General features: G+C 40.0%; 56 protein-coding genes and 1 other RNA gene (1 of these 57 only partly in view). 30 read left to right on the top strand and 27 right to left on the bottom strand.

Annotation, left to right across the window (positions count from 1 at the left end; all coding sequences use genetic code 11):
* Window positions 1–46 precede the first annotated feature (46 nt).
* A complete protein-coding gene (locus PP181_RS09685; protein WP_272636927.1) occupies window positions 47–1,219 on the top strand; it encodes a 2-isopropylmalate synthase in 1,173 nt (390 codons plus the stop codon).
* Between the two features lie 2 nt (window positions 1,220–1,221).
* Window positions 1,222–2,340 carry a 3-isopropylmalate dehydrogenase gene (leuB, locus tag PP181_RS09680; protein ID WP_272636926.1) on the top strand — a complete coding sequence of 373 codons (1,119 nt, stop codon included), beginning with the start codon at window positions 1,222–1,224 and terminating at the stop codon, window positions 2,338–2,340.
* Between the two features lie 13 nt (window positions 2,341–2,353).
* Here leuB and PP181_RS09675 read toward each other — a convergent pair whose 3' ends face one another.
* Window positions 2,354–3,577, bottom strand: coding sequence for a TlpA disulfide reductase family protein (locus PP181_RS09675; RefSeq protein WP_272636925.1), 1,224 nt, complete (start codon window positions 3,575–3,577; stop codon window positions 2,354–2,356).
* Window positions 3,578–3,703: 126 nt separating this feature from the next.
* Here PP181_RS09675 and pheT point away from each other — a divergent pair, with 126 nt between their 5' ends.
* Window positions 3,704–6,136 carry a phenylalanine--tRNA ligase subunit beta gene (gene pheT, locus PP181_RS09670; protein WP_272636924.1) on the top strand — a complete coding sequence of 811 codons (2,433 nt, stop codon included), beginning with the start codon at window positions 3,704–3,706 and terminating at the stop codon, window positions 6,134–6,136.
* Between the two features lie 3 nt (window positions 6,137–6,139).
* Here pheT and PP181_RS09665 read toward each other — a convergent pair whose 3' ends face one another.
* The gene (locus tag PP181_RS09665) at window positions 6,140–6,712 is read right to left on the bottom strand and encodes a fasciclin domain-containing protein (protein ID WP_272636923.1); all 573 of its coding nucleotides are present in this window, start codon (window positions 6,710–6,712) and stop codon (window positions 6,140–6,142) included.
* 210 nt (window positions 6,713–6,922) lie between these two features.
* On the opposite strand from PP181_RS09665, the gene PP181_RS09660 reads away from it, so the two are divergent.
* Window positions 6,923–7,648, top strand: a complete 726-nt coding sequence (locus PP181_RS09660; protein ID WP_272636922.1) for a hypothetical protein — start codon at window positions 6,923–6,925, stop codon at window positions 7,646–7,648.
* A 100-nt stretch (window positions 7,649–7,748) separates the two neighbouring features.
* On the opposite strand, the gene PP181_RS09655 is transcribed toward PP181_RS09660, so the two are convergent.
* Both PP181_RS09655 and PP181_RS09650 read right to left on the bottom strand, forming a co-directional pair.
* Window positions 7,749–8,867 carry a hypothetical protein gene (locus tag PP181_RS09655; RefSeq protein WP_272636921.1) on the bottom strand — a complete coding sequence of 373 codons (1,119 nt, stop codon included), beginning with the start codon at window positions 8,865–8,867 and terminating at the stop codon, window positions 7,749–7,751.
* Window positions 8,868–8,893: 26 nt separating this feature from the next.
* Window positions 8,894–10,522 carry an ABC-F family ATP-binding cassette domain-containing protein gene (locus tag PP181_RS09650; protein ID WP_272636920.1) on the bottom strand — a complete coding sequence of 543 codons (1,629 nt, stop codon included), beginning with the start codon at window positions 10,520–10,522 and terminating at the stop codon, window positions 8,894–8,896.
* 180 nt (window positions 10,523–10,702) lie between these two features.
* Between PP181_RS09650 and PP181_RS09645 the strand changes: the two genes are divergently transcribed.
* Window positions 10,703–12,088, top strand: coding sequence for a transaldolase (locus PP181_RS09645; protein WP_154919360.1), 1,386 nt, complete (start codon window positions 10,703–10,705; stop codon window positions 12,086–12,088).
* Window positions 12,089–12,107: 19 nt separating this feature from the next.
* On the opposite strand, the gene PP181_RS09640 is transcribed toward PP181_RS09645, so the two are convergent.
* Both PP181_RS09640 and ffs read right to left on the bottom strand, forming a co-directional pair.
* A complete protein-coding gene (locus PP181_RS09640; protein WP_272636919.1) occupies window positions 12,108–12,917 on the bottom strand; it encodes an SDR family oxidoreductase in 810 nt (269 codons plus the stop codon).
* Between the two features lie 187 nt (window positions 12,918–13,104).
* Window positions 13,105–13,203, bottom strand: an RNA gene (gene ffs / locus PP181_RS09635) — signal recognition particle sRNA small type.
* Window positions 13,204–13,304: 101 nt separating this feature from the next.
* Between ffs and PP181_RS09630 the strand changes: the two genes are divergently transcribed.
* From PP181_RS09630 to PP181_RS09595, 8 genes are all read left to right on the top strand, one after another.
* Window positions 13,305–14,411 carry a glutaminyl-peptide cyclotransferase gene (locus PP181_RS09630; protein WP_246160893.1) on the top strand — a complete coding sequence of 369 codons (1,107 nt, stop codon included), beginning with the start codon at window positions 13,305–13,307 and terminating at the stop codon, window positions 14,409–14,411.
* 1 nt (window position 14,412) lies between these two features.
* A complete protein-coding gene (locus PP181_RS09625; protein ID WP_154919364.1) occupies window positions 14,413–14,799 on the top strand; it encodes an acyl-CoA thioesterase in 387 nt (128 codons plus the stop codon).
* Window positions 14,800–14,912: 113 nt separating this feature from the next.
* Entirely contained in the window at window positions 14,913–16,439 is a 1,527-nt protein-coding gene (locus PP181_RS09620; RefSeq protein WP_272636918.1) for a hypothetical protein, read from the top strand.
* Window positions 16,440–16,582: 143 nt separating this feature from the next.
* Window positions 16,583–17,314, top strand: a complete 732-nt coding sequence (locus PP181_RS09615) for a LytR/AlgR family response regulator transcription factor (RefSeq protein ID WP_154919369.1) — start codon at window positions 16,583–16,585, stop codon at window positions 17,312–17,314.
* Window positions 17,315–17,458: 144 nt separating this feature from the next.
* A complete protein-coding gene (locus PP181_RS09610) occupies window positions 17,459–17,635 on the top strand; it encodes a hypothetical protein (RefSeq protein ID WP_161598240.1) in 177 nt (58 codons plus the stop codon).
* Window positions 17,636–17,730: 95 nt separating this feature from the next.
* Window positions 17,731–19,803 carry a tetratricopeptide repeat-containing sensor histidine kinase gene (locus PP181_RS09605; protein WP_272636917.1) on the top strand — a complete coding sequence of 691 codons (2,073 nt, stop codon included), beginning with the start codon at window positions 17,731–17,733 and terminating at the stop codon, window positions 19,801–19,803.
* A 100-nt stretch (window positions 19,804–19,903) separates the two neighbouring features.
* A complete protein-coding gene (locus PP181_RS09600; protein ID WP_272636916.1) occupies window positions 19,904–20,572 on the top strand; it encodes a histidine kinase in 669 nt (222 codons plus the stop codon).
* A 149-nt stretch (window positions 20,573–20,721) separates the two neighbouring features.
* Complete coding sequence (locus PP181_RS09595) at window positions 20,722–21,375, top strand: hypothetical protein (RefSeq protein ID WP_272636915.1); 654 nt, start codon at window positions 20,722–20,724, stop codon at window positions 21,373–21,375.
* A gap of 195 nt (window positions 21,376–21,570) precedes the next feature.
* On the opposite strand, the gene glyA is transcribed toward PP181_RS09595, so the two are convergent.
* Window positions 21,571–22,860, bottom strand: coding sequence for a serine hydroxymethyltransferase (gene glyA / locus PP181_RS09590; RefSeq protein ID WP_272636914.1), 1,290 nt, complete (start codon window positions 22,858–22,860; stop codon window positions 21,571–21,573).
* Between the two features lie 257 nt (window positions 22,861–23,117).
* On the opposite strand from glyA, the gene PP181_RS09585 reads away from it, so the two are divergent.
* Window positions 23,118–24,305, top strand: coding sequence for a hypothetical protein (locus tag PP181_RS09585; RefSeq protein WP_272636913.1), 1,188 nt, complete (start codon window positions 23,118–23,120; stop codon window positions 24,303–24,305).
* 28 nt (window positions 24,306–24,333) lie between these two features.
* Here PP181_RS09585 and ytxJ read toward each other — a convergent pair whose 3' ends face one another.
* Window positions 24,334–24,729, bottom strand: a complete 396-nt coding sequence (ytxJ, locus tag PP181_RS09580; protein WP_154919381.1) for a bacillithiol system redox-active protein YtxJ — start codon at window positions 24,727–24,729, stop codon at window positions 24,334–24,336.
* 159 nt (window positions 24,730–24,888) lie between these two features.
* Between ytxJ and clpB the strand changes: the two genes are divergently transcribed.
* The gene (clpB, locus tag PP181_RS09575) at window positions 24,889–27,489 is read left to right on the top strand and encodes an ATP-dependent chaperone ClpB (protein WP_272636912.1); all 2,601 of its coding nucleotides are present in this window, start codon (window positions 24,889–24,891) and stop codon (window positions 27,487–27,489) included.
* 109 nt (window positions 27,490–27,598) lie between these two features.
* Window positions 27,599–28,189 carry a TetR/AcrR family transcriptional regulator gene (locus PP181_RS09570; RefSeq protein ID WP_138258172.1) on the top strand — a complete coding sequence of 197 codons (591 nt, stop codon included), beginning with the start codon at window positions 27,599–27,601 and terminating at the stop codon, window positions 28,187–28,189.
* Window positions 28,190–28,228: 39 nt separating this feature from the next.
* Here PP181_RS09570 and PP181_RS09565 read toward each other — a convergent pair whose 3' ends face one another.
* Window positions 28,229–29,830, bottom strand: coding sequence for a PorP/SprF family type IX secretion system membrane protein (locus PP181_RS09565; protein WP_272636911.1), 1,602 nt, complete (start codon window positions 29,828–29,830; stop codon window positions 28,229–28,231).
* A gap of 85 nt (window positions 29,831–29,915) precedes the next feature.
* Here PP181_RS09565 and PP181_RS09560 point away from each other — a divergent pair, with 85 nt between their 5' ends.
* Complete coding sequence (locus tag PP181_RS09560) at window positions 29,916–30,458, top strand: SixA phosphatase family protein (RefSeq protein WP_272636910.1); 543 nt, start codon at window positions 29,916–29,918, stop codon at window positions 30,456–30,458.
* Here the strand turns inward: PP181_RS09560 and PP181_RS09555 are convergent.
* Complete coding sequence (locus PP181_RS09555; protein WP_272636909.1) at window positions 30,436–31,188, bottom strand: DUF6503 family protein; 753 nt, start codon at window positions 31,186–31,188, stop codon at window positions 30,436–30,438. The genes PP181_RS09560 and PP181_RS09555 overlap by 23 nt on opposite strands.
* 96 nt (window positions 31,189–31,284) lie before the next feature.
* On the opposite strand from PP181_RS09555, the gene smpB reads away from it, so the two are divergent.
* A complete protein-coding gene (smpB, locus tag PP181_RS09550) occupies window positions 31,285–31,746 on the top strand; it encodes an SsrA-binding protein SmpB (protein ID WP_272637011.1) in 462 nt (153 codons plus the stop codon).
* 4 nt (window positions 31,747–31,750) lie between these two features.
* Here smpB and PP181_RS09545 read toward each other — a convergent pair whose 3' ends face one another.
* The gene (locus PP181_RS09545) at window positions 31,751–32,392 is read right to left on the bottom strand and encodes a protein-L-isoaspartate(D-aspartate) O-methyltransferase (protein ID WP_154919392.1); all 642 of its coding nucleotides are present in this window, start codon (window positions 32,390–32,392) and stop codon (window positions 31,751–31,753) included.
* 139 nt (window positions 32,393–32,531) lie between these two features.
* On the opposite strand from PP181_RS09545, the gene PP181_RS09540 reads away from it, so the two are divergent.
* The 7 genes from PP181_RS09540 to PP181_RS09510 are packed head-to-tail and all read left to right on the top strand — an operon-like array spanning window position 32,532 to window position 38,773.
* Window positions 32,532–33,512: a Gfo/Idh/MocA family protein gene (locus PP181_RS09540; RefSeq protein WP_272636908.1), complete on the top strand. Its 981-nt coding sequence runs from the start codon at window positions 32,532–32,534 to the stop codon at window positions 33,510–33,512.
* A 38-nt stretch (window positions 33,513–33,550) separates the two neighbouring features.
* Window positions 33,551–34,438 carry a 3-hydroxyacyl-CoA dehydrogenase family protein gene (locus PP181_RS09535; RefSeq protein ID WP_272636907.1) on the top strand — a complete coding sequence of 296 codons (888 nt, stop codon included), beginning with the start codon at window positions 33,551–33,553 and terminating at the stop codon, window positions 34,436–34,438.
* 5 nt (window positions 34,439–34,443) lie between these two features.
* Window positions 34,444–35,103: a YggS family pyridoxal phosphate-dependent enzyme gene (locus PP181_RS09530; protein ID WP_272636906.1), complete on the top strand. Its 660-nt coding sequence runs from the start codon at window positions 34,444–34,446 to the stop codon at window positions 35,101–35,103.
* Window positions 35,104–35,144: 41 nt separating this feature from the next.
* Window positions 35,145–36,506, top strand: coding sequence for an exonuclease domain-containing protein (locus PP181_RS09525; protein ID WP_272636905.1), 1,362 nt, complete (start codon window positions 35,145–35,147; stop codon window positions 36,504–36,506).
* Between the two features lie 6 nt (window positions 36,507–36,512).
* Window positions 36,513–37,373 (top strand): ion transporter, encoded by an 861-nt coding sequence (locus PP181_RS09520; RefSeq protein WP_240042712.1) that lies wholly within the window; start codon window positions 36,513–36,515, stop codon window positions 37,371–37,373.
* Window positions 37,366–38,286 (top strand): tRNA (adenosine(37)-N6)-dimethylallyltransferase MiaA, encoded by a 921-nt coding sequence (gene miaA, locus PP181_RS09515; protein ID WP_272636904.1) that lies wholly within the window; start codon window positions 37,366–37,368, stop codon window positions 38,284–38,286. Before PP181_RS09520 ends, miaA begins: the two co-directional genes overlap by 8 nt.
* On the top strand, window positions 38,279–38,773 hold the full coding sequence (locus PP181_RS09510; RefSeq protein ID WP_272636903.1) for a gluconokinase: 495 nt from the start codon (window positions 38,279–38,281) through the stop codon (window positions 38,771–38,773). Before miaA ends, PP181_RS09510 begins: the two co-directional genes overlap by 8 nt.
* Window positions 38,774–39,009: 236 nt before the next feature.
* On the opposite strand, the gene PP181_RS09505 is transcribed toward PP181_RS09510, so the two are convergent.
* From PP181_RS09505 to PP181_RS09435, 15 genes are all read right to left on the bottom strand, one after another.
* On the bottom strand, window positions 39,010–39,747 hold the full coding sequence (locus tag PP181_RS09505; protein WP_272636902.1) for a prohibitin family protein: 738 nt from the start codon (window positions 39,745–39,747) through the stop codon (window positions 39,010–39,012).
* 166 nt (window positions 39,748–39,913) lie between these two features.
* Window positions 39,914–40,135 carry a hypothetical protein gene (locus PP181_RS09500; protein ID WP_272636901.1) on the bottom strand — a complete coding sequence of 74 codons (222 nt, stop codon included), beginning with the start codon at window positions 40,133–40,135 and terminating at the stop codon, window positions 39,914–39,916.
* Window positions 40,136–40,619: 484 nt separating this feature from the next.
* Window positions 40,620–41,327, bottom strand: a complete 708-nt coding sequence (locus tag PP181_RS09495) for a response regulator transcription factor (protein ID WP_272636900.1) — start codon at window positions 41,325–41,327, stop codon at window positions 40,620–40,622.
* A 5-nt stretch (window positions 41,328–41,332) separates the two neighbouring features.
* Window positions 41,333–42,913, bottom strand: a complete 1,581-nt coding sequence (locus tag PP181_RS09490) for a sensor histidine kinase (protein ID WP_272636899.1) — start codon at window positions 42,911–42,913, stop codon at window positions 41,333–41,335.
* Window positions 42,914–42,996: 83 nt separating this feature from the next.
* The gene (gene coaE / locus PP181_RS09485) at window positions 42,997–43,581 is read right to left on the bottom strand and encodes a dephospho-CoA kinase (protein ID WP_272636898.1); all 585 of its coding nucleotides are present in this window, start codon (window positions 43,579–43,581) and stop codon (window positions 42,997–42,999) included.
* Between the two features lie 80 nt (window positions 43,582–43,661).
* Window positions 43,662–44,621, bottom strand: a complete 960-nt coding sequence (locus PP181_RS09480; protein ID WP_272636897.1) for a CdaR family protein — start codon at window positions 44,619–44,621, stop codon at window positions 43,662–43,664.
* A gap of 8 nt (window positions 44,622–44,629) precedes the next feature.
* Window positions 44,630–45,634, bottom strand: a complete 1,005-nt coding sequence (locus PP181_RS09475; protein WP_272636896.1) for a glycosyltransferase — start codon at window positions 45,632–45,634, stop codon at window positions 44,630–44,632.
* A 48-nt stretch (window positions 45,635–45,682) separates the two neighbouring features.
* The gene (locus tag PP181_RS09470) at window positions 45,683–46,489 is read right to left on the bottom strand and encodes an enoyl-ACP reductase FabI (RefSeq protein ID WP_138258155.1); all 807 of its coding nucleotides are present in this window, start codon (window positions 46,487–46,489) and stop codon (window positions 45,683–45,685) included.
* A gap of 74 nt (window positions 46,490–46,563) precedes the next feature.
* Complete coding sequence (gene recN, locus PP181_RS09465) at window positions 46,564–48,216, bottom strand: DNA repair protein RecN (RefSeq protein WP_272636895.1); 1,653 nt, start codon at window positions 48,214–48,216, stop codon at window positions 46,564–46,566.
* Window positions 48,217–48,505: 289 nt separating this feature from the next.
* A complete protein-coding gene (porD, locus tag PP181_RS09460) occupies window positions 48,506–49,393 on the bottom strand; it encodes a type IX secretion system protein PorD (protein WP_272636894.1) in 888 nt (295 codons plus the stop codon).
* Entirely contained in the window at window positions 49,386–50,591 is a 1,206-nt protein-coding gene (gene coaBC / locus PP181_RS09455; protein WP_272636893.1) for a bifunctional phosphopantothenoylcysteine decarboxylase/phosphopantothenate--cysteine ligase CoaBC, read from the bottom strand. The genes porD and coaBC overlap by 8 nt, the downstream gene beginning before the upstream one ends.
* 5 nt (window positions 50,592–50,596) lie before the next feature.
* Window positions 50,597–50,929 (bottom strand): DNA-directed RNA polymerase subunit omega, encoded by a 333-nt coding sequence (locus PP181_RS09450; protein ID WP_211361175.1) that lies wholly within the window; start codon window positions 50,927–50,929, stop codon window positions 50,597–50,599.
* A gap of 12 nt (window positions 50,930–50,941) precedes the next feature.
* Window positions 50,942–51,766, bottom strand: a complete 825-nt coding sequence (locus PP181_RS09445; RefSeq protein WP_246160895.1) for an outer membrane protein assembly factor BamD — start codon at window positions 51,764–51,766, stop codon at window positions 50,942–50,944.
* Window positions 51,767–51,890: 124 nt separating this feature from the next.
* Window positions 51,891–52,781, bottom strand: coding sequence for a 4-hydroxy-tetrahydrodipicolinate synthase (dapA, locus tag PP181_RS09440; RefSeq protein ID WP_272636892.1), 891 nt, complete (start codon window positions 52,779–52,781; stop codon window positions 51,891–51,893).
* Between the two features lie 3 nt (window positions 52,782–52,784).
* Complete coding sequence (locus PP181_RS09435; protein WP_272636891.1) at window positions 52,785–53,318, bottom strand: DUF6913 domain-containing protein; 534 nt, start codon at window positions 53,316–53,318, stop codon at window positions 52,785–52,787.
* 114 nt (window positions 53,319–53,432) lie between these two features.
* Here PP181_RS09435 and PP181_RS09430 point away from each other — a divergent pair, with 114 nt between their 5' ends.
* From PP181_RS09430 to PP181_RS09420, 3 genes are all read left to right on the top strand, one after another.
* The gene (locus tag PP181_RS09430) at window positions 53,433–54,149 is read left to right on the top strand and encodes a 5'-nucleotidase C-terminal domain-containing protein (RefSeq protein ID WP_272636890.1); all 717 of its coding nucleotides are present in this window, start codon (window positions 53,433–53,435) and stop codon (window positions 54,147–54,149) included.
* A 151-nt stretch (window positions 54,150–54,300) separates the two neighbouring features.
* Window positions 54,301–55,206, top strand: a complete 906-nt coding sequence (locus PP181_RS09425) for a bifunctional metallophosphatase/5'-nucleotidase (RefSeq protein ID WP_272636889.1) — start codon at window positions 54,301–54,303, stop codon at window positions 55,204–55,206.
* A 6-nt stretch (window positions 55,207–55,212) separates the two neighbouring features.
* Window positions 55,213–55,671 carry a GNAT family N-acetyltransferase gene (locus tag PP181_RS09420; RefSeq protein WP_272636888.1) on the top strand — a complete coding sequence of 153 codons (459 nt, stop codon included), beginning with the start codon at window positions 55,213–55,215 and terminating at the stop codon, window positions 55,669–55,671.
* 142 nt (window positions 55,672–55,813) lie between these two features.
* Here the strand turns inward: PP181_RS09420 and PP181_RS09415 are convergent, their stop codons facing one another.
* Window positions 55,814–56,419, bottom strand: coding sequence for an MCP four helix bundle domain-containing protein (locus PP181_RS09415; protein ID WP_272636887.1), 606 nt, complete (start codon window positions 56,417–56,419; stop codon window positions 55,814–55,816).
* A 495-nt stretch (window positions 56,420–56,914) separates the two neighbouring features.
* On the opposite strand from PP181_RS09415, the gene PP181_RS09410 reads away from it, so the two are divergent.
* Both PP181_RS09410 and PP181_RS09405 read left to right on the top strand, forming a co-directional pair.
* Entirely contained in the window at window positions 56,915–57,457 is a 543-nt protein-coding gene (locus PP181_RS09410; RefSeq protein ID WP_272636886.1) for a pyridoxamine 5'-phosphate oxidase family protein, read from the top strand.
* Between the two features lie 23 nt (window positions 57,458–57,480).
* Window positions 57,481–57,671, top strand: the start of a protein-coding gene (locus PP181_RS09405; RefSeq protein ID WP_154919439.1) for a 3-keto-disaccharide hydrolase. The gene runs 529 nt beyond the window's last position; only the first 191 of its 720 coding nucleotides appear in the window; it begins with the start codon at window positions 57,481–57,483; the stop codon falls past the right edge of the window.

Genomic DNA, 57,671 nt, shown 5'->3' with positions numbered 1-57,671 from the left:
GGCAGCGTTATATATTCGTTTAACTTGCTAAAACTACATAAATATAATGAGCAAAGATATAGTACAAATTTTTGATACTACACTGAGGGATGGAGAGCAGGTTCCAGGTTGTAAATTGGACAGGGAACAAAAGTTAGTTATAGCTGAGCGGTTGGACGAACTTGGTGTAAACATCATTGAGGCGGGATTTCCCATCTCCAGTCCGGGCGATTTCAAATCCGTTGAAAGTATAGCAAAACTGGTAAAAAATGCCACAGTTTGTGGTCTTACCAGGGCTGTAAAAAAAGATATCGAGGTAGCGGCGGAAGCCTTAAAATATGCAAAAAGACCGCGAATCCATACGGGAATAGGAACTTCGGATTCACATATAAAGCATAAATTCAATTCCAACAGGGATGCGATTATTGAACGTGCAGTTGAGGCAGTGAGTTATGCCAAGAAGTTTGTGGAGGATGTTGAATTTTATGCCGAGGATGCCGGTAGAACGGACAACGAATTTTTGGCCAGGGTGTGTGAGGCCGTAGTCAAGGCCGGAGCTACCGTTCTGAACATTCCCGATACCACCGGGTACTGCCTTCCCGAGGAATACGGTGCCAAAATGAAGTATTTGAAGGAAAACGTGAAGGGTATAGATAAAGCTATTCTTTCCTGCCATTGCCATAACGACCTTGGTTTGGCCACCGCCAATTCCATTGCCGGGGTAATCAATGGCGCCCGTCAGATCGAATGTACCATAAACGGAATTGGGGAGCGCGCCGGAAATACTTCGTTGGAGGAAGTGGTCATGATCATGAGACAGCACCCAAGTCTGAATTTGGATACTACCATTAACAGCCAATTGCTCTTTGATACCAGTAAAATGGTATCGAACAAAATGGGTATGGTCGTCCAACCCAATAAGGCCATCGTTGGTGCGAACGCTTTTGCCCATAGTTCTGGAATACATCAGGATGGCGTTATAAAGAACAGGGGAACCTATGAAATTATCGATCCCGCGGATGTTGGTGTTACCGAATCCTCCATTGTGTTGACGGCCCGAAGCGGAAGGGCCGCATTGGCCTACCGTGCAAAGTTGGTGGGCTATGAGCTTACCAAGACCCAACTGGACAAAGTTTATGAGGAGTTTTTGAATTTTGCGGATAGAAAAAAGGAGATTCTTGACGATGACATCCATGAAATCATTGAGTCCAGCAAGGTGAATTTACAAAGTATAGGATAAATATGCGCTTGGATATCGCTGTACTTGGAGGGGATGGCATTGGCCCGGAAGTTGTTGCCCAATCCTTAAAATGCCTACGCTCCGTAGAAGAGACCTTTGGACATACCTTTAGATTCAAGAAGGCCTTGATCGGTGCAGAGGCCATTGATAAAAAAGGGACTCCCCTACCGGACGAAACATTGAAGATTTGTAAAAATTCCGATGCTATTTTGTTCGGGGCAATTGGTATGCCCAAGTTTGATGGTAATCCAAACGCAAAGGTATGGCCGGAGCAAGGACTTTTGAAATTACGGAAGGAACTGGATCTTTTTGCGAATATCCGACCTGTCAAAGTATTTCCCGCCCTTATAAAACAATCCCCGCTCAATAAAAAGTTGATCAAGGATACCGATTTGGTGATTTATCGGGAACTATCCGGGGGTATTTACTACGGAAACAAATCCATAGATTCCGGTACCAATGTCGCCACGGACACGTGTTCCTATTCCGAAGAGGAAATCAGCAGAATAACACATTTGGCCTTTAAAGCGGCAAAGAACAGAAGAAAAAAAGTGACCTTGGTCGATAAGGCCAATGTTCTGGAAACCTCCCGTTTATGGCGGAGGGTCTTAAATTCGATAGCTCAAAGCTATCCCGAAATTGAGCTGGAAACGCTTTTTATTGACAATGCCGCGGTACAGATGATACTCAACCCATCCCAGTTTGATGTAATCCTGACGGACAATATGTTTGGGGATATTCTGTCAGACCAAGGAAGTGTCCTGGCAGGGTCTATAGGTTTACTGCCGTCAGCATCGGTGGGTACGGAACATGCCATGTTCGAGCCTATTCACGGCTCGTACCCTGATGCAAAGGATAAAAATATTGCCAATCCTGTAGCCGCTATTTTAAGTGCCGGCATGCTTTTGCAGCATTTTAAGCTCAACGAAGAGGCCGATGCCCTTGTTGCGGCCGTTTTAAAATCCTTCTCGAAAAAAATCGTTACCCCAGATATTATGGGAAGCAGTAAGTATGGCACCAATTACGTGGGCGATTTTATTGCGGACAATATCATGGAACTGGATGATCATTTTAACATGAACGATGAGAACATAGATTTGGGCAAGTCTACAATAATTTAGTTCAAAACCCCACTTATTCCGATAATAGCTCCTTTATAAAACTATCGAATTCCACCTTGAATTCTTCGTATTTATCCCCTGTTGCGGGACCATTGAATCCGGTGTGTATTTTTCGAACGTCCCCCTTTTTATCCACAAAAATGGTCGTTGGATAGGAAAGTACATGATTCAACATAGGCAGTTTCTGCTGCGCCTTTTCTTTGTCGTAACTGCCATATTGTGCCAATAGAATTGGGTAGAAGATGCCTATCCTATCCTTGAGCCGCTGTATACTTTTTAAAGCGCGTTCCTTTGTTTTTGCCTGTTCAAAGGCAAGTGCTAATACCGCCAAATCCCCAGTTGTATGATTTTCTAAATATTCGACAAGGAATTTGGATTCGTCCAAACAGTTTGGGCACCAAGAACCCATAAGTTGAACAATGACTACCTTATTTTCGTAGGAAGGATTGGATAGGGATACCATCTCCCCCTTTAAGTTTGGAAAGGAGAAGTCGAACTTATCATAGCCTTCTTTTATAAACGTAAGGGAATCCGGACTAGGGAGTTCATAATTTTTGTTTCTCACGGCCATGAAAGGTTCTTTAAAGTGATTGCCCGAATAGAAAATCCCGTTCATGGTACTATCCGTTACTTTTGCTTGAAACAAAAAGGCATGTGCCCCGTCAAATGCCGAAACCTTTAATGAATCCTTGTCCATGACACCTTCTAGAAATCGGTAGTCACCGGTTGTTGTTCTAAAGGTTCCTGAAACAATTCCATTTTTTTGGCTAAAAATACCTTTGCCCATATAGCTGTCATCAGTTCCCGGGCTGAACTCTGTTTCCCATATTCCGGTTGCATCGGTAGTGTTTGAATTTACATTTGAAAATCGTTCTTCAATCCCAAATTCGGCTTCAAATGGAACTACCCTATCCAAACTTTCAATGACAAATAACCCATCCATGGATTCACTATCGATCTTCGCGGAAATATAACCTTCAAAAACAGGTGCTTTTATCAGAATAGAATCCCCTTCCACCAAAATTTCATCAACCAATATGGTCTCATCCCCATTTAATATTTTCATTTGAATTGTTCCCCCTTCATTAGCGGTCAATTCAAAATTAAAGGGAAGTATCTGTTTGTCCTTCACTTCCAGTCTGGCCTGCCAAATACCTTCTTTTGGCCTACTCTTTTTTTCACTGTTTGAACAACCGCTAAGAAGCATTAATAAAATGGGAATAAAGGCTTTTCTCATAACTTTTGGATTCTATTGCGAATTAACGACTTAAAAACCTCATTTTAAAATTCGGGATAAAACAATCCGCCGTCTGTTGAATCTGTTATACCATTGTTTTATCTTTACGCGCTCTAAAATGGACCGATGAAAATATCTTACAACTGGCTTAAGCAGTTTATCAATATAGATTGGAACTCCCAAAAAACAGGAGAACTTCTAACGGATTTAGGACTGGAAGTTGAAGGAATAACTCCTTTCGAATCCGTTAAAGGAGGTTTGGATGGCATTGTTGTAGGACATGTGCTTAGCTGTGAACAACATCCAAACGCCGACAGGCTGAAGGTGACCAAGGTCGATATAGGTAACGGAGCGCCCGTACAAATTGTCTGTGGCGCACCCAATGTTGCAAAAGGTCAAAAAGTGCCCGTGGCCACTATTGGCACTACCCTATATACCAAGGAAGGAGAGGCATGGAAGATAAAAAAAGGTAAAATACGCGGCGAGGAAAGCCATGGAATGATTTGTGCCGAAGATGAACTGGGACTTGGGGAGAGCCATGACGGTATTATGATCCTGGATGACGGTTTGAAACCGGGGACTTTGGCCTCTGAAGTTTTCAAGGTTGAGAAGGATGAAGTTTTTGAAATTGGCCTTACACCTAACCGTGCGGATGCCATGAGTCATTTTGGTGTTGCCAGGGACCTTAAGGCGGGCTTGAAACAAAAGGAAATCAATAAGGAATTGATTACCCCGCCAGTGAGCCATTTTAATGTTGCCAACAGATCGCTGAGAATCGATGTTGACGTCAAAAACAATAGCCTTGCCCCAAGATATTGCGGCGTAACAATTAGCAATATTCTGGTACAACCGTCCCCGGATTGGCTCAAAAAACGTTTAAAGGCCATTGGTCTTACGCCCAAGAACAACGTGGTGGATGCCACCAATTATGTTCTGCACGAATTGGGCCAACCGCTGCATGCATTCGATGCCAATAAAATAAAAGGGGGTAAAATAGAGGTGAAGACCTTACCAAAAGGAACAAAATTCGTTACCCTGGATGGGGTGGAAAGGGAACTTCACGAGGACGACTTAATGATATGCGATGCCGAAAAGCCCATGTGCATTGCGGGGGTTTTTGGAGGTATCCATTCCGGAGTTACGGAACACACTACGGCCATATTTTTGGAAAGTGCTTATTTCAATCCGGTGTCCATCCGAAAAACGGCAAAAAGGCACGGACTCAATACCGATGCTTCCTTTCGGTTTGAGCGGGGAATCGATATTGAAAATGTAGAGTATAGCCTAAAGCGGGCCGCTCTGCTGATCAAGGAAATAGCGGGTGGGGACATTACTTCGGATATTGTTGATCTATACCCAAAAAAACACAAGGATTTTGAGGTGTTTTTGGCCTTTGAAAAAATCAATAAACTAATTGGACAGAATATTCCCCAAGATACCATCAAATCCATTTTGGCTTCGTTGGATATCAAAGTACGGAACGTTACGGAAGCCGGAATGGGGCTAACCGTACCATCCTATCGTGTGGATGTACAGCGCCAGGTAGACGTTATCGAGGAGATTCTAAGGGTATATGGTTATAACAATATTGCCTTTAGCGAAAAATTGAATGCATCCGTTGCTTCCTCAAGTCCGTACGAAGATTACAAAATTCAACAGATAATTGGGGATTTATTGGCTTCCAGAGGCTATTTTGAAACGCTGACCAATAGTTTGACTTCCCCCGATTACGAAAATCTTTTGGAGGGGGATTTAAAGGAACGAAAACATGTGACCATTTTGAATCCTTTGAGTGGCGAATTATCGGTACTAAGGAAGTCCTCCTTGTTCACAGCTTTGGAATCGGCCAGTTTCAATATCAACAGAAAGCGACAGAATTTAAAGCTATTTGAGTTCGGTAAGACCTACTACCATGAGGATACGGACCGCAAAGAGGACAAATATCTTGGTATCCTTTTAAGTGGTGATACTAATGCAAACAGTTGGACGGATCCTTCCAAAAAATCGGATTTCTTTCTTCTCAAGTCCATTGTGGATACTGTTTTGGAACGTTTGGGGATTCAGGATTTAAAGGTGGAACCGGACACTTCCAAATTATTTTCGGAAGGTGTCTCCTACAAAAATCATGAAGGCACGGCCCTCGTTTCCTTCGGACTCGTTAAAAAAGGGATTTTAAAACACTTCGATATTAAGCAGCAAATTTTTTATGCCGATTTTCAGTGGGACGAAGTTTTAAATAGTCTTAAAAGGACCAGTATAACCTTCAAGGAAATTTCAAAATACCCAGAGGTAAAAAGGGATTTCGCCCTACTACTTGATGATGCAGTAACCTTCAAGGATGTTTATGATCTTGGGTTTAGGACGGAGCGTAAACTGTTGACGCAAATAAATTTGTTTGATGTTTATCAAGGAAGCAATTTGCCGGAGGGCAAAAAGTCGTATGCCGTAAGCTTTACGTTAAAGGATACCAATGGCACCTTGACAGATGCACAAATAGATAAGATAATGGACAAGCTGCAAAGCAACTACGAGAAGGAACTTAAAGCTGAACTACGATAGGAATTAAAAAAGGTTTACAGGAAAAAATACACTGTCTATTTCGTGTATTACCCCGTTGCGTTGTTCGGAATCAGCTGTGACTATTTTTGCCTGATTTCCTTTCGGATCCGTCAACACGATATCAATGCCCTTCATGGTAGCCGTAATTTTCTCTCCCAATATGGTTGTGAAAGAGGCCTCGCCATTTCCCCTGCACATTGCCCTTAAGATAGTGGAGGCCGATATTTTTCCCGCAATGATGTGATAGGACATAATGGCTTTTAGCTTCTCCTTGTTATCGGGATTTAGAAGTAATTTCTTGGTAACGTCCGATAGTTTATTGAAGGCGGCATTTGAAGGTGCAAAAACGGTGAATTGCGCATCGTACGCCAGCAGGCAATCCAACTCCGAAGCCCTTAAGGCTGCCAAAAGCAAACTGTGCGTTTCCGTTTTTTCGGTGATAGACAATAATGAGTTTCCTATGGGAAGGAAATTTGCGGAATTAGTTTCAAATGCTTCCGTTTTAGGTTCTTGGGCAGTGCAGAACGCTGTAAAAAGGATACATAAAAAAGACACAGGGGATGTCCAGTTTTTCATTTCAAATGGGTTCTCGGTTTGGGGCAATGGTGTTTGTTCGATGAATGGTCGTTGAACATGGACAATATACATTCTTAAGACGTATGTGCCTTCTATCAAAACATGATAATTATCAATTTTAACATTATTTTAACAATTATGTGATTTTCTTGGCTTTACTATAAATTCATTTATTGTCTAACTTTGAAAGAGTTGCTAAAAAAAAGAAATATGCTATTCCAAAGAACGAATCTACTTGAGAAGTTACGCTTAGAAAAAGAGAAGCTTAGAAAATCAGAGGAACTCATTTTGGACGATGTAAGGGCCATCCTATCCAAAGTGGACGATGACAATTCCCGCATTGCCAAAAACCTTGTCAATTCCCAGTCAGGTTCCCAGGTGAATTCCTTTACTTTCGATTTATTGGATTCCGATAAAATTTTCCATATCGATCAAATAAAAAATCTTTGTATCGATTACCGTCTCCGGTTTTTGGACACAAAATATTTTAAAGGGGAAATTCCTGCTGAAGCCTATTCAAAGATACGATCACTTGAAAAGGAGCACAATACGGAACTAAAGGATTTCAAGATTATTGCACCTTCCAAGCTCTTTAAACTTGAGGATAAGGATGACCCACTTTTATTTGCCCCAATGGGCAACGGATATTATTACCTCATCCATAAATGGGGGAATGATCTAAATCCGTTTAGAAAATTAATGATGTGGCCATTTAAGAATGTGGGCAACCTTATTTTCGTAATAGTGCTTATCAGCTATTTGACGACCCTGTTAATTCCCAATGGCCTGTTTTCAAAATCAAATTCCGTAGCGGAATTCGGGATTCTGTTTTTCTTTATGTTCAAGAGCATCGTGGCAATAGCCATATTCTATGGATTTGCGATGGGCAAAAACTTCAGTCCGGCTATCTGGAACAGTAAGTATTATAACGCCTAGTTTTATTGGCACCGCCAAAGTGGTTGAATACACCGATGCTCGGTTCAAAATGATGGGTTCGTTTTTAGAAAAAGGTCTCTTGGGCTTGCCCGGAGGTAGTTCACTGCATAATTATCGCTCGTGGAAGCCCTTCTAGGTCGATAGCATCGATATACCTAAAATCCGGTGTTGGTGTAATACGCAGTATTCCTCCTTCCGTCCCATCAGTCTTGGCATAGCCTATCACTATATAATCATGTTCCAAATCATAGGCAATGGCCGTTGCCGACTTTATATTTAACAGTGTTATTTGTTCATTGGAGAGGAAGTTTTCAAAAAAGTATAAAGTCGCCTTGTTGGCTTGAAAATCATATACCGCCGGATTTTTGTCGCCACCCATGTCCATATTCATCGTGTAATAAAGCTTGCCAAAGGTGTCAAATGTTGCATATACGGATTGATATAGGTTCGGACGGATATTTTCTCCGTATTGGGTATAGGCCTCTTCAAAAGTATTGCGATTTACTGTGGTATGTAGTTCAGGATAACTGATTACGATATCACCATCAGGGTCTTTAAAGATTTTTTTTGCATTGAAGCCTACCAGTTTTTCGTAAACAACGGATTGTTGTCCGATTTCGATGACACTAATGCCATTTTCATCCGTGATTGTTGTATCAAGGGTCAGCACAAACAATTTACCTTGGGAGGGAATTGATTGAATCGGCTTTAAATCTAACGGTATGTCTACCTGATTATCGGTATCGTTTTGATCTATTATTCGAACAAAATGGGAATCTTCCTTATCAATTTCGCTCTTCGTAAAAGTGAGGAAGACATTCGCACTATCATGTGAAACAGAAGTAACCTCTAAGTTACAGGCATCCAGGTTTAAAAAGGTATCTATCAGCTTGTAATTTCCTGTGTTAAAATCAAATAATAGGACCTTTCCATTACATGTTTCGGTAACTTCATAGAAGCTAAATGAGTTATTAGAGGCAAAGGTAATTTCCGAATCGGAAAAAAGGGGAAATTCCAATTCACTGGCTTTCAAGGTTAGGTCATCTGCAGTTGCCTGAAGCCTTGCCGTTGTCAAGCTACCGGATGTCTCCAATAAAATGGTGTAATCTCCTTTTGTGCTGGCAGGGGTTTCTGTTTCCAAGGGTTCTGTGGCCGACTTACTACATGCAGCCAAAAAAACCGTCAGCATAACGCGGACCGTGTAGGTGTAGGTCTTCATGAGGTTAAGATTTGGGTTGTATTTCCTTATGCCGGAACAGCATACATCTTGCCCCTCTGTTCCTTCAATGCCTTATCGGACATATATTCATCAAACGTAGAATATCGGTCAATGTTGCCTTTTGGTGTCAATTCTATTATCCTATTGGCCACGGTCTGTGCAAACTCGTGGTCGTGGGTAGTAAATAGCACCGTTCCCTTAAAATTTTTCAAGGAATTGTTGAATGCCGTAATACTCTCCAAATCCAAATGATTGGTAGGTTCATCCAACATAAGTACGTTGGCCCTGAGCATCATCATTCGGCTTAGCATACATCGCACCTTTTCACCCCCAGAAAGTACCGTACATTTTTTTAGGGCCTCTTCCCCACTGAACAACATTTTACCCAAAAAACCTCGAATATAGACTTCCTCACGTTCCTCTTCTGTCTTTGCCCACTGTCTTAACCAATCTACCAGGTTGATGTCTTGGGTAAAAAAATGCGAGTTGTCTGCCGGCAGGTACGATTGTGTGGTGGTTACGCCCCAACTGAACTTTCCGCCATCGGCTTTTTTATTACCATTGATTATTTCATAGAAGGCGGTGTTTGCCCTGGAATCCCTTGAAATAACCGCTATTTTATCACCTTTTGCCAGATTGATATTCACATTATCAAAAAGAAGTTCACCTTCCTCGGTCGTAGCTTTTAGTCCTTCAATGTTCAAAATCTGATCACCGGCTTCCCGTTCCCTTTCAAAAATAATGGCAGGGTATCTTCTACTGGATGGTTTAATATCATCCACCTTAAGCTTGGAGAGCATCTTCTTTCTTGACGTTGCCTGTTTACTCTTTGCGACGTTGGCACTAAAACGCATAATGAATTCCTGAAGTTCCTTGGCTTTTTCTTCAGCCTTTTTATTTTGTTGCGCCCTTTGTCTGGCCGCTAACTGACTACTTTCGTACCAGAATGTGTAGTTGCCGGAATAAAGGTTCAATTTGCCAAAATCGATATCGCCAATATGGGTACACACCGTATCAAGAAAGTGACGGTCATGGGAAACCACAATTACTGTATTCTGGTAATCGGCCAAAAAGTTTTCCAACCAATTGATGGTTTCATAATCCAGGTCGTTCGTGGGCTCGTCCATTATGAGCACGTCCGGGGAACCAAAAAGAGCTTGGGCCAATAACACCCTTACTTTTAATTTGGAATCCATGTCAGACATCAATGTATAATGCAATTCTTCGCCAATCCCCAAATTTGAGAGCAAAGCGGCCGCATCACTATCCGCGTTCCAGCCGTTCATTTCTTCGAACTGTACCTGCAACTCCCCTATTCTATCGGCATTGGCATCATTATAATCGGCATATAGGTCATCGATTTCCTTTTTTATTTCATACAAAGGCTTGTTTCCTTTGACTACAGTTTCCAGAACTGTAAACGCATCCGATGCATTGTGGTCCTGTTCCAAAATGGACATTCTTTTCCCTGGTTCCAGATGAACATGGCCTGAAGTTGGATCTATTTGACCAGAAAGTACCTTTAAGAACGTTGACTTTCCGGCCCCATTGGCACCAATAATACCATAACAGTTGCCTTCCGTAAAGGACACGTTTACTTCATCGAACAACACTCTTTTTCCAAACTGAACGGATAAATTGGATACGGATAACATATAACACGTTTTAAAAATCCGTGCAAAAATACTGAATTTTAAAGGCGAAAACCAACTATCGTTGCACATCATCCTATAGAACCTTCCTTACAACCTAATCCATTAATTTTTAACTAGGTATTAACAGACACAGAGAATACGTATCCTTATTTTTGACCATAAATGTTGCCCGTTTTGTGTATGGATAAAGTTTTACCTATTGCACTTGTTCTAGGTTTGATTGGTTGTAATTCCCCCGTTTCCGATAGCAAAGGTGTCTTTTTTGCAGGGGAAATTGTGAATCCCACCAGCGAATATGTAGTCCTTTATAAAGGCAGTGAAGCAGTGGATTCCGCAAAATTGGACGATACCAACCGGTTCTCTTTTCAACTGGATGCTGTGGATGATGGGCTCTACCATTTTAACCATAGTCCAGAGCAACAATATGTATATTTAGAAAAAGGTGATAGCGTGTGGATACGCTTAAATACTTTGTATTTTGACGAGTCCCTTGTATTTTCTGGTACTAACGAGGAATTGAACAACTTTTTGTTGGAAATCTTTCTAGAAGATGAAGAGGTAGAACAACTGATGTATTCCGATTTGTTCGAATTGGAGATAGATGAATTTTCAGAGAAGGTGGAAAGTCTTCGAAAGGAAAAAATTCAGGATCTGGAAGATTTGAATTCCGAAGCGGAATTATCCGATATAGCCTATGAAATCGCCAAGGCCAGTATCAATTATACCTTTTATAGATTCAAGGAGGTCTATCCTTTTAAACACAAAGGAAAACTGAAAGAAGAGCAACTTCATAAGTTGCCACCTACTTTTTATGCGTATCGCTCTGGAATCGATTACAACAATAGAAATTTAATTTACTTACGCCCCTATTATGATTTTATGAAATCCCACTTGGGCAATCTTTCCTATATGACCTGTTCCAAGTCTTGCGGTAAATCCAATGGTACCGCACATAATCAATTACATTTTAATCAGCACAAACTTGCTATGATCGATAGTTTGGTGGGCGAAAAGGAATTAAGGGATAACCTTTTTAGGAATGTGGCCTTTGATTATTTGTTACGAGAGCATGACGCCGACAGTAATAAGATTTTTATAGATGAATTCCAACGTTTTTCCGGGAACAACATGCATATTGAGGAGATACAGCGCTTATATAAGGGTATTAGCAATATACAGCCCAACAGTCCAGTACCTGATATAAAGTTGGTTTCCATACATGACTCTTTGGTTTCGTTGCCTGCACTGAGCAAGAATAAAAAAGTGGTTTTCTACTTTTGGTCAGGGACCAACAAAAATCATTACGAGAACATTTTCAATCGCGTGAACGAACTAAAGCTTGAAAAACCTGAATACGAATATATTGGTATTAGTTTCAGAACCGATGCCAGCAACTGGAAAGCTATTGTCAACAAATTTGAGTTTGATGCCCATAGCCAATTTATGGCGGAAGATTTTCATCAACTTACCGAAAGCCTTATCCTCTACCCCATGAATAAATGTGTCATTACCAATGACGCTTTGATCGTAGATGCTTTCTCCAATATTTATTGGAACAATTTTTAAGGATTACCGTATTTATACCCTACTTTTTACTGTGGTTCATCAATAACGTTTCAAACCATGTGTCTGGCAATACCTTTTTTAGTCGGATTGAAAACTTTTGCATAAATGCCCCCACGGTATAGTGTACCTTTGGATTTTTGGCATTTATGATTTGAAGCACTTTTAGTGCAACTTCCCTAGGGTCACCGCCTTTATCAACATCTTTATCAATGGATTTGAGAATATTTCCATACGATTCCTTATAAGGTGAGTTTTCTTGAATTGGAGCGTGAAAACGACCTGCAGCAATATTGGTGGCGAAATCACCTGGGGCCAAACAGGTGCACTCTACGCCAAACCGTTTGGTTTCCATTCGCAAGCTTTCAGTGATTAATTCCAGCGCTCCTTTCGTTGCCGAGTAAATTCCACGATAAGGTAAGCCCATATATCCGGCTATTGAGGTTATGTTTATGATCAATCCGTTGTTTTGTTGGCGCATTTGCGGCAGAATAGCCTTAATGACGTTTAAAGGTCCTATAAAATTGGTGTCAAACGCATTTAGTATTTCAGCGTTAGGCGTTTCCTCCAAAGGTCCTGTTATGCCCACACCGGCATTATTGATCAAGACATCCACCCTTCCTTCTTTCCGCACCAATAATTCAATGGCCTTGGTGACGGATTCCGGTACCCTAACATCCATCTCCAACAATTCGAAATCTTTGAAACTTGCATATTTTTCCAAGTTTCTTGTAGTTCCGTAAACTACAAAACCCTGTTTATTCAAATAGTTTCCAATGGCCTTGCCAATGCCTGAAGAGCCACCAGTTATAAGTACGATCTTTGAATTCATGTTCCAAAAGTAAGCGATGGGAATCGTATTTTAAAAATCTAAGGTCGTATATATTTGAAGTTGCATTCGAATTCTCCCGATGCGATAAATGGTGTTTGAATTCTTCGAAACTTGGTTTGAAATCAAAACCGACTTCTTTCAAATACATCATGAAAATGGCCATAGTGCGGTAACTATAAGGCACAAAAAAAGGCAAGCTACCTACATCGCACCGCTACGACCGTATACCCTTGCTGCGTTCCCACCCTGGGGGATTCTACAGGAGCTGGTCGTGTAGGACTTGCCGGGTGCAAATATACAACCTTTTAAATCTTTGGCAATCCTTTTTAGATTCTAATTTTAATGGATTAACTTGCTGGCGACTTAGTAGAGCCTTAAATTTTTAGCATGTTATTTATAGAAAATTATTCTCAAATAGTTTATTCCATTAAATTGCCCATGAAGATTATTGGAATCCCATTAACCTTATTGATTGTTCTTTTATTTTTTGCCTGTGGTAGCGGAAATCAAAAGCCTTCTTCCCTGTTTACTATTGAACTGGAGGGCAATGCAAAGGAAGTAAGACAAAACGATGCGCTGGGTGTTTCCCTTAAAAACATCAAAAACAAGGAAATTGAAAGTGTGATTTATAGTATTGATGGTAATGAACTTCCGCTAGTGAACGACCAATTGGAATTTTCCATTCCAAAATTGGGCAATAAAATATTGAAGGCCAGTGTAACTTATGAGGGAAATACCGTAGAGGTAACCAAAAATCTAAAGGTTTTGGCTTCCAAGGCCCCGGACATTTATACGTATACCATTCTGAACGAATTTCCCCATGACCCCAACGCCTATACGCAAGGATTGGAGTTTTATAAGGATACCTTATATGAGGGTACTGGAAAAAATGGTCGCTCTTTTTTGAGAAAGTTCGATTATAAAACGGGAAAGGTGTATCAACAAATCGATTTGGACGAAACCTATTTTGGGGAAGGTATCACAATTTTGGGAAACAAAATTTATCAGCTCACATGGCGCAGTGGAATGGGCTTCATATATGACTTAAAGGATATGAAAAAATTGGACAATTTTCAATATGGGAAAAGTCGGGAAGGATGGGGACTTGCCAATGACGGAGAAAAGCTATATAAGAGCGATGGAACGGATAAAATTTGGATTTTAAACCCTGAAACCCTAGTAGAAGAGGACCATATTGAGATTGCTACGAACAAATCCCTTTTTGCAGACACCAATGAATTGGAATATGTAAACGGCAAAATATATGCGAATGTGTACCAGAAACCGGGTGTCATGATAATCGATGCCAAAAGTGGTGCCATTGAAGGGGTTATAAATTTTGGGGGGCTTAGTGATAAGGTTACCAAAACAGAAAATTGGGTCGATACGGAGAACGTTCTAAATGGTATTGCCTATCATCCCGAAAGAAAGACTTTTTTCGTGACCGGAAAGGACTGGGACAAACTTTTCGAAGTCCAAATACAAAAGAAGTAATATGCCTTTTACAAAACGGCTAAAGGTTTCTGTTGAAGATTTGGACGACCTAAATCACGTAAACAATGTTAGGTACGTTCAATGGATACAGGATATTTCAAAGGAACATTGGAAGGAAAAGGCGCCTGTTCAGATTCAGGACAGCGTAATTTGGGTAGTGCTAAAACACACTATTGAATACAAATCGCCCGCAATTCTCAACGACCCCATATTAATTTCCACTTATATTGAAAAAAGCAAGGGTGCTATTTCCGTACGTATTGTTGAAATGTTCCATGAAATAACAAATACGCTTCTGGTGCGTTCACATACTGAATGGTGTCTATTGAACAAGGACACGAACAAGCCTATGCGAATTTCGGAGGATATCAAAAAAATATTTTCTTAGATCTTATATTATTATAATTAATTGGGCACATGGATGCTTTTCCTGTGTACTTTGGATTGCAGAATTTTTTGACCGTTAATTTTCAATTACTTGAAGTCATAATTTGAATAAAATTGAAATTTCCAATTGTAATCATACTGGTCCTTTTTGTACTCTGGGGCAGCGCTTGCAGAAAGGATTTCGAATACGCGCCAAGTGACGGACATCTTTCCTTTTCCAGGGATACGGTTTATCTGGACACTGTATTCAGCAATATTGGGAGTAGTACTTATACCTTAAAAGTATACAACACCACCAAGGACGATGTGCTCATTCCATACATCGGGTTAAGAAATGGACCCGATAGTTATTATAAACTGAATGTGGACGGCAAAGTTGGGAACAGTTTTACAGATATTCCCCTGTATGCAGAAGACAGCCTCTTTATCTTTATCGAAACCAATGTGACCGCGCTTCCAGATGAAACTCTACAATTATTATATACCGATGCCATTCAATTCGATACCGATATCCATCAACAGGAAGTAACGCTTGTTACCTTGGTCAAGGATGCCATTTTTCTTTATCCAAAGAAGGATACAAATGGCGCAAATGAGACCATTGAATTATATACACAAGAGGATGGCTCAAAGGTTTTTGTGGAAGGATTCGATTTAAAGGACGACCAGTTACATTTTACGAACCAAAAACCGTATGTCATTTATGGATACGCCTCCGTTCCGGAAAACAAAGAGCTGGTTATGGATGCAGGTGCCAGGATCCATTTTCATAGGAATTCTGGAATACTTGTAAAACCAACAGCCTCCTTAAAGGTAAACGGAACGTTTAGTAACGACCGTGATCAAATGGAAGGTGAGGTGATTTTTGAGGGAGATAGATTGGAGCCTTCTTTTTCCAATACTCCGGGTCAGTGGGGAACCATTTTCATTTCCAGTGGAAGTACCCAAAATAGCATTGACCATCTTACCATCAAAAATGCTGAAATTGGAATATACATAGATGGGAATATAGAAAACGATACTATTTCCTTGGAGATTAACAATAGTCAGATCTATAATAGCGCTATTCATAATCTTTGGGCTCGGTCGTCCACAATTACTGCAAAAAATCTTCTTTTGGGTAGTTCGGGTAGTTCATCCTTACATTGTGAATTGGGTGGCAGATACATATTTACACATGCCACCATTGCCAACTACTGGAACGGTTTTAGGACGGGAAGAGCTTTGATCTTAAGTAATTATGGAAGCATGGATACAGCTGCAGGAGCCGATTTGATTCAGGCCGATTTCCGTAATTGCATTATAGACGGTAACTCCATGTCGGAACTCATGCTTGCCTCCAATAAGGAGAACACTTTTAACTACCGATTTCAAAATTGTTTCCTGAAATTCAGGGAAACGGATTCGCAGGACGCCACTTTATACAACTTTGAGGGACCTGCTTTTGAAAATATCATTTTAAACGGAAACCCGGATTATTTCAATCCCAGCGACAATGATTATAGAATCGGTCTTGATTCCGATGTTATAAATAAAGGAAGTATCCCTATTGCCCAGGAAGTACCTTTTGATTTACTGAATAACACAAGAACTTCCGCACCGGATTTGGGTGTTTATCAAGCTATTGCAAAAATTGAGTAGTCTATATCTTATAGTTGTTGAAGAAAATACTTTCATAATCAATTGATTAGGTGAAAATATTACAATATCCTCCATTTTTATAAGGTTTTCCTAGTTCAAAGACTTTTGGTCTATTAGTAAATTGCACCAGAACTCTAGTGGATTTGGAATATTCGTATGTCATAATAGATTCTGATGCCGTCTCCAATTTGCAACTCGGTACATTTTTGGAGGAATATGGCGACTTTGTTTGCTCTGGTATGGCCAAAGGGCCTGATGATGGACTTAACAAAATCTTAAAATTCGCACCGGATTTGGTTTTTATCAACCTCGACCAAAAGGCACCCGCTCTTTTCCAAATGGTGATGGAAATGCATCAATACCTTTTGGAAATACCAATGGTCATAGGAATATCAAAGTCCAAGAAACATGCCTATGAAGCCATTAAAAACGGATTTTTTGATTATTGGTTGGCGCCCTTCAATGAGTTCGATATTAGAAAATCCTTGTTAAAACTGAGGAAAAGAATGCCAAAGACCAAGGAACCTCAGACCATTTGCTTAAAATCCTATAATGATTTCCAATATCTGGACACTAAGGATATACTCTACCTACAGGCCGACAATAATACCACCGAATTTTTTATGAGGGACGGAACGGTTATAAATGCCTTCAAGACCTTAAAAACGTTCGAAAACCAACTGCCTCAAAATTTCATCCGTATCCATCAAAGCTACATCGTAAACACGGACTTTGTGTCAAGAATCAATTTTGGTAAAAATATCTGTGCGCTAAAGGAAGGAGATAAAAACCTGCCATTCTCAAAAACATATAAGGAAAGAATGGATCAACTAAAGATAATCCTCTCAAAGAACAGCGTATCCTCGCTAAATTGAACAAATTCTTTCAAAACCGGTTCAAATACTCATAGAATTAATTACTCTACTAACTACTGCAAAATCAAGGTTTTATTTTCTTGTACACCTATTACTTTGGTAACGTAATAAAAAAAGCAACACTAAAATTTAAAACCTTACAAAATGAAAAAAATAGTTAGTATCGCAGCTGTCGCCTTAATGGCTTTAGGATTGACCACCTATGTAATTGAAAACACCGCAAACGAGTTTGACTTTATGAAAGATTTGAACACCATGTTGGCCTGCGATGGCTGTTCTCAAAATGATGATAGAAGAGACCCTCCTTACGGCAAGGCATAATTATACCCTTATAAATATTTGCAACGCCCGGCAATAAATGTTCGGGCGTTTTGTTATCTTGTAAGTATTCAGTTACAAAGTGAAAATTACAAGATTTGAAAAAATTTCTTTTGTTTATTGCCCTGTACGGTGTTGTATTAAACACGTTGAATTCACAATCGGCCTCTAGAGAAGATTTTGCAATTCAAAAGGAAGTTGAGTTAAAGATTAAAAGTGGGAGTGTAGAATCCATTTCGGCTAAAAAAAAGAAAGAAAAACTGATAGAAGCTTTTGACCTATTAACGGGCATTAGAAATGACAGCCTAAAACTTAAATTGTTGTCAAACCTTTCCTACTATATTGAACCTCAAGACTCTGCATTTTTTAGAAAAGTAAATAATACTACGAAAGAACTTGCTATGGTAAGTAAAGATTCAGTTGCATTAGCCTATTCTTTTTGGGACTTGGGGTATTTTTATAATAGAATATCAGTTAAAGATAGTTCTTATTATAGCTATTATGAGGCTCAAAAAATATTTGAGCAGCTTGGGGAATCTTTTCTTTCTGCCCGTATGCTTTATAATATGGCAAAGCAGCAACAAGAGGTTCGCGACTATATTGGAAGCGAGGCGAACACTATTGCAGCAATTGAAAGGCTAAAACCATTAAATAAATACAAAGAGTTATATAATTGTTATAACACCTTGGCAGTTAATTCTCAAGATTTAGGAGAATATGCACAAGCAATCGAATATTACGATCAAGCATTATATTATTTAAAAAATACGGAATACAAGGAGCTGGATATAAAGCAGAACGTAAATAATCGTGGAATGCTTTACAGTGATTTGGGTAATTATAAAAAAGCGCTTGAAAATTTCGAAGAGAATCTTAAGGGGCCAAGTTTAGCTAATAGTAATATCGAACTATATTCAAAAACATTAGTAAACATAGCACTGACTAAATTAAACTTAAATGAAACATCTGGTGTATTCAATTTAATAAAAGAATCTATAAAAATTAACGATAGTCTTAAAGACATTAGGGGCTTGGCTTCCTCTTATTTTGCAAAATCAAAATTTCACTTGTATGATAATGATACGTTAAATGCTATTAATAGCGCCGAAAAGGCTATAGAGTTGGCAAGTGAAAGTTTAAGTTATGAGCGTCTTTTGGAAACCTATGCTTTTTTAGCGGAAATTGATAACAAGAATGCCTCCAAATATGCTCAAAAGTATATAGCCTTGAATGACAGTATTGTAATGGAAGAGCGGCAGGCACGCAATAAGTTTGCACGCATCCGTTTTGAAACAGATGAATTTATAGCCCAAAATGAGCAATTGGAAGAGGAGACCGCTATTTTGGCCAGACAGAAACAAATTTGGTCCGGTGTAGCCTTGGGTTTCTTTCTTTTGGGAATATCTGTTTATATAATTATCAATCAAAGGGCCAAAAACCAAAAACTATTATTTGCCCAGCAACAACAGGCAAACAATCAAGAGATTTTCAATTTGATGCTTACCCAAAAACAAAAAGTGGACGAGGTCAAGAGACTGGAACAAAAACGAATTTCAGAAGAACTTCATGATGGTGTACTTGGGAAAATGTTAGGTGCGAGAATGGTGTTGACCGGTCTAAACAAAAGAACGGGACCAGAAGCTATAGAGGCGAGATTGGAGGCCATTAACGCGCTAAAGAATGTGGAGCAGGAAGTAAGGTCTATTTCTCATGAGCTGAGTCATAGTGCCTACCAGAAAATCAATAATTTTATAAACTCAATTGAAGATTTATTAGGTACGGTCAAAGAAAGTTCCCAAATTATCACTATTTTCAACTACGACGAAGACGAGGATTACGATGCGCTTAAGGGTGAAATCAAGATAAACTTATATCGAATGATTCAGGAAGGCTTGCAAAATGCCATTAAGCATTCTGATGGCAAAACTTTCTTCGTAAAATTTGAAAGAAACGGTGATATTCTAAATGTTGAGATGGGCGACGACGGAAAAGGGTTTGATTTGGAAAAGGAAAAGAGGGGTATTGGAATGCGTAATATCAGTTCTAGGGTAGAAAAACTGAACGGAACGTGGAAGGTAATATCAGAACCCATGAAAGGAACTACTATTACCCTGGAAATACCCTTACAACATGTGGATTCCAATTCTCAAGCCGCATTACAGAAAGTTTGAGTTAATTTCGCTTAAAGAATAAAACAATAAAGCATCAATAAAACTTGTTATAGAATTTATCTGGATGTTAATTGAAAGTAGGACCATTTAATTAAAATAAATGAAAACGGTAAGGATTTTGGCGGTTGATGATCATGAAATGACAACTTTAGGATACAAGTATATCCTTGAAGATTCAGAGTTTGAATATTTTACCGTGAAAGTGGATATAGCTAAAAGTTATGATAGGGGTAAAGAAAAAATAGAGCACTCAGCACGAACTCTCCCCTATGATATTATTCTATTGGACATTCAATTATTCCCAGCTGAATCCAAAGATCCAAGATCTGGGGTAGATTTGGGTAAGTTGGCGAGGGAAATCGTACCTGACTCCAAAGTAGTTTTCATGTCATCTTTCAGTGATAGCTATAGAATCAACAATATTTTCAAGGCCGTGAATCCCGATGGTTACATGGTAAAATCGGAAATAGATGAAATGTCCCTAAGAACCATGGTGGATACAGTTGTAAAAAAACCTCCATACTATACGGCCAGTGCCTTAGGAGCGGTCCGTAGGAGAATGGCCAGTAATATTGACATCGATGAGCAGGACCAAAAAATTCTTTATTATTTATCCTTGGGAACAAATACGCGGGATATAGCCCCGTTAATAGCATCGGCAAATACAACTGTAGAAGCGCGGAAACGACAATTAAAGTCCATATTTGGAGTCAAAAATGGTAATGATCTTGCACTAATAGAGGAAGCCAAAAAAAGAGGCTTTTTATAACTAACTTTTGTTAAATTTTAAGTAGTTGATTTTCAGTTAATTATTTAATTTTATTTCAGAATATCAGAATATCCTCAGAAATTCTAAGGTTTTCCTAAGTCCATCGGATTTTCTTTACGGCTATCTTTATGATAAAAGCTTCATAAAGTATGCACTTCAAACCACATAATTACCAACATATTTTTTTTGAAAATGCAAAATGCTCGGATGCCGTTGGTGGCTTGCAAGAATTTAAAAAATCTATTGAATTAGGGTTCTTTGCCGATGTGACCCTAAAAACATCCGGTACGTATAATGAAAAATTGGATTTGGTTGTGGAATTGGATTGTCCATTAAATCTATTGGATGTACTAGGCCACTTCAACAAAGGACTTTGGGGAAGTACCGAAGCTACAAATTTCGTTTTGGCTCAATGTTTCAATGTACTATTGGAGCAAAACAAAGAGTTAGAAATAGACATTCAGGAATTTACCCTTTACCTTAAGGATACCAATGTAATCATCAAGAATATATATCGGCATAGCATTCCTGAACAGTTCAACAACATAATTACAGAAATTGCAGAACACTACGTATCAATAACAAAAGGACTTACTGAACAGCCCGAGGAAATTTTCATTCCTGTTTTTGAAGACCCATTGACAAATCCATTTGACTGTCATTTTCAGGAAAAGCTTCCACAGCCAACCTCGTATAACGAATATTGGGGTATCTATTTGGATACCGCCGAGGAAGGGGAAATTTTTGATGTTCGGCAAAAAAAATTCATTTCCGCAAATCTTGATTATTTTTTATACGGGTAAGAAATTCATTAGTGCTGCCAAGGTGTTTAATCTAAACTATTCCTTTGGTCTCTGTCTCGGTTATAGCATCAGGTTGTTCACATCCTAAATGGAAACAAAAGGCTAAGAACAAGACAAAAGATCTCATCTCTTTATTCTTGTAGCGCAGCGGTCTTGATTTCTGATACCTCTACGGCTCTGCCTCGAGGTAGATAATTAAGCCTTAATGGTCATTTCGTTGAATATGGCTCTACCTCCCATCATCGCATTCACCTGCTTCCGTACTTCGGAGATTACCTGAGTATCCTCTGGGTTTGTAAGAACCTTATCTATCAAATCCACAACTGTTTTCATATCGTCTTCCAACAATCCCCTTGTTGTGATGGCCGCAGTTCCAAAACGTATGCCAGAGGTTACAAACGGTGATTTATCATCAAAAGGAACCATATTCTTATTTGCGGTGATATCGGCCAAGACCAAGGCTTTTTCGGCATCCTTTCCAGTAATTCCCTTGTTACGAAGGTCGATTAGCATCATATGATTGTCGGTTCCCCCTGAAATTATGTTATAATCCTTGGCTACAAAAGCCTTTGCCATGGCATCGGCGTTCTTCTTTACCTGCGTCATATACACGCCAAATTCCTCGGTAAGGGCCTCACCAAAAGCAACGGCCTTGGCGGCGATAATATGCTCTAAGGGACCACCCTGATTCCCTGGAAAAACCGCCAAATCCAATAAAGCGGACATTTTTCTTAGACTACCGTTTTTTAAAGTAATCCCAAACGGATTGTCAAAATCCTTACCCATCAAGATCAAGCCTCCCCTTGGTCCCCGCAATGTTTTATGCGTGGTGGTGGTAACGATATGACAATGGGGAATTGGGTCGCTCAATAGACCCTTGGCAATTAATCCTGCAGGATGTGAAATATCGGCAAGCAGGAGTGCCCCAACACTATCGGCTATCTCACGAAACCTTTTAAAATCCATATCTCTCGAATAGGCAGATGCTCCCGCTATGATCAATTTTGGTTGCTCCCTTTTTGCGATTTCCTCAATTTTATCGTAATTCAAGGTTCCGGTCTTTTCGTCTACACCATAAAAAACCGGATTGTATAATTTACCTGAAAAGTTCACTGGTGAGCCATGGGTAAGGTGCCCGCCATGCGATAAATCAAAACCTAGTATAGTATCACCAGCTTGTAGACAGGCATGGTATACGGATGCATTGGCCTGGGAGCCGGAATGCGGTTGTACGTTGGCATATTCTGCACCAAACAGTTCCTTTGCCCTATCTATGGCCAATTGTTCCACTTCATCAACTACTTCACAACCACCGTAATAGCGTTTTCCAGGATATCCCTCTGCATATTTGTTGGTAAGTACGGAACCAGCAGCCTCCATAACCTGTGGGCTTACAAAGTTCTCTGAAGCTATCAACTCAATACCATTTGTTTGACGCTTTCTTTCCGCTTCAATGAGTTCAAAAATTCGGGTATCCCTTTCCATGACTTTATGAATTTTAATTCTTGTGCAAAAGTACAATATGCCCTAATTTCTATTACTATAAAATTTAGCATGTCTATATATTTTTATTAAACAAGCGTTAATAACTAAAATGTGGGAATTCATACATGGTACCTAAAAAGAAATTAAAAAGTACCGTTCATTCACTTTACACTATTCTTCATCCTTTTTCGTTATGTATGGGAATATTTCTGGCATAGGTCTTGAAATATGACATTGAAACCCATAAAGTTTTAGTTATGAAAAGATTTCTACTATTATTTGGAATAAGTGCTTTTTTACTTTCATGTAATGGAGTAAAAAGGACTCAGGAAGCATTGAATACAGGAAATTACAATGCTGCCATTAACAAAGCGATCGTAAATATTGCTGAAAACAAGACAAAGAAAAGTAATCAGGCATTCATTGTCCTTTTGGAGGAGGCCTATCAAAAGAATACGGAAAGGGAACTTCAAAACATCAAGTTTCTAAAAAAGGATGGCAACCCGGCAAATTATGAAACCATTTACGAGTCCTATGTTCGATTAAAGGAAATACAGGAAGGAATCCGACCCTTACTTCCTTTATACATTATGGACGAGGGAAGGGACGCCCGATTCAATTTCAATAACTATGATTCCGATATTATTGCCGCCAAGGATTATTTGTCGGATTATCTATACAACAATGCCGTTGGCCTTTTGGGCAATGCACGATATAAAAATGAATATAGGGAAGCTTATGACGATTTGAAGTATTTAGAGGAAATCAATCCAAATTATCGGGATACCAAAGATAAAATGGACGAAGCCTATCAGAAAGGTTTGGATTTTGTCCTGGTGGAAATGGTAAACAATACGGATAAGGTCATCCCCAAACGTTTGGAGGATGAATTATTGAACCTGAATACCTATGGGTTGAACAACCTTTGGACCGAATACCATACCAATAGGCTTTCCAATATAGATTACGACTATTTGATGGAGGTTTCCTTTCAGGACATTAACATTTCACCAGAGCAGGTGAACGAAAAACAGATCATTAAGGAAAAACAGATCAAGGACGGATTTCAATATGTGGAGGACCAAAATGGCAATATTGTCAAGGACAGTCTTGGAAACAAGATCAAGGTGGACAAATTTAAAACCGTGCGTTGTGATTTCTACCAGTTCACCCAGTTCAAAAGTGCCCAAGTAGTTGGAGTAGTCAATTTTACAGATTTACGAAAACAACAGCAAATAAACCAGTATCCTTTGGCAAGTGAATTTGTGTTCGAACATATTTATGCCAATTACAATGGGGATAAAAGGGCCTTGGACAATGATCTTTTACCGTTTCTTCAAGCGGCACGAGTGCCGTTTCCAACAAACGAACAAATGGTCTACGACGCCGGTGAGGATTTAAAGAACAATCTAAAATCCATACTCACAAGACAACGGTTTAATTAAAAAAGGAACTCCGCAAAAGCGGAGTTTTTTATACATATTTTTCCAAGCTGATATCGGAAATGCCTCCATGCGAACTATGCGCCACTACCACCCCGTTTTTAATTATCAATAATTGGGGAGACTGATGCAAAACTTCAAACCTCTCCGCAATTTCGTTGGAAATAGCCCTAAACGCATGTAAATCCAAAAAGTAGAGGTCCATTTGGGAGGGTTCTAAAGAAAAAGACGCATTGAACATGTTCAGCACCATTCTGCTCACCCCGCAGGTTGTTGAGTGCTTAAAAATAGCTTGAGGTTTATTTTTTGATTTTGCTACGATTTCCTCCAATTGATCTGGATTGTTAAGGGTAATCCACGGGATGTCATTATTTCCATCCTTTTCAGTGTTACTATTTTTATTAAAAAAATTCCCGAATAATGCCATCTTAAACTAACTTTAAATGATTGCTTTTAACTTTTAGTCAAAACTGACTTTATGTCTTTAAAAAATTGACTTCGCAGGACATTTTGTCCTATTATTTCAATTGGTAGGATTGTTGAGTACTTCCTTACAAAAGTAACATTCAACACAAAATTTACATATATGAACTTTAATAATTTCACCATAAAATCCCAGGAGGCCGTACAGCAGGCCCAGGTTATTGCCCAGTCATTGGGACATCAACAAATTGAGAACGAACATCTTTTCAAGGCCATAACAGAAGTAGAGGAAAATGTGGTTCCCTTCATTTTCAAAAAGTTGGGACTTAACGCCAACCTGATAAAACAGATTTTAGAAAAGGAGCTAAACTCCTTTCCTAAAGTACAGGGCGGCGACATTATGCTTTCTCGTGAAGCGGGTAAGACCGTAAATGAAGCTTCCATCATTGCCAAAAATATGGGCGATGAATATGTCTCCATAGAGCACGTGCTTTTGGCAATCTTTAAATCTAAGAGTAAAATAGCCCAGATTTTAAAGGACCAAGGGGTTACGGAGAAAAATCTGCTAGCTGCCATCAATGAATTACGGAAGGGTACCAATGTGACTTCTCAAAGTGCAGAGGAAACTTATAATTCATTGAACAAATATGCCAAAAATCTCAATGAATTGGCGGACAGTGGAAAATTAGACCCCGTTATTGGAAGAGATGAAGAGATAAGAAGGGTATTGCAAATCCTATCAAGAAGGACCAAAAACAATCCCATGCTGGTTGGGGAACCCGGTGTTGGTAAAACGGCCATTGCGGAGGGATTGGCGCATAGAATCGTGCAAGGCGACATCCCCGAAAATTTGAAGGACAAAGTCATTTACTCCCTGGACATGGGTGCCCTTATTGCGGGAGCCAAGTACAAAGGAGAATTTGAGGAGCGTCTAAAGGCGGTAATTAAAGAGGTCACGAGTGCAGATGGTGCCATCATATTATTTATCGATGAAATCCATACCTTGGTAGGTGCAGGCGGAGGACAAGGTGCTATGGATGCTGCAAACATTTTAAAACCTGCCTTGGCAAGGGGCGAGCTTAGGGCTATTGGCGCCACAACTTTGGACGAGTATCAAAAGTATTTTGAAAAGGACAAGGCACTGGAACGTCGATTCCAAAAAGTGACCGTGGACCAGCCCGATACGGAAAGTGCCATTTCCATCCTCAGAGGTATCAAGGAACGCTATGAAACCCATCACAAGGTGCGTATAAAGGATGAAGCGGTAATCGCTGCGGTAGAATTATCCCAACGCTACATTACCAATAGATTTTTACCGGACAAGGCAATTGACCTCATGGACGAGGCGGCATCAAAATTGCGTATGGAAATCAATTCCAAACCAGAGGAATTGGATGTGCTGGACAGAAGGATCATGCAGCTTGAAATCGAAATTGAGGCCATAAAGCGAGAAAACGATCAATCAAAATTAAAATCGCTTAATTTGGAACTCGCCAATGTAAAAGAAGAACGAAACGAGATTTTTGCCAAGTGGGAGACTGAAAAATCGGTTGTGGATAACATCCAAAAAACCAAAATGGACATTGAAAACTTTAAGGCCGAAGCGGAACGTGCGGAGCGTAATGGAGATTACGGAAAAGTAGCTGAAATACGATACGGTAAAATCAAGGAGGCCCAGGAAAACCTTGTAAAACTGCAAGAAGAACTGGACCAACAGCAAAATGCTGGCACACTTATTAAAGAAGAAGTGACCAGCGAGGATATCGCCGAAGTGGTAGCCAAATGGACCGGTATTCCTGTAACAAAAATGTTGCAAAGCGAACGGGAAAAACTTTTGAACCTTGAAAATGTCTTACATAAAAGGGTTGTGGGGCAAGACGAGGCCATCCAGGCAGTCTCCGATGCGATTCGAAGAAGCAGGGCCGGTTTACAGGATATGAAAAAACCGATTGGTTCCTTTCTTTTCCTGGGTACCACGGGTGTTGGTAAAACGGAGCTGGCCAAAACCTTGGCGTCCTATTTGTTCGACGATGAAAATGCCATGACCAGAATCGACATGAGCGAGTATCAGGAAAGACATTCCGTTAGTAGATTGGTGGGGGCTCCTCCGGGATACGTGGGCTATGACGAGGGAGGTCAGCTCACCGAAGCCGTAAGGAGACGCCCCTACTCCGTTGTGTTGCTGGATGAAATTGAAAAGGCACATCCGGATATCTTTAACATTTTGCTACAGGTTTTGGATGAAGGAAGATTGACGGATAACAAGGGCCGTGTTGCCGATTTTAAGAATACGATCATCATAATGACCAGCAATATGGGTAGCCAGATTATTCAGGAGAAATTTGAAAACTCCACGGATATCCATAGTGCATCGGAAGCGGCACGAGTGGAAGTTCTTGGGCTGTTGCACAAAATGATTCGGCCAGAATTTTTAAACAGAATCGACGACATCATCATGTTCACTCCGCTGACCAAAGAGGATATCAGGCAGATTGTGAAGCTTCAGTTGGAAGGCTTGAAAAAAATGTTGGACAAACAGAATATTACCTTGGATGCTACCGATGAGGCCATTGATTACCTGGCGGAACGTGGGTACGAACCACAATTTGGCGCAAGACCCGTAAAAAGGACCATTCAAAAAGAGGTTTTGAACAATATGTCCAAGGAACTCTTAAGCGGTAAAATCAAATCCGATAGTGTGATTCTATTGGATGCATTTGACGACGAACTGGTCTTTAGAAACCAGAACGATTTGGTAATGTAAATGGATTTTCAAATCTAAAGACACCCTGAATATATTTTCAGGGTGTTTTTTTATTCGTATTATATACCATGCAGTATTGTTTTTTTATCTTCGTATAAAACATTGGAACATGTCCACCAAAGCTGAAAAAACCACTGCCTACATCATTGAAACAGTTGCCCCAATTTTCAACAAACACGGTTACATAGGTACTAGCATGAGCGACCTTACGGATGCAACGGGTCTTACAAAGGGAGCACTTTACGGTAATTTTGAGAATAAGGAAGCCTTGGCGCTTTCGGCGTTTGAACACAATAGCAAGATACTCTTGGATGCTTTGGACAAGGCCATTGGGGTTTCCGGTTCTACCATGGACAAATTAAAGAGTCTCATGGATTTCTATAAGAAATACGACACTTTTACACTTCCCTTGGGTGGATGCCCTGTTTTGAATGTAGGAGTCGATGCACAGCATAACAATAAACTATTGGCTTCGGCAGCTAAGGAAACTATTAAGGAAATAGAGGGAAAAATCGCTTTGGTATTGGAAAATGGTGTCAATAAAGGGGAAATCAAAATACCGGTATCCCCGCTACAGTTTGCCAAGCAATTATTTACCATGGTTCAAGGTGCAGTTGCCATGTCTACCATAACAATGGACCGAAAGTATCTCCTGAACACCATGACCTATTTGGAAGTGCTGGTAAAGCGGGAATTATAGCACACACCACATTCTTCTATACACTCCTTTAATAAGGAATTATTCACCAACCACCCGGAATATCCAGGTCTTTTCTGTATACCTTCCTCCAAAATTGGAATCCCGTGCGGACCTTGCTTCGGATATGGAATCGTACCGGGCCAAGAATACGTAGTTGTATTTGTTCGTCTCTCTATAAAATGATCCCGGGGTCAGGCCCTTTTTCTGCAAATCAGCCATAAAGGCGTCGAAATAACGTTTGGTACCAAAAACATTGGCAATTAGATAATAGCCAGGTTCCAAGGTTCCCTGTTTGGTCACTTCCTCATAACGCTCGCCTTTCTCAGGGGTTACGACCTCTTTCCTTGCAGTTTCGGCCTCCGCCAATTTTACTTGTGCTATAGAATCTTGTTTGCGCTGTTGTTCCAATGCCAAGGCTTCTTCCATGGCCTTTTTGGCTGCATTGGTAGAATCGATTTTTCTTTGTTGAGCTATTGCTTGGGCTTCCGCCAAGGCCGCATTTTCCTTGGCAAAATTTAATGAATCCCGTTTTCTTTGTGCTTCTAGTTTTGATGCTTCCATGGCCAATTGCTCCAATCTGGTTGCTTCCCTTATGGAATCTTTTTGCCGCTGGCGTTCCAATTTGGCCATTCGCTCCTCCTCTTTTTGTGCTTCACGCTGTGCCAGTTTTTCGGATCTGGTCAATTCTGGTTCAACGGGTTCGTCAACAATAAGCTCTTCTTGTGGATATCGTTCTTCTGAGGATAATGGTCCCAATTTATAGGATGTGACCAGTTCAAAGGTAGGGTCGGTTCCTTTTAGGTCATTGGAAACACCAAATTCCACCAAAGCGCCCAATGAAAAGCGTTTAAAAAATCGGCCCCCGACACCTCCCGAAATTCCATAAAAACTATTGTAACCCAGTTGCGTCCAAAACTTGTTTGTACTTAATAGGGCATTAATTCCCAACTGGGAATCAAAACCGGGTATGGATTTGTAATAGAGGGTTGGTCTTAAAAGCGAGTTTTCATCCGAAGAAAGAATACCTATTGGAAAATCGTAGCTGGCCAGGGCCAAGAATATCCGTCCGTCCGTACTGGTATTCCTTTCGTTCGTACTGATATTGTAATCCATTAAATTTTCCGAGGACAGTCCCAAACTAAACTTATCGATCCGTACATTGATGCCCGGTGCCATTTGCACAATGAAATCATTGGTGATTTCGGTCTGAATTGGATTTGGTATAAAAAACCGTTGGTCCGCCAGTTTTTGTTGAAACCCCAAAATATTAATTCCGACCCCCAAACTCGCCGTTTCGCTTAATTGAATATTATAGGCGTAGTTGGCAACGATACCGGTATTAATGAAGATTTCCGTATTCTGCTGAAAGAATCCCAGACCTGCGGTGGAAAGCTCGTTCAGCCTGTGGGAATAATTAAAAAATAAGCTCGTTGGGTCACCATCAATGGTCTGCCATTGCCACCTTGACCAGAATGCAAAAGAGGATGGATTGTTCCTATCCAATGAAAAAGCCGGGTTCAGTAGACTGGAATTGTATTCCGTTAAATTGTGCTGCCGATAATCGCTAGGAAGTGCAACTTCCTGAGCCTTTAAACCTACAACTACAAAAACAATAAGAAGTGCCCCACAAAATTTATTCATATGCAAAAAAACAAAAAATAGCGGTGTAACGTACTATTTTAAAGTAAATTTAGTTTTGTATAAAAGCAATTGTTAACGCTGAACCATGAAAGTACTAAAGATTCTATCAATTTGTCTTTTGTTGACTATTTTTTCCTGTAAAGAGGATACGCCCGTTGAAAAACAGGATGCGAGTTCCGGTATTTCAACCTTTTATTTTATCAGACATGCAGAAAAGGATAGAACCTATCCGGAAGATGCAGACCCTGAACTCAACCAAAGTGGTTTGGGAAGGGCCATGCATTGGGCCGAAATCTTAAATGAGGTAGAATTGGATGCCATTTATTCCACAAATTTCAACAGGACATCCATGACAGCGGCACCAACATCGGTGAAAAAGAACATTGACGTGCAATATTATGATCCAAGAATTTTGGATATAGACCAGTTTAAAAAGGACAATTTAAATAAGAATGTTCTTGTGGTAGGTCATAGCAATACCACACCAGAATTTGTGAACTTACTTTTAGGGGAGGAACGATACGCTCCCATTGACGACGCTGAAAATGGAACCTTGTTCATAGTGACCATTGTAAACGGTGTCCCCTCAAGTACCCGATTGGTTTTTAATTGTAATTGCCCTGATTAACTTTCACGTTTTCCAAGGTTATATTGGAAAGTAATTCCAATTGGTTGTTTACATATAGACTGTCAATGTTGTAGATGGACGTATTCTCCGTGTTGGGTTTATAATTTTTATAGTCCACAAACCTGATATTGCCCACATAACGTTCGTTATACGCTTCACGAAAACGCTGGCCACCTCCATTAACATGAAATTCATAGGCCAAATAATCCGGTTTAAAGGTTTCCGTATGGAACCAATAGATGTAAACATCGTCAAAATCATCTCCGCCGCCTTCTTCTTTAAAGGTAACCTCGATTTTGTAATACGATTTGCCCTTAATGTCGACTTTACCCAAAAGCTTCTTTTGCACGGCCCTGTCGTTCAAACCGTAGGGCAGATTGGCAAAATAATGCACGGAGTTCACGGAATTGGCATAGTTGTTTGCTAGAGAATCGGTCAATACAATAAGACTGTCATTTACAAATCGCTTAAATCCAGAGGGTTCCTTTCTATCCAAAATAAGGGCCGTGTCACTTTCTATAATCCGCTCCAAGACTTTATTTCCATTCTCCAATTTTGAACTGTAATGAATGTCCCTAAAGTCAAAGTCGATATTGGAGTTCGTATAGTTACTCCCACCGCTTACTTGAATGCTTTGGTCTATTATTTCTTGGGCTGTGGGAATCTTTTCCTTTACCTCACAGCTCATAATAAGGCCAAGTAAAACGAAAAATGAAATAATTCTGGTCATTGATGTTTTCATGCTTAATCGTATACCTATCGGATTCATTACAAAATAAAAGCAATAAAACCTTATATCGCTTAAATGTGCTTATTTTTGTGGGAAATGCAGAAGAACATCAACATAAAAAATAAAAGGGCACGCTTTGAATATGAGCTGTTGGAAACCTTTACGGCAGGTATCGTACTAGCGGGAACCGAGATAAAATCCATCAGGTATGGAAAGGCTTCCATAACTGAAAGTTTTTGCGAGTTCAATGACCGTGGAGAACTTTTTGTGATCAATATGCAGATCGACGAGTATTCCCATGCATCGCACTTTAACCACAAACCCAAAGCGGAGCGTAAGCTCCTTTTGAACAAACGGGAGTTGAAAAAATTGCATAAAGAGGTCAAAACGACCGGACTTACCATAGTTCCGTTGACCTTGTTTATCAATGACCGTGGTCTTGCCAAAATACAGATTGCTTTGGCAAAAGGTAAAAAGCTTTACGATAAAAGGGAAACCATTAAGGACAGGGACAATAAGCGTAACCTGGAACGTATAAAAAAGAGCTTTAATGCCTAACTGCCTAGTTTTTGTCCTCCAACAAGGGCACAAACCGGAAAGAACCGTATTCCGTCTTTTTGAATTCCTTTTCAGAAGTTCTCTCAAAAAGCGTCATAATCTGCTCTTCGTATCCAACAGGAATCACAAGCCTACCCCCTACTTTTAGTTGGGACATCAATGCCTTTGGTACTTCTGGCGCACCAGCCGTAACGATAATGCGGTCAAAGGGTGCTTCTTCGGGAAGGCCTTTATAACCATCCCCAAAAACAAACTTCTTGGGGCGATAGCCCATTTTTTTAAAGAAGAGGTTCGTTTTTTTAAAAAGTTCCAACTGTCTTTCAATGGTGAAGACTTTTGCCTTGCATTTTAACAGCACGGCAGTTTGGTAACCACTTCCGGTGCCTATTTCCAAAACACTCAAATTGGGTTCCAGTTGCAATAATTCCGTTTGAAAGGCAACTGTATAGGGTTGGGAAATTGTTTGGTCTGCAGCAATAGGAAATGCTTTGTCTTGATATGCATGCCCTTCAAAACTACTGTCCATAAAAAGATGCCTCGGCACGGCCCTGATGGCATCCAAGACCTTTTTGTCGGTTATGCCCTTTTCAATCAGCAATTCTGCCAATTGATTTCGCATGCCCCTGTGTTTATAGGTGTCTTTCAATGTTAGCTTGGTTTGGTTACCAAAGTTATAAAAGATAGCATTAGAAATGAAGTGGCCCCAATGGTAATTATCAAAAATGGATTTTACAATGCTGTCGTAACTTATAAACTATGTGTATTTTTGATGAAAAAGTTACAACATGCTCAAAGTTGGGGTTCTAGGGGCCGGTCATTTAGGCAAGATTCATTTACGTTTGCTAAACCAATCCGAAAAATATGAATTGAAAGGGTTTTATGATGCCGATATCATGAATGGTACTAAAGTGGAGACCGAGTTTGGTTACACCTATTTTGACAACATCAACACGCTTATAAATGCCGTTGATGTGGTCGATATCGTCACTCCTACCCTTTCCCATTACGAATGCGCCAAGAAGGCCATGGAAAAAGGCAAGCATGTTTTTATTGAAAAACCCATTACAAATACCTTGGAAGAAGCTGAAGCGCTTTTGGTTCTTGAGCAAAAATTTGGGGTCAAGGGACAAGTGGGCCACGTGGAACGCTTCAACCCTGCTTTTACTGCAGTTAGGGAATCCATAAACCAACCCATGTTCATTGAAACGCATCGTTTGGCGGAGTTCAATCCTAGGGGTACGGATGTTCCGGTTGTATTGGATCTGATGATTCATGATATCGATGCCATTTTGAGCGTGGTGAATTCGAAGGTAATAGGTATAAAGGCAAGTGGGGTATCGGTGTTGAGTAAGTCCCCGGACATTGCGAATGCCCGATTGGAATTTGAGAATGGCTGCGTCGCCAACCTAACCGCAAGCCGTATTAGTCTTAAGAACATGCGTAAATCTAGATTTTTCCAAAAGGACGCTTATATATCCGTGGATTTTCTTGAGAAAAAGGTGGAAGTAGTGAAAATGAAGGACGCACCGGAGGTTCCCGGGGATTTTGATATGGTCTTGCAAAATGCGGAAGGCGTTAAAAAGCAGATTTATTTTGAAAATCCTTCCATTTTGGGCAACAATGCTATTTTGGATGAACTTGAATCCTTTGCTGATGCAATTAATAACAATACTACGCCCACAGTAACATTGCAACAGGGTACGGAGGCCTTAAAAGTGGCCTTACAGATTATAGATGCATTTGAGAATAAATCAGTGCTGGGATGATTATTGTAATCACCTAAATGCTTTAAATAAAAGAAAGAATGGAAAAAATTGCGGTGATAGGTGCTGGAACGATGGGTAACGGAATTGCCCATGTTTTTGCCCAAAATGGTTATAAGGTACAGTTAATCGACCTGAATGTAAATGCTCTTGAAAGGGGCATTGCCACCATTTCCAAGAATTTGGACCGAATGCTGGCCAAGGAAAAAATATCCGAAGTAGATAAACAAAATACTTTAGATAATATTGCTACATATACCGATTTGGAAAGCGGTGTTAAACAGGTGGATCTGGTCGTTGAGGCCGCCTCAGAGAAATTGGAAATCAAGCTGGATATTTTTAAAAAATTGGATGCCTTCTGCAAACCTGATGCTATCTTGGCAACCAATACATCCTCCATTTCCATTACCCAGATTGCTTCGGTGACCTCTAGGCCATCCCAGGTAATTGGGATGCATTTTATGAATCCAGTGCCCATTATGCAATTGGTGGAAATCATCCGTGGATATTCTACTTCGGACGAAACCACAAAACAGATTATGGAGCTTTCCAAGAAATTGGGAAAGACACCCACCGAAGTCAACGACTATCCCGGATTTGTGGCCAATAGGATTCTTATGCCTATGATAAACGAGGCCATAGAATCCCTACATCATGGGGTTGCGGGTGTATCGGAAATAGATACTGTAATGAAGTTAGGTATGGCCCACCCCATGGGACCGTTGCAATTGGCAGATTTCATTGGATTGGATGTTTGTTTATCCATTTTACAGGTGATGTACGACGGATTTAAAAACCCAAAATATGCACCTTCCCCCCTTTTGGTCAATATGGTTACCGCCGGAAAATTGGGCATTAAGTCCAAAGAAGGATTCTACGATTATTCAGAAAACACAAAAGCCGAAACCGTTTCAAATCAGTTTAAATAATATCCATGTCCATAGCCGAAAACCTTAGATACATCAAAAATGAGATTCCTGAAAGCGTAACCTTGGTAGCGGTTTCCAAAACCAAACCGGTGTCTGATCTTATGGAAGCCTACCAAAGCGGACATAAAATCTTCGGGGAGAACAAGGTGCAGGAAATGGTCCAAAAATGGGAGGAAATGCCCAAGGATATCCAATGGCATATGATCGGACACGTACAACGCAACAAGGTCAAATATATGGCGGAGTTCGTTTCCTTGATACATGGGGTTGACAGTTTAAAATTATTATCCGAAATCGATAAACAGGCGAAAAAGCACGATCGGGTAATCCCCTGTCTTTTACAGGTACACATTGCCGAAGAAGATACCAAATTTGGTTTCGATGCCGATGAAATAACCGATTTGATTCACCATCCGGAATACAAAAAACTACAGAACATATCCGTTCAAGGATTGATGGGTATGGCCACCTTTACGGATGACATGGAACAGGTTAGAAGGGAATTCAGGACCTTGAACAGGCTTTTTCGCGAATTGAAAAATACACTTCCCCAAATAGCCATTCTTTCCATGGGAATGAGCGGCGATTATACCGTTGCCATTGAAGAAGGAAGCACGATGGTACGCATTGGAAGTAGTATCTTTGGAAAACGGAATTACAACTAAACGTGTTAGTGCAACGTTCAAAATAGGATTGAAATTATTTTATGTACGCCATACTGGATATAGAAACGACGGGAGGGAAATTCAATGAAGAGGGCATTACGGAAATCGCGATTCATAAATTCGATGGGCATAAAGTAACCGATTCTTTTATCAGCTTGATCAATCCCGAAAAGGAAATACAGCCGTATGTGGTCAATTTAACGGGCATAAACAACAAAATGCTCCGCACCGCACCCAGGTTTCATGAGGTTGCCAAAAGAATCATCGAAATTACCGAGGATGCCGTACTAGTAGCACATAATGCTCAGTTCGACTATCGTATCCTGAGAACGGAATTTCGTAGATTGGGTTATAACTACGAGCGAAAAAGCCTCTGCACGGTCGACCTGTCCAAAGTGCTTTTACCCGATGCCGAATCCTATAGTTTGGGTAAATTGGTAAGATCCCTGGGTATTCCGGTAAGTGACCGTCACCGGGCAAATGGAGATGCCCTGGCTACCGTAAAATTATTCAAGCTACTGCTGGCAAAGGATACGGGAAAGACCATAATCCAGGATGTCATTAGAAAAGAGGCGCATGGGGAACTCTCTGAAAAACAATTGGATATTGTCCAAAGCATGCCCAATACGACCGGTGTTTTTTACATGCATAACAAGGATGGGGATATCATTTACTTGAGCAAAAGCACCGATATCAAAAAAAAGGTGAACCAACTATTTACCAAGGCTGGGGAACGGGCCAGAAAACTGACCAAGGATACCAGAAAGGTTACCTATGAAAAAACGGGCAGCGAATTGGTGGCACTGCTCAAAGAACATCAGGAACTATTAAAAAATAGGCCTAAATACAATTCCATGCCAAGAAAAAGAATGTTCTCCCATACGCTCTGTCTTTCAAAAAATGAATATGGGTATTTGGGATTAAAAACTGTCAAGGTAAATCAGTGTACGGACGCTTGGGGATTTTTCAACGGGGAATTCAGTGCCAAAAATCATTTGTTTAAGATCACTAGGGAATTCAACCTATGTGACAAAATCAATGGCATAAGTGAGGCCAGAGGTAACTGTGCCAACTATTTGGAAGGCAAATGCAAGGGTGCCTGTATTCAAAGGGAAGATGTTGAAACCTACAATGAACGGATTTTGGAAGCTCTGCAAAAATATTCGCTAAGGAACAGGGAAGTGGTGTTGGTAGATAAAGGTCGTGAGGTAGGTGAATATTCGGCCATTATGGTTCGGAAAGGTTCTTTGGTGGGTGTTGGTTATTACGACCTTAACCATCAAATAAATAATATTCATATCTTAGAAAATTTGATAACTCCAATGAACGGCACTCAAAACGCCAATTTCATTATTGAATCATATCTAAGAAAACGGAAAATATTGAAAACGATTTCCTTGTAAATACCATTGAACAAGAAGGGCGAAAATACCGATTGGAAACAGAAACTTCATGAAATCATTTATGAGGCAGACACCCCTATGGGCAAATGGTTTGATATTGTCCTTATTTTTGTCATACTCTTCAGTGTGCTGTTGATTATGTTGGAAAGTGTGAAGCAAATCGATGAGGAATATCATAGAACACTTCTTACCTTGGAATGGGTCGTCACCATTCTTTTCACCATAGAGTACATCGCAAGGATCATTTGCATACAAAAGCCCTTTAAGTATATTTTCAGTTTCTACGGCATCATCGATTTTTTATCCACGATTCCCTTATACCTTTCCTATGTGCTTGCGGGCTCCCAGGTTTTGTTGGCGGTGCGGGCATTTAGATTGTTGCGCGTATTTAGGATATTGAAATTGGTCCGTTTTCTTGGCGAAGCCTCACAATTGAAAAGTGCTTTGAGAGCAAGTAGCGCCAAGATTACGGTCTTTTTGTTTGCCGTTTTGATACTTTCCGTAATGTTGGGTACTTTGATGTATTTGGTAGAAGGCGACGAAGCTGGATTTACCAGCATCCCCATGAGTATTTATTGGACCATAGTTACACTTACTACGGTAGGTTACGGAGATATTGCTCCCATAACCCCTCAGGGTCAGTTCATTGCAACCGTTATTATGCTGCTGGGTTATGGTGTTATTGCCGTGCCAACGGGGATGGTAACCGTTGAATTTGGGAAACGGTCCAGGGCTTTAAAAACGGGCGAGGATAAAGTGGAAAAATTCGTCCACGTAAACACCCAAGCGTGTCCATCATGTTCCAAGGAAGGTCATAGGGACGATGCCAGCCATTGTTATAATTGCGGAAGTTTGCTGAATGAATAAAGTGCTCATTTCTGTAATTGGTCCCACGGCGATCGGGAAAACGCGATTGGCCATTTTATTGGCAAATCATTACAAAACGGAAATCATTTCCGCGGATTCCCGACAGTTTTTTAAGGAAATGTCAATAGGTACCGCTGTACCAAACCCTACCGAGCTTTCCAGTGCCGTTCATCATTGCATACAGCATAAAAGTATACTTGAACCCTATTCCGTGGGTGATTTTGAGAGGGATGCCCTAAACATGTTGAAGGGAATATTTCAAAAAAATCATGTGGCAATCATGGTGGGTGGTAGCGGTCTTTATGTGGATGCCGTCACCAAGGGACTGGATTCCTTTCCCCTAGTGGATAGTGCCATACGTGAAAAACTGAACAGGGAGCTAGCCGAAATAGGAATTGAAAGTTTACAATCCAGACTCAAAGAACTCGACCCCGATCACTATCAAAAAATGGATATTCAAAACCCCCATCGTATCATAAGGGCCTTGGAAATCTGTTATGGTACGGGAAAACCTTATTCCAGTTTTTTGAATAGGCCCAAAGACAAAAGAAACTTCAAAGTGGTATCCGTTGGTTTAATGGCCGACAGAAAAGTGGTCTATAATAGAATTAATGAAAGGGTGGATGGTATGATGCAGGACGGTCTGTTGGCAGAAGTGAAATCCCTCGTTGCATATAGCGATTTGAACGCACTACAAACGGTAGGTTACAAGGAACTTTTTGAGTATTTAAATGGAAATTGGACCTTGGATTTTGCGGTTTCCGAAATAAAGAAAAATACGCGAAGATTTGCCAAAAGACAGATTACCTGGTTCAAAAAAACCGAGGACGTCCTGTGGTTGGATTTTGATAACACTACAGATAAAATGATTACCAAAGTTGATAGGAAGGTCAAAGAATTACAAAATGAATGAAACAAAAATTATTTTCGTAATGGGTGTTTCCGGTTGTGGAAAATCGACCGTTGGGAACCTTTTGGCCAAGAAATTGGGTTATACCTTTTTTGATGGGGACCATTACCATCCCCAAGCGAACATCGATAAGATGAGCAAAGGGATTCCCTTAGATGATAACGATAGAAAAGGTTGGCTGGAAACATTGAATGAATTAGGAAAAAAGCATCGGGAGCAGGGGGCCGTAATCGTATGTTCCGCATTAAAAGCAACCTATAGGGAAAGGCTAAGGAAAGGGTTGGAAGAAGGGGCAGTTTTTCTTTTTCTAAAGGGTACTTTGGAGCAAATTAGTTATAGGCTTAGTTTAAGAAAGGGGCATTTCATGCCAAAGGAATTGCTCCAATCTCAATTTGAAACTTTGGAGGAGCCAGAAAACGCCCTTGTAGTGGCTATAGACAATTCACCTGAAGCCATAGTTGATCAAGTAGTAAACATGCTCTCCAATTAAAAGTTTTTTCAGTATTCACAAAAATCCGTTTAGCATCTGAAGCCACATTACGGTAGTTATCTTTCATCGCCATTCCGCTGTAAAAATGGATTGATAATTCAATTAAAGCAATAAATCAAATGGTGTGAGTTAAAGGAATTTCTTCCTGTAATCCACACCATTGAAAATTGATTTAGGCAATCAGAGTCGGTCAAGTTTAAATCCAACTTTAAAAGATAATGGATGGTAAATTACCTCTAATTTCCATTGATTAACATAGGTGTCTTTCCATCCGTCACGATAATCTTTGTGTTGGGCGAAGAGGAGAGTTTATTGAATGCCTCAATACTACGTATTTGAATAATCTCATCGGTTAGACCTTCAGATAATATTTTCTGAGCATCCCTTTCTCCTTGTGCATCGATTATTTTTCGGTCTGCCTCTAATTTTGCTTGCTGCAAGACGAACTCCATCCGAAGTGCGTCCTGTTCAGCTTGTAACTTTCTTTCTATGGAACTGGCCAGCCCAGGCGGTAACTGAATACTTTTCATGAGTACTGAAATCAATTCTATACCATCTGCCTGCTTCTTAAGGTTTTCGTTCATTTTGGTTTTGATTTCTGCCTCTATATTGGCACGCATACCTGAATGCATGTCTTTAGCGAAAAATTTGGCACAGACGTCTGATGAGGCAGAGCGGAATACACTTGTGATGATGGATTCATAATCGCGACCTAAATTTTGTAGGACGCTTGGAATCTTATCACGCTCAAGTCTGTATAAGATGGATATTTCAGATTCAACACTCAGTCCCTCTTTGCTAGGAAGGGTCAAAAATAGCTTGATGTTATTCGTTTGTGTCGACTCTTTAATGACCTTACTGGTCAATGGATTGTAGAATACGGTTCCCTCAGTAACCACATCGTTGTCAAACTTGCCCAAAGTTTGTCGTACCCCAGCCTCGCCTGGACGTATAACAGCGCAACTTGAACTCATAATCAAAAATATTGAAACGGGTAAAATCATCTTTTTCATGATGCAGCATTTTAAGGTTTTTATTAATCTAAGCGTCCAGAAAGGCTATAAAGTTTTGGGCAAAATCATCTTTTTCAAAATGTTTTTAGGAACCTAAACTTTGGTATGGAATCTGGTTTTCAATGAGTTAAATGGCCAGATTTCCATTAAGCCTCTTATCTATCTTTCTTTTCTTTTGGGTAATTCTTTTCATGATTTCCATTAATTTAGAGTCCTTACTCTTCTTGTAAATTTCATTAATGGCCAATACCAATTCTTTTGCCTCCCTAGAAGCGGCAATACGATCACTAGTGGACATATTGCTCATTTTCATGTTCTCAAATTTCTCAGCTCTATAAAGTAAATCCATTTTAATATTGTTTAAATTTTTAATAAAAATATTAAACAGGCTTGTTCTGATAATTACATTTAATTTTATTTTAAATCACTTTTATGACCGATTTAACACATTTACAAGGAGCTACTTTGGGACTATATTGTCCTTTAGAATTGTTAGGTTCTAATTAAATCGGTTCGAAAATGAAGGGAAATGTTTAAAATGAAAATTGGAGTATCACAGGAAGCATGGGAGCTGAAAGTTCCCATTAGACTAAATTTCTAATAATGTTGGTTGATGCTAAAAATGAGTAAGTATCTATCTATGAAGTGGTTTATACTTTGGCATAGTAATTATTTTTAATGGGGCAATAGTTCAACTTTATGCCATGTATTGTCTCCATCTGAAATAGTAAAATGTAGTTTTGTATTGGAAAAAATAAATTATTGCAATTTTCTTTCAAACTAAAAAAGCACCCTTTAGGGTGCTTTAATATTAATTTATTGTTAGAATAGGATTATTCGTCCTCATTTTTTATGACCAACCGGAAGCCTTCGCCATGGATGTTCAAAATTTCCACATTTTCATCCCGTTTTAGGTATTTTCTAAGTTTGGCGATGTATACGTCCATACTTCTGGAAGTAAAGTAATTGTCATCTCTCCAGATTTTAGTAAGTGCCAATTCCCTAGGCATCAGATCGTTTTCATGAAGGGCCAAAAGCCGTAACAGCTCGTTCTCCTTAGGCGAAAGTTTTATAGCTTCCTCTTCCTTGTACTTTAAAAAGCGAAGTTTTGAATTGAGATGGAAGCCCCCAATTTCAAACTTTTTGCTATCGGCGAGGCTGCTGGATGCTTTTCTTTGAAGTATGGCCTTTATTTTCATCAATAGAACCTCAGAGTCAAAAGGTTTGTTCAGATAATCATCGGCGCCGGCCTTATAACCTTTTAGGACATCTTCCTTCATGGTTTTGGCCGTTAAAAAAACTATGGGAACGTTTTCGTTCTTTTCCCTAATCTCCTTAGCCAAGGTAAACCCATCCTTATAGGGCATCATAACATCCAAAATGCAAATGTCATAATTGTCCTTCTTAAACTTTTCAAATCCCTCCATACCATTTTTGGCCAAGGTTACATCAAAGTCGTTCATGGACAAGTAGTCCTTAAGGACAATGCCAAAGTTTGGATCGTCTTCTACTAAAAGTATCTTCTTATTTACTGTTTCCATAATTTTTAAATTAAAGGCAGTTTAATGTAGAAAGTGCTTCCTTTGTCTTTTTCACTTTCCGCATATACCTCCCCTTGATGATCATCTACTATTTTTTTAACATAGGCCAGTCCTAATCCATGACCCTTAACATTGTGAATATCTCCGGTGTGTTCTCTATAAAATTTTTCAAAAACCCGTTTTAATACGGCCTTGCTCATCCCTGCTCCTTGATCTTGCACTTTAATAAGAATACTATTCTTTACCACTTCCGTAAATACGTCTATTTTGGGCGCATCATTGGAATATTTTATGGCGTTATCCAAAATATTAACAATGACATTGGTAAAGTGCATCTCATTTGCAAGTACCTCGGAACGTTGCGCATCCAAATGGGTTTCAATATAACCACCTCTATCCTGAACGATGAGTTCCACATGCGTAATGGCATCGTTTATTATATCATGCGCATCTACCCTATCCTTACTGATATCCAATTGGTTTTTTTCCAATTTGGAAATACGAAGTACATTTTCAACTTGCGCGTGCATACGTTTGTTCTCGTCCCTGATCATTTGTAAATAGCGCGAAACCTTTTCCTGATCACCTATGATTTTTGGATTTCGAATCGCTTCAACGGCCAGGTTGATTGTTGCAATGGGCGTCTTGAACTCATGCGTCATATTGTTGATGAAATCCGATTTTATCTCGGATATCTGTTTTTGCCTTATCAACTGGTATATCGCCCCAGAATAAGCAATGACAATTATTAGTGTAAAAAGCAGAGACAATAATGCCAATCCCAAAATGGACTGGACTAAAAAGCGCTTCTTTTTTGGAAATGAAACCAACAAGTCAAAATTGGAAATACCATCAAAATCCGTAAATAGGGGTGACTTGTAGATATTCGCTTCGGAATATTTGAACTTTCTTGACTTCAATTTGGTCGGCAAGCCATTGCTGTAGACCCCATATTCAAAAGCTATATCTACGCCCCTGTCTGCCAATTCCCGTTGTACCAATAACTCAATTTCCTGTTTGGATACGCGCTTGTGAATTGGTACCCTTTTGGCGTAGTTCGTAAAAAGATCTTCAACGGCATACTTGTCAATATCCCTCAAACCACCTATTTTTTCCAATCTTTGGATAGGTGTAAGTCGATATCCTTTACCATCTATATTTAGATCTTCCCTAAAAATAGAAGTGGTACGCTTACTCGTATAGTTTTTGATGAAAGTGGTATCGCCCACTTCTCCATTATCAAAGAACGTTGAGGAAATTCCATAGTCCTCCTCCAGGATACCATGCTCATACAACAATATCTCATTGGAATTGACATCCCGATCAATGAAAAAGAAATTTCTGAAGTGGGTTTCCTTCAACTCCCCGATACTATCCTTTGCATAAAGATATCTATCGTAATAATTTTTTTTCTCCCGCTCCTCTATTTGATTGGTAACACTGTTTAAAGCTTCGGAAACAACATTTGAAAACTGTTCCTCCTTATTCTCGACGGATTTTTTTATCCAAAAACTTTGAACAAAAATCAACCCAATTAGAGAAAGGCTCATTAGAACTACCAAGAGAACAAATAACCTCTTATTCATTATAATGTTAAAATTAAATATTTACAGGGAAGCCCTAAGTACGTTTAACCAAACCTTAACACAAATGTTAAAATTTGCCGTCCCTAGGAAAAATCAAGGATTCGCGAATGAATCTCGTCCACTTTTGCACTTGTTTTTTCTAGGTCGATATTTTCAATGACATAGTCCGCTAAGGGCAACTTTTTTGAATCCTCCAACTGATTGTTCATTCGGGCCAAAATCTCTTCGCGTGTCGCGTTGTCCCGTTCCAAAAGCCGTTTTATGCGCACTTCTGTTGGGGCCGTGACCAAAATAACTTTATCATATAAACCCTGGGCGTTGTTTTCAAACAACAATGCGGTTTCCTGAATTACGTACGGGGCATTTTGAGTTTCACTCCATTTAACAAAATGTTTTCGAACGACAGGATGTACAATTTTGTTTAACCTTTTCAATAATTTTGGGTCGTTAAAAACCGACTGTGCTATATATGCACGGTTCAATTTGCCTTCTTGATAGGCCGTTTCCCCAAACAAGTCTACCAATTTTTTTCTAATGGTTTTGGAGGTATGCATAAGTTTTTTGGCCTCCAAATCAGAATTATAAATAGGCACACCCAATTCTTCAAACATCTTTGCTACGGTAGTTTTTCCACTACCAATGCCTCCGGTAAGGCCAATTATTTTCATCTGTTTAAAAGCGTTTAAAAAATTTTGGATGCCACAAAAAGTAATAAATTAAAAATAGTTTCCTCTTTATAAGTCAGGTATTATTCCTTCTTTAAAATAAATTCAACTTCCTGGGGTCTTAGGATGGCACTATTGATATTTTCCGGTTTTTCCCGGAGCACCACGGGCAACATATTTTGGTTATTTTCCTCGATTTTTTCATAATCTGCCAAAACCAGAAAATCCTCTGAGGAAATCTTTTTGAGCACTTCCAAGGGTGCTTGGCAAACGACCTGAACGACATCCGGGAACATACGGACCTGAACGCTATCCGGTAGGTTCAACATAGTGACCGGAACTTCAAAAACCTGTTCTGAAAATTTGTAAATCTTCCCAGAAATTGTCACTATAGTAGGCTCAAAATTGGTCTTTGTCAATTCCCGGGATTTAACCAACGTAATTTTCTTTGTAAAATCAGTAGTTAGGTTCAATAGTTCCGTATAGGAGGTAGAAACGGACGAAATAGTATCAATTTGGGATTTTGGGCCGTTGACAACAATGGTTTTGGGTTCAATTACCAAAGAGTCCATAAGTGTGTGGTTCTTGGCAAATGTAATGTTGAGCTTTGGTAAAACAGGAACTTCCTTGGATTCAAGTGTAGTCAATTTCACAAAAATCGTGTCGTTGTCCATATCCAGCAGTTCCATGTTGTTGGATAGTTGATCTCGTACTTGCTTTCTGTAAACGGATGGAGGTATGTAAAAGCGATCCGACTTCTTTTGTATGTCCGATAAATTGATCTGGATGCTCTTTTTTCTGATGCCAAACCCAATAAATTGAAAGCCTACGGCACGTAACCGAACCCGTAGTTCACTTCTAGGATTTTCTACTAAGAGATACTCTGGTGGAACATTTACATAGTTCAATTCAAAAGAGGTCGTACCTACAAACGTTTGGGCAAGATTGTTCACCAACCATGCTAAAAAGGAGAAAAATAAAAAGACCAAAAATACCTTGACCTTACGCTTTTTTAATCCCGTCTTTATTCGCTCTATAATCACAACCTATCCTAAGTTCTAAAAAATAATTTCGGAAAAATTTCCTCCGGTGTCCTACTACTAAATGTAGTATAAAAAGTAGACTTCAAAAAACCAAAACCATAGCCTCCGAATTGCACCAACGTAGCGAAAACAGCCATACTGCCCACTTTTAAGCTTTTAGTGCTAACAGTAGCATCCATAAACAAGACCAGAAAGTAAATCAAAACGCAAATTAAAGGAGCCTTAAAACCCAAAAAAGCGAATCCAATAGATATTAAGAGGAATAAAATAAACAACGTGGGAAACCAATAGGTCAATTTTGCCGTTGTTGGGTGCCACTTGTTAAGTATGGGGCGTACCATTCCAAATTTCCTGACCTGTATGTAAAATTTGTTCCAGTCTATCCTTCTTTTATGGTATACAAAGGCTTCGGGTATCAATTTTGTCTCATAACCCTTTTCCCAGATACGGATCGTCAAATCTGGGTCTTCGCCGGGATGGATATTCCCATAACCGCCAGTGGCTTCAAATGCTTCCTTTGAAATGCCCATATTAAAACTTCTGGGCTGGAATTTATTTACGGCATCCTTTCTTCCGCGGATTCCGCCTGTGGTCAAAAAGGAGGTCATGGCATAATTGATTGCCTTTTGCACATCACTAAAAGAGGAGTGTGCCGCATCAGGGCCGCCATAGCAATGTACAAATTCCTGGGTTAGGCTTTTTTCAGCCTCCTCCAAATATTGTGGCGGTAGAATGCAATCGGAATCCAGGACAATGAAATAGTTCCCCTTGGCATTTTTCATACCAAAATTACGGGAATCCCCTGGGCCAGAATTTGGTTTTTGAAAATAGGATATATTGAGTTGTCCCTCATAACTTGCAACAACCTCTTTTGAGGGAACTGTGGAACCATCTTCAATAACCACAACTTCAAATTCCTTGGGATAGGTCTGTTTTAAAAGACTCTCCAAAAGTTCCTCTATTTCGCTGGGCCTGTTATATACCGGGATTATAAACGAAAATGATAAATTCATTTCAAATTTTCACATATTAAAATCCCCGATAATTCTCACAAAATCTTTTTAGAATTTATCTATCACCTCCTGACTAACGCCTGTATTGGAGAATCCGCCATCATGGAAAAGATTCTGCATGGTCACTTTTCTTGTTAGGTCTGAGAATAAAGTTAGGGTATAGTCTGCACAATCTTGGGCAGTCGCATTCCCCAAAGGCGACATTTTTTCCGCGTAATTAATAAAGCCATCAAAGCCCTTGATACCCTGACCGGCAGTGGTTGCCGTTGGGGATTGGGAAATAGTATTGACCCGAACCTTTTTTTCCTTACCGAAGAAATAACCAAAACTACGGGCTACGGACTCCAGATAGGCTTTATTGTCTGCCATATCGTTATAATCTGGGAACGTACGCTGTGCGGCCATATACGTCAAGGCAACGATACTGCCCCACTCGTTCATTGCATCGTTCTTGTATAAGGATTGCATTACTTTATGAAAGGATAGCGCGGAGACATCCCAGCCTTTTGCCGTAAAATCATAGTTTTCATCGGTATATGCCCTTCCCTTTCGCACATTCACTGACATCCCTATAGAATGTAGTACAAAATCCAACTTGCCCCCCAAAATTTCCATGGACTTGGTCACTAAATTGGACAAATCTTCCTCATTCGTGGCATCGGCGGGAATAATTTCGGAACCCGTCTTTTCGGCCAACTCCTTGATCTGCCCCATTCGCATCGCTATGGGAGCATTGGTTAGGACAAATGTTCCACCTTCCTCATGCACGCGTTCCGCCGTTTTCCATGCGATTGAATTGGCATCCAATGCGCCAAAAATGATTCCCTTTTTTCCTTTCAATAGATTATAGGCCATGTTCGTTGGTTCTTTCAATTGTTAATTTTTCAAAGATATTTAAAATATACCAATCCGATTTTACCCCTTCGGATTTAATTTAGCAATTGCCGGGCATGCGCCAAGGCGGAATCCGATAGTTCGTTGCCTCCTAGCATTTGGGCGAGTTCCACTACTCTTTCATCATTGGACAGTTTGCGCATGTTGGTACTGGTTCCATCGGTCGTATCGGTCTTAAACACTTTAAAATGGTGATTGCCCTTGGATGCGACCTGCGGCAGGTGCGTAATGGTAAATACCTGCATATCCTTGCTCATTTCCTTCATGATGTCCGCCATACGGTTCGATATTTCCCCGGATACGCCCGTGTCGATTTCATCGAACATGATGGTGGGCAATTTTTCGTATTTCGCCAAAATGGCCTTTATGACCAACATAATCCTGGAAAGTTCACCGCCCGATGCCACTTTTTTAAGTTCGCCATAATCACTTCCTTTATTGGCCGTGAACAAAAAAGAAAGCTCGTCCATGCCGTTGGTCCTAAACGTATCCGTACTTTCCAGTTGGATTCTGAAGGAAGCACTGGGCATTCCCAGGTGGGCCAAATCCGATTCCAACTGGTTTTTTAAATCAGGTATGATGGCATTCCTGCGTTCCCTTAGTACCAGTGCCTGTTCCTCCAAGGCGGATTCCAAGTCCTGGAGTTCCCTCCTTTTGATGGATATCTTTTCATCCACATGGGCGGTTTCAAAGGCTTTTTGGGAAAGTTCCTCCCTTATTTTAATCAATTCCGATATTTCAGAAACCCCATGTTTTTTCTGTAGATTGTACAGTAATTGCAATTTGGTGTTGGTCTGTTCCAAAAGCTCTGGATTGGACTCTACCCCATCCCGAAAGGCCTGAAGCTCTGCATTTATGTCATCTATTTCAATATAAACGGATTGGATGCGCTCGTGTAGGTTTTGATATTGCTTCCCAAAACCGGACAGTCGGGAGAGAGTGCTTTTTAAGTCGGACAAGAGTGTTGTTAGTCCGATCTGTTCGTCGTTCATCAACTGGTCGCCCTTGGAAAGTTCCTCCATGATCAATTCCACATTGTTCAATTGCTCGTACTGCTCTTCCAATTCTTCCAAAATACCCTCCTTTAAGGGCGCCGCTTCCAGTTCAGTCAATAGAAAATCATTATAGTCCTGTTCCTTTAGGGCGTTATTTTGAAACTCGATAAGTTCCTGAAGTACCGTTTCTGTGGATGTATAGGAAGACAACGTCTTTCTAAATTCATAGAGCCGAGACTTATTGTCCGCCAAGGCGTCAATCAATTTTAATTGAAAATCGTTCTCGGTCAATCGCAACGTTTGATGTTGGGAATGGATGTCTATGAGTCGGTCCCCCAATTGGGACAGCACATCCAAGGTTACCGGGGTATCGTTGATGAATGCCCTCGATTTGCCACTGGGGAGAATCTCCCTTCGAATTACCGTACTATCCTCATAATCCAAATCATTCTCCTTAAAAAACGATTGGAGACCATAGTTCTTGATCTGGAAATAGGCTTCTATAACGCACTTGCGTTCTTTGTCCTTCAAAGAAGACAAATCTGCGCGTTTTCCCAATACCAAGGAAAGACCTCCCAAAAAAATGGATTTTCCGGCACCCGTTTCACCGGTGATAATGGTAAAACCAGCATCCAAACCGACTTCTAGACTATCGATCAGTGCGTAATTGTCAATGGAAAGATTGGTCAGCAAATCCTTGAATTTTTAGAAAATCAAAGGTAATCTATTTAGGGTATCAAAATCAAATTCAAGAACAAGTTCAAGTTCAAAACGAAAAGTCAAAAGTTAAAAGTGGAAAATATTAAATTTTAGTGCGAATAGCGCTTATCGTTCAGCGAACAGTGAAAAACGAAAAATAATTAGCTATTTGTTGGAAAAATGAATTAAAAAATTCAAATTCCAAATGTCTATTGTGCTATTAATCTAGTAGCGATTAGCATTGTGCGTACAGCGAACAGCAAATGGCCAAAAGCCAAAAAAATCAATACTTAATTTCACTCCAAGTGCTGGAATACAGAGGGGCAATTTTGTTGAGGGTCTCCTTTAGTTTTACAATATCCACCTTGGGACCATCGGAGAAGATGTTCTGGATTTCCTCGGATTTGGCATCAAAAAAGGTCTGAATCAGAAAAGCATTGGGCCTTCTATTTATCATGGTCTGGAACAGGTTCATGGTACCTGCAATGATCTGCTTTCCAGTACTGTTGTTATCGGCCAAAATATCCAAACCTTTTCTATGATAGTTGTACATCGCCACGCGATATTCTTTATACGTATTGGATAGTAAATTGTCCACCAATTCAAATCTGCTACGATCCGTTGTTTGTGTCCAACCACTATAATTACTACCTTGAGCTTGCGTTACGATACTTTGGGCCTTTCGATAGAAATCGGTACCGCCTTCCAAGGAAAACGTATCCGAATCAAGTCCCAAAATAATATAGACATAATAAGCGACCACGGCCACTAAGTTGGATTCGAATACATTTTCATTAAAGACCAAAGGCTGGAATTCTATGTATTGAAAGTTGAACTGGTTGTCCTTATAATTGAAGACCGGGCTTTCATAGGAAGTGTTGTATACCGGTCGTGAGGATTGGATTTGGATGTTACCGCTAAATCGGTCCGATTCATAGTCCGTAATCGTTATGAACATTTGGGCATTTACCCGTTCATTTTCCTTATAAACTCTGTTCGTCCACTTGTTTTTATTGACGAAATCACTCAAGGAGCGTTCCAAGGTCTTGAAAATTTGTTGGTTGGTCTGTGAAACCTGATCCGAATTTATAGTTACCGTACAATTCAATTCCTGCGCATGAAGCGATAAAATACCTAGAAAAATTAACAGGATCGATAACAACTTACGCATAGCGTCTTTTTATGATTTCGTTCAGGATATCCTTGGCTACTGCAGCCTTAGTTTTTAATTCAAACGTTTGGATCTCCAAATTGGTATCTATAAAGCTAATTTTGTTGGTGGTGCCTCCAAATCCGGCTCCCTGATCGTTCATGGAATTCAAAACGATGGCATCCAAATTCTTACGTTTGAGCTTCGATTTGGCGTTTTCCAGTTCGTTTTCCGTTTCCAAGGCGAAACCGACCAGAAATTGAGATTTTTTTTCTTGACCGAAGGAATACAAAATATCCCTGTTTTTAACAAGGTCAATTTGCAATTCGGCATCGGATTTTTTTAATTTTTGGGCCGATTTTACTTTCGGCTTATAATCGGCCACAGCGGCCGCACAAATGACAATGACGGAATCGGCGAAATGCCTGTGGGCCTTTTCATACATTTCATCGGAGGAGACAACCCGTATCAAGTGTATGCTTTCATTGGCTGCTTCATATTTTGAAGGTCCGGATACCAAAACGACTTCTGCACCTAGGTCTGATGCAGCCTTCGCCAATTCAAACCCCATCAATCCGGAAGAATGATTTCCAATGAAACGCACGGGATCAATTGCTTCGTAGGTAGGCCCGGCGGTAATCAATACCTTTTTATTCTTTAAGGGAAGCCCAGCGGACAAATAATCGGCTAGAAACTGCACGATAGCCTCCGGTTCCGCCATTCTTCCTTCTCCATGTAGACCACTGGCCAATTCCCCGGAAGTTGCAGGTATCATGATATTTCCGAAAGACTCCAGTGCTTCAAAGGATTTTTTGGTAGTTGGATGTTGGTACATGTCCAGATCCATTGCGGGAGCAAAGAAAACGGGGCATTTTGCCGAAAGGTAACATGCCAAAAGGAGATTGTCTGCAGCCCCGCTTGCCATTTTTGAAAGCGTATTGGCGGTTGCGGGGGCTATAAGCATGATATCCGCCCAGAGTCCCAATTCCACGTGGTTGTTCCAATCGGTCGTATTGTTTTCTGTCTTGACGAAATTGGAAACTACGGGATTTTTTGAGAGCGTGGCAAGGGTCAACGGGGATACAAAGCAACTGGCGCTTTCGGTAAGAACGATCTTAACCATAGCGCCAGCTTTTATCAATAAACGTACTAGAAAGGTGGTCTTATAGGCAGCTATCCCTCCGGTTATGCCTAAGAGGATGTTTTTGCCTTCCAACATCTTTTCTATACGTCTTTCTCCGTATTTCTGTGGTAAATTTTATCGTTCAACCACTCTTCTACTGCTAAGGCGTGTGGTTTGGGAAGCTTTTCGTAGAATTTGGAAACTTCTATTTGTTCCTTGTTCTCAAAAACCTCTTCCAGGCTATCACTATAGGTGGCAAACTCCTCCAATTTCTCGAGCAATTCTTTCTTAATTTCGGAATTGATTTGTATGGCACGCTTAGAAGCAATGGAAATTGCCTCGTAAATATTGTTGGTAGGGGCATCAAACTCATTTCGGTTGATGGTCACCGTTGATACGGGCGCCTTGGAGTTTTTTAAATCGTTCATGTTCATACTAAAAACTAGTTATTTTGATTCTTCTATGGTATTGAATTTCTGCAATTCGTTATTGATCCTCTTCAGGAGCTCGGCAGATTCCTTTTCGTATTTTGTACTTGGATATTGCTTCATCAACATTTTATAGGCTTCCATGGCTTCGCTTAGTCGCTCCTCCTGAAGGCTTTCAAAACTATTGATGGCCAAGTGGGTAAGGGCATCTACTTTTACGAAATAGGCGTCCTCCCTGTAAATGGAACCAGGAAAATCCGAAATAAAGTTATCGCTCGCTGCAATGGCAGATTTCAGCATATCGTAATTAAATTCCCCGAGCTTGTTGTATTGCTTGAGAATCTCAAACGCTTTTTTCTCCTTTTTTCGTGTAAGCTCCTGGGCCATCGCATTGGCATCGTCAAAGAATTCCGACTCTGGATACGTATTAATAAAGTTCTGTAATTTTAAAAGCGCCTTGTCCGTATCGGTCTGGTCCAAGGAATAGGTGGGGGAAAGCTCATAGTAACTTTTGGCACCTAAAAATGATGCTTCGGTAATTTTATCGCTTTTTGGATACGACTTTATAAACCGCTCAAATTGATATCCGGCCATGTTATAATCCCCGCGCTCAAAATAACTGTTAGCCAAAAAGAACATTACCCGCTCACCTTGGGGTTTGCCTACGTATTTAGGCGCAATCTGCTCTAAAAGCCTATTTGCCCGCTTAAAGTCCTTTGCATCGTAGAATTTTTCGGCAAGGTCGTATTTTGCCTTCAAATCCTCGTTCTTGAGCACTTTTTGGTACTCGCTACAGGATTGAAAAACAACCAACAACAGACCAAAAGCAATAAATTTTCTCATTTTGAAAAACATTTTGCAAAATTAGTGATTATCAACGGATTTAAAAAACATTTTTAATCCGCCAAAAATAGGAGCGTTATTGGATAAACCCGTGGTATTTGGCATGGATTTAACGCCGATGGGGTTATGCCGGAATCTTGGTAAGGGAAGCTATAAAATCGGCTATTTTATTCTTTAGACCTGAAGATGCTTCCAATAGTGGCAACCGTACCGATGCCCTGCACATACCCAGAATCTCAAAAATTGCCTTTATACCGGCAGGATTGCCTTCCTCAAAAATAAGGCCCATCCCTTCTTGCATCATGTAGTGCAATTCATAGGCCTCGTCACTGTTGCCATCCATTCCAAGACCTACCATTTGTGAAAATACGGAGGGCAAGCCTTGACCTATAACTGAAATGACACCTTCTCCACCGGCCAAAATAGTGGGCAAAGCGGTAATGTCATCACCAGAAAGCACCAAGAAGCCTTTAGGTCTTTGTTCAATCAATTCCATTACTTGTACCATATTTCCACAGGCCTCCTTTATGGCAACGATATTTTCAAAATCCCGCGCCAACCTGAGTGTAGTACTTGGCAACATATTGCTTCCGGTTCTACCCGGCACGTTATAAAGAATGATGGGTAAGGGAGAAGCTTCGGCCAAAGCCTTAAAATGTTGATAAATTCCTTCCTGAGTCGGTTTGTTGTAGTAGGGCGAAACGGAAAGTACCGCATCAAAATGGCTAAGGTCCGTGGTTTGGAGTTCTTCTACCAAAGCAGCGGTATTGTTCCCCCCTATACCTATTACCAATGGAAGCTTACCCTCGTTTGCCTCGATTATGGTATCCTTGACCAATTGCTTTTCGCGTTTGGAAAGGGTGACAGATTCTGCAGTGGTACCCAAAGCCACAAGGTAGTCCACACCTCCTTCAATAGTAAAGGAAACTATTTCTTTCAAGGCTTCCACATCTATAGAACCCGACGCCGTAAACGGGGTTATCAACGCCACACCTGTTCCCTTTAACTTTTCCATATGCTATATTTCTTTAAAAACGCCTAAATACTTTTTCAATTCCAGTTTGAACGTTTTAAAATCGGACATTTGGGTGTTCATTATCAGGTCGTTGTAATCCGGCCCCACAGTTCCGAATCCTACTTTAATCCTTGCTTTGGTCTTGACGGACATTAAATTCAGCAACAGGTTGTTTTCATCATAATAGTTCACCAATAGATCGTATTCCCTGTTCAAGAACTCCAACGCATAACTGTTTTCGATTTCGCCGTTCCAACCCAAGTCTTTATCCGAAAAAATCGGGGTGGAATACGGAGAATTCTTGTCATAATAGCTTTTATAGCCTATGATTTTCACCGCATTTGGCCTTAAGGAAAAATCATCCAAAAACTGATAGAACACATCGGTCTTATCGAATTTGTCCAAATCCACAATACAACCCAATGAACTTATCCCCTTTTCACGAGTACTTACGTATCCCGGTTTTTCGAGCTCCTGTTTGATAAATTTAAGTCCGGATTTCTGTTTAAACCTGTCCTTAATTCCTTTTAAAAACATGTATTTTTACATTTCTACAAATGTAAATAATATCCGTTCAACTGTATGACGAAGTTAAAACACTTTGGTTGTTTAAAAATAAAACATTTTGTTTTATTTATAACATTTATAGGAATGATAGCCTGCCGTCAATCTCAGGACAGACTCATTAATATTGAAGGAAAACAACTGATTGTAGATAGTACCTATGCGGTTGTGGATTCAATTTCCAATTTTATTCTGCCCTACCATAATCATGTAGAAAAAATTTTGGACAGTACATTAGCATATGCTTCTTTGGACATTTCCAAAACGGACGGAATTTACAATACCACGGCCGGTAACCTTATGGCGGATATCATTTTGGAGCAAGCGGCTCCTATATTTAAAAGCAGAACGGGAAAGGATTTAGATTTTGTGTTATTAAACCATGGAGGCATCCGCTCCATTATTTCCGAGGGAAAGGTCTCCGCCCGAACGGCCTTTGAGGTGATGCCCTTTGAAAACAATACGGTGGTCGTGGAATTGAAAGGACAATCCGTAAAAGAAATGCTGACCTATCTTATTCGGTCCAAAAGAGCACACCCAATTGCAGGTATTCAGTTGGTTTTGAACAAGGACGATAGTATCAAATCCTTAACCATTCAGGGGGCACCATTTGATGAGAAGAAAAGTTATTATGTGGCTACTTCCGACTATCTGGTCTCCGGCGGTGATGATATGGTTTTTTTTAAAGACGCCTTGGAGGTGACGGACATTGATTATAAAATTAGAAATGCCTTGATCGATTATTTTACAAAAGTGGATACGCTTGCGCCAAAAGTTGATCTGAGATATTACAAGATTGAATAAGTGGGGCAATTGGCTTTAAGCCATCGGTTCGACGCTGTGCGCTAAGCCCAATTCGTTTTGGATCTTGTGATTTGGTTTTTGATTTTTTTGCTACTAGCTAGAACCTTAAATCTTTTGATTTTGAATTTGATTTTTGAACTTGAAATTACAAATGGATAGAAGAAAATTTGTTACACATACGATAGCGGGTTCGGTAATACTATCGGCAGGAGGCGTCTTATTGAATTCCTGTAAGGCTTCAAAAAAGCATCTGACCATTCTACATACCAATGATGTACATAGCCACATCGATGCCTTTCCTAAAAATCATGCTGACTTTCCAGGATTGGGCGGCTTAGCTAGACGTGCGGGGTTGGTACAAAAAATACGAAAGGAAAATCCCAATACGCTTTTATTGGACGCTGGCGATATTTTTCAGGGAACCCCGTATTTTAATTTTTATGGCGGTGAACTTGAGTTTAAGCTAATGAGTATGCTGCGATATGACGCCGCCACCATTGGCAATCACGATTTTGATAATGGAATTGACGGGCTTTTGGCGCAATTACCCTTTGCAAGTTTCGATTTTCTCATCGCCAATTATGATTTTACGAATACAGTCTTGGACGGATATACCAAGCCCTATAAAACGTACATTAAAGATGGTCTAAAGGTTGGTATTTATGGCCTAGGCATCAATTTGGCGGGTTTGGTGACCAAAAAACTTTATAAGGAAACGGAATACTTGGACCCCTACGAAGTGGCAACGGACATTGAAGCTCTTTTAAAGGAAACCGAAAAATGCGATATCATCATTTGCCTATCCCATTTAGGATACAGCTATGAAAATGAAAATAGACCTGATGACCTGAAATTGGGTAAACGTACCAAGTATACGGATTTGATTATTGGTGGCCATACACATACATTTTTGGAAAGGCCTACCGTGATTACCAATGCAAACGGACGTGAAATTTTGGTTAATCAAGTGGGTTGCTTTGGCGTCAATGTAGGTAGGGTCGATTTTTATTTCGATGAAGCCGGCGGTAGTGCGGAAGGTGTTACCATTTCAGTATAGATTAGAATGAAAGAAGAACTATTACAAACGGATTCCGGCAATCAGGCCTTTCAAAAACTGGTGCAATTATTGGATGCAGATCTTGCCAATCGCGATGGTGAGGACACCCTTTTCTATTCCCAATTTAACGGCATAACCCAATTACAGCACTGCATTGTTTATTTCAAGGATGGTGTTGCCCTAGGTTGTGGTGCTTTTAAGAAGTTCTCTGACCATAGTGTAGAAATCAAACGTATGTACGTGCTACCTGAACATAGATCCAAGGGCATTGCTTCAAAAGTATTGGAAGCTTTGGAGGCGTGGGCATTGGAATTGGGAAATACACAGTGCGTTTTGGAAACCGGGCTCCGGCAACCGGAGGCCATCAGTCTGTATAAAAAGAGTGGGTATGAAGTCACCGCAAACTATCCTCCCTATGAGGGCATTGAAAACAGCGTTTGTTTCAAAAAGAAAATCGGATTTTAAAAGTAAAATTTATTTGATATACCAAGGGGATTGATATCCCGAGACTTGTACGCCTTAACGCTAGTCGGGCAGACTTACAAATTAAAACTTCCTTTTGGAAGAATTCCTAGTGCGCTTGCCCCGAGGTGGTTTAATCCGGATCTTAATCTTCCGAAGATTTTTTTGGGTCGTAGAGTATGATGACCTGTACTATAATAGCAAGGAAAATCAACACATAAATTTCTAGTCGTGTGAACAGATCAACGGAGTCCACGGCTTTCTTGCTAATGTTCATTTGTCTACCCCCTTCACTTAATTGGATTTTGGAAAGATCGTGAAGGTTTTCCTTTACTCGATCGATTTTGCTCCCTAAAGCTGAGCCCTCTGCCATATCATTTTGAACGTAAGCCACTTCTTGCGACTCCAATTCCTCCAAATTTTCCCTGAAATCGTTGAAAATTCTTTCCTCCTCCTTGGTCAGTTTTGTTTCGGAATATCGTCGGACCAAAGTTTGCATCTTGTCATCGATCTCCAAATTTCGCCCCCCATAAAAGGTGGAATCCTTTTCTATCATGGCGATTTCCTTTTCATGAACGTATTGGGAAAACTCAAATATGATATCGTTGACAACGAGTCGGTCTTCATATATAGTAATGACAGAATCCTTTACCCTTAGAAAATTGTTTCTATCGATTAGATTCGTTGCAAGAATCAATACAAAAATCATTAAGATTCCTAATACCCATTTTATCTTGTTCAGTATCGTCATGTTCTGATTGTTTTTAGAAACCCATTAAAAATACGAAAACCTTATACAATTTCATATACCTTGAATTCTAAGGAATTTTGTAACTGTTAATCCCTATTGGTGGAATGGTATTCTTCCATCCAGATAAAATTTGATAATTTGAACCTATGTTTATCAAATAAAAGGAGAAGTGCCAATAATAACCAGAAGACCTCTATTTTGAATGTTTATTTTAGGAATTTTTATATTCGCTTGTGCCAGTATTAAAAATGCCCCTACCGAGGAACCGTTGGAAAAACATGGGAATTGGAATATATTTCTGGTCCAAGGTTTACTTTTTATTGACCTTAGCCGATGGAAAACTGGTTCTCAAATCTAGGGACTAAATTCTTATGAAATTTAGATTGGTAAGTCGTTAAACTATTGAATTCCGCGAAAAGGCTACAACCTAAAAGACGGATTTAAAATACTATGTTGGACTTAATAAGGTAATATTAAAGTTAAAAATGGATTGTTATGGGTAAGAAGTTTGCCAGTATTGATGTGGAACAAAGGACATTCATAGAAAACCAACATATATTCTTTGTTGGAACTGCAGCTTGTGAAGGGAGGGTCAATGTTTCCCCAAAAGGAACCGATAGTCTAAAAGTCATTACTGAAAACAAGGTGATTTGGTTAAATCTTACGGGCAGCGGAAACGAAACGGCGGCCCATTTATTAAAAAACGCCAGGATGACCCTTATGTTTTGTGCCTTTGATGGGAAACCAAAGATTTTAAGGTTATATGGAAATGCGAAGATTTACCACAAAAGAGATGAAGCGTTTCAAGTATACATCGAACTTTTTCCAAAAAATGCCGGTGCCAGACAGATTATAGAAATGGATGTAGACCTTGTTCAGGTTTCCTGCGGTTTTGCTGTACCTTTCATGGATTATAAAGAAGAACGAAATACCCTGAACGATTGGGCCGAAAATCAGGGAGAGGAAAAAATTAAGGAGTATTGGAAGCATAAAAACACACGGAGTATTGATGGTTTTGAAACCAATATTTTAAATTAACTGATTAGAAAATAAAGAAAGTCATGAAAAAAATTCTTGGTAGTTGTTTAACCGTTTTACTTCTTGGTGCTTGCGGTGAGGAAAAGCCAAAACCAAAACTTGAGGCATCCACGAATAATGATTGGGTCATTATTTTTGATGGAAATTCTACCGATGCCCTTAGGGGTTATGGTATTGAAGACTTTCCAGAAGGTATTTGGTATGTGGAAAACGG

Origin of the sequence: Maribacter sp. PR66, assembly GCF_028464205.1 — a bacterium.
Lineage (GTDB): Bacteria > Bacteroidota > Bacteroidia > Flavobacteriales > Flavobacteriaceae > Maribacter > Maribacter flavus.
Note: the sequence above shows the minus strand (reverse complement) of the source record. Positions and strands in the feature narration are given on the sequence as shown.

Excerpts from the sequence above, each read along its gene's own strand:
- glyA (WP_272636914.1), bottom strand. The coding sequence starts at position 22,860 with ATGGAAAGGGATACCCGAATTTTTGAACTCATTGAAGCGGAAAGAAAG.
- coaBC (WP_272636893.1), bottom strand. The coding sequence starts at position 50,591 with ATGTTGGAAGGCAAAAACATCCTCTTAGGCATAACCGGAGGGATAGCT.
- PP181_RS09410 (WP_272636886.1), top strand. The coding sequence starts at position 56,915 with ATGGGTAAGAAGTTTGCCAGTATTGATGTGGAACAAAGGACATTCATA.
- PP181_RS09565 (WP_272636911.1), bottom strand. The coding sequence starts at position 29,830 with ATGAATAAATTTTGTGGGGCACTTCTTATTGTTTTTGTAGTTGTAGGT.
- PP181_RS09505 (WP_272636902.1), bottom strand. The coding sequence starts at position 39,747 with ATGAGTTCAAGTTGCGCTGTTATACGTCCAGGCGAGGCTGGGGTACGA.
- PP181_RS09450 (WP_211361175.1), bottom strand. The coding sequence starts at position 50,929 with ATGAACATGAACGATTTAAAAAACTCCAAGGCGCCCGTATCAACGGTG.
- PP181_RS09535 (WP_272636907.1), top strand. The coding sequence starts at position 33,551 with ATGGAAAAAATTGCGGTGATAGGTGCTGGAACGATGGGTAACGGAATT.
- PP181_RS09600 (WP_272636916.1), top strand. The coding sequence starts at position 19,904 with ATGAAAACGGTAAGGATTTTGGCGGTTGATGATCATGAAATGACAACT.
- pheT (WP_272636924.1), top strand. The coding sequence starts at position 3,704 with ATGAAAATATCTTACAACTGGCTTAAGCAGTTTATCAATATAGATTGG.
- PP181_RS09665 (WP_272636923.1), bottom strand. The coding sequence starts at position 6,712 with ATGAAAAACTGGACATCCCCTGTGTCTTTTTTATGTATCCTTTTTACA.
- PP181_RS09655 (WP_272636921.1), bottom strand. The coding sequence starts at position 8,867 with ATGAAGACCTACACCTACACGGTCCGCGTTATGCTGACGGTTTTTTTG.
- PP181_RS09640 (WP_272636919.1), bottom strand. The coding sequence starts at position 12,917 with ATGAATTCAAAGATCGTACTTATAACTGGTGGCTCTTCAGGCATTGGC.
- PP181_RS09660 (WP_272636922.1), top strand. The coding sequence starts at position 6,923 with ATGCTATTCCAAAGAACGAATCTACTTGAGAAGTTACGCTTAGAAAAA.
- PP181_RS09430 (WP_272636890.1), top strand. The coding sequence starts at position 53,433 with ATGATAGCCTGCCGTCAATCTCAGGACAGACTCATTAATATTGAAGGA.
- PP181_RS09525 (WP_272636905.1), top strand. The coding sequence starts at position 35,145 with ATGTACGCCATACTGGATATAGAAACGACGGGAGGGAAATTCAATGAA.
- coaE (WP_272636898.1), bottom strand. The coding sequence starts at position 43,581 with ATGAAAATAATTGGCCTTACCGGAGGCATTGGTAGTGGAAAAACTACC.
- PP181_RS09415 (WP_272636887.1), bottom strand. The coding sequence starts at position 56,419 with ATGACGATACTGAACAAGATAAAATGGGTATTAGGAATCTTAATGATT.
- PP181_RS09495 (WP_272636900.1), bottom strand. The coding sequence starts at position 41,327 with ATGGAAACAGTAAATAAGAAGATACTTTTAGTAGAAGACGATCCAAAC.
- PP181_RS09595 (WP_272636915.1), top strand. The coding sequence starts at position 20,722 with ATGCACTTCAAACCACATAATTACCAACATATTTTTTTTGAAAATGCA.
- leuB (WP_272636926.1), top strand. The coding sequence starts at position 1,222 with ATGCGCTTGGATATCGCTGTACTTGGAGGGGATGGCATTGGCCCGGAA.
- PP181_RS09435 (WP_272636891.1), bottom strand. The coding sequence starts at position 53,318 with ATGTTTTTAAAAGGAATTAAGGACAGGTTTAAACAGAAATCCGGACTT.
- PP181_RS09510 (WP_272636903.1), top strand. The coding sequence starts at position 38,279 with ATGAATGAAACAAAAATTATTTTCGTAATGGGTGTTTCCGGTTGTGGA.
- PP181_RS09500 (WP_272636901.1), bottom strand. The coding sequence starts at position 40,135 with ATGGATTTACTTTATAGAGCTGAGAAATTTGAGAACATGAAAATGAGC.
- miaA (WP_272636904.1), top strand. The coding sequence starts at position 37,366 with ATGAATAAAGTGCTCATTTCTGTAATTGGTCCCACGGCGATCGGGAAA.
- PP181_RS09540 (WP_272636908.1), top strand. The coding sequence starts at position 32,532 with ATGCTCAAAGTTGGGGTTCTAGGGGCCGGTCATTTAGGCAAGATTCAT.
- PP181_RS09585 (WP_272636913.1), top strand. The coding sequence starts at position 23,118 with ATGAAAAGATTTCTACTATTATTTGGAATAAGTGCTTTTTTACTTTCA.
- PP181_RS09675 (WP_272636925.1), bottom strand. The coding sequence starts at position 3,577 with ATGAGAAAAGCCTTTATTCCCATTTTATTAATGCTTCTTAGCGGTTGT.
- PP181_RS09420 (WP_272636888.1), top strand. The coding sequence starts at position 55,213 with ATGAAAGAAGAACTATTACAAACGGATTCCGGCAATCAGGCCTTTCAA.
- PP181_RS09560 (WP_272636910.1), top strand. The coding sequence starts at position 29,916 with ATGAAAGTACTAAAGATTCTATCAATTTGTCTTTTGTTGACTATTTTT.
- smpB (WP_272637011.1), top strand. The coding sequence starts at position 31,285 with ATGCAGAAGAACATCAACATAAAAAATAAAAGGGCACGCTTTGAATAT.
- PP181_RS09425 (WP_272636889.1), top strand. The coding sequence starts at position 54,301 with ATGGATAGAAGAAAATTTGTTACACATACGATAGCGGGTTCGGTAATA.
- PP181_RS09475 (WP_272636896.1), bottom strand. The coding sequence starts at position 45,634 with ATGAATTTATCATTTTCGTTTATAATCCCGGTATATAACAGGCCCAGC.
- ytxJ (WP_154919381.1), bottom strand. The coding sequence starts at position 24,729 with ATGGCATTATTCGGGAATTTTTTTAATAAAAATAGTAACACTGAAAAG.
- PP181_RS09555 (WP_272636909.1), bottom strand. The coding sequence starts at position 31,188 with ATGACCAGAATTATTTCATTTTTCGTTTTACTTGGCCTTATTATGAGC.
- PP181_RS09470 (WP_138258155.1), bottom strand. The coding sequence starts at position 46,489 with ATGGCCTATAATCTATTGAAAGGAAAAAAGGGAATCATTTTTGGCGCA.
- PP181_RS09645 (WP_154919360.1), top strand. The coding sequence starts at position 10,703 with ATGGATAAAGTTTTACCTATTGCACTTGTTCTAGGTTTGATTGGTTGT.
- clpB (WP_272636912.1), top strand. The coding sequence starts at position 24,889 with ATGAACTTTAATAATTTCACCATAAAATCCCAGGAGGCCGTACAGCAG.
- PP181_RS09625 (WP_154919364.1), top strand. The coding sequence starts at position 14,413 with ATGCCTTTTACAAAACGGCTAAAGGTTTCTGTTGAAGATTTGGACGAC.
- dapA (WP_272636892.1), bottom strand. The coding sequence starts at position 52,781 with ATGGAAAAGTTAAAGGGAACAGGTGTGGCGTTGATAACCCCGTTTACG.
- PP181_RS09650 (WP_272636920.1), bottom strand. The coding sequence starts at position 10,522 with ATGTTATCCGTATCCAATTTATCCGTTCAGTTTGGAAAAAGAGTGTTG.
- PP181_RS09610 (WP_161598240.1), top strand. The coding sequence starts at position 17,459 with ATGAAAAAAATAGTTAGTATCGCAGCTGTCGCCTTAATGGCTTTAGGA.
- PP181_RS09570 (WP_138258172.1), top strand. The coding sequence starts at position 27,599 with ATGTCCACCAAAGCTGAAAAAACCACTGCCTACATCATTGAAACAGTT.
- PP181_RS09530 (WP_272636906.1), top strand. The coding sequence starts at position 34,444 with ATGTCCATAGCCGAAAACCTTAGATACATCAAAAATGAGATTCCTGAA.
- PP181_RS09490 (WP_272636899.1), bottom strand. The coding sequence starts at position 42,913 with ATGAATAAGAGGTTATTTGTTCTCTTGGTAGTTCTAATGAGCCTTTCT.
- PP181_RS09445 (WP_246160895.1), bottom strand. The coding sequence starts at position 51,766 with ATGAGAAAATTTATTGCTTTTGGTCTGTTGTTGGTTGTTTTTCAATCC.
- PP181_RS09630 (WP_246160893.1), top strand. The coding sequence starts at position 13,305 with ATGTTATTTATAGAAAATTATTCTCAAATAGTTTATTCCATTAAATTG.
- PP181_RS09685 (WP_272636927.1), top strand. The coding sequence starts at position 47 with ATGAGCAAAGATATAGTACAAATTTTTGATACTACACTGAGGGATGGA.
- porD (WP_272636894.1), bottom strand. The coding sequence starts at position 49,393 with ATGCGTAAGTTGTTATCGATCCTGTTAATTTTTCTAGGTATTTTATCG.